Here is a 57671-nt window from a genome sequence, read left to right as displayed (position 1 = left end):
ATCACTGGCTGCCAACGTTTTCTTGAGCATTCGTGCTTTGAAGGAATGACAGTCAATCCCGACATAAAGAACTGAGGGGGGCACGCGCTCCTCCCGGTGTGCCCCTCTCGTAGCGAAACCCGTAACGAAAGGAGCTTGTCATGTTCAAGCGATTGTTCTCAATAGCCCTGACATTCGGCATGGCCGCGACAGCGCCGCCGGTGTTGGCCCAAAGCTGCGCAGTGCGCGAACACGTGATTTCCAATCTGCAGGACAAATATGCCGAGGAACTCGCCTTTGGCGGTTTGCAGAAATCGCGCGGTGCGCAATCGGTCATGGAGGTCTGGACCTCAAAGGAAACAGGCAGCTATACCGTTCTGGTGACACAGGCCAATGGCATTACCTGTATTGTCGCCGTTGGCACAGATTTCTTCGAGGCGATCCCGATTATCAAGCCTGAGGGTACGCCAAGCTGATTTTGACGGCATAACTCCCTGTTTCCGGCTATCCAAGTTGCCACCTGCATAAAGGAATGCTAGGGCACTCCGGTTCGTGATTTACCGGAGTGGAGTACCTGATGGCCGGGGACTATATCGTCAAAGACATTTCATTGGCCGGGTTTGGCCGCAAGGAGCTGGATATTGCCGAAACCGAGATGCCGGGCCTGATGGCCTTGCGTGCGGAATATGGCGAAGCCAAGCCGCTGAACGGTGCGCGCATTGTCGGTTCGCTGCACATGACCATTCAGACCGGCGTTTTGATCGAAACGTTGGTTGCGCTGGGCGCCGATGTGCGCTGGGCATCGTGCAACATCTTCTCGACCCAGGATCACGCAGCCGCCGCGATTGCCGAGGCGGGTATACCCGTCTTCGCCATCAAGGGGCAGACACTGGAAGAGCACTGGGATTATCTGGACAAATCCTTCCTGTTCGAAGATGGCCCCAACATGATCCTGGACGATGGCGGCGATGCGACGCTGTACATCCTGCTGGGTGCCCGTGCCGAAGCAGGTGAGGACATCATCCCTGTGCCGTCTTCCGAAGAGGAAGAGGTGATCAAGAAGCAGATCGCCAAGCGCATGGCCGCAAGCCCGGGCTGGTTTACCAAGATGCGCGACCAGATCCAGGGCGTGTCCGAAGAAACCACCACCGGCGTGAATCGCCTGTATCAGCTGGTGAAAGACGGCCATCTGCCGTTCCCGGCGATCAACGTGAACGACTCGGTCACCAAGTCGAAGTTCGACAACAAATATGGCTGCAAGGAATCGCTGGTCGACGGCATTCGCCGCGCCACCGACACCATGATGGCCGGCAAGGTCGCCGTGGTCTGCGGATATGGCGACGTAGGCAAAGGTTCGGCGGCTTCGCTGCGCGGTGCAGGCGCCCGAGTGAAAGTCACCGAAGTTGATCCGATCTGCGCGCTGCAGGCCGCCATGGACGGGTTTGAAGTGACCCTGCTGGAAGACGAAGTTGCATCGGCAGATATCTTCATCACCACCACCGGCAACAAGGACGTGATCCGCATCGAGCATATGCGCGAGATGAAGGACATGGCCATCGTCGGCAACATCGGCCACTTCGACAACGAAATTCAGGTGGCCAGCCTGAAAAACCACAAGTGGACCAACATCAAAGAACAGGTGGACATGATCGAGATGCCCTCGGGCAACCGTCTCATCCTGCTGTCCGAAGGTCGCCTGCTGAACCTCGGCAACGCCACCGGCCACCCGTCTTTCGTGATGTCGGCCTCGTTCACCAACCAGGTTCTGGCGCAGATCGAACTGTTCACCAAGGGTGACCAATACAAAAACGAAGTCTACATCCTGCCCAAGCATCTGGACGAGAAAGTTGCGCGCCTGCATCTGGACCGGATCGGTGTGAAGCTGACCCAGATGGACAGCGAGCAGGCGGCGTATATCGGCGTAAAGCCGGAAGGCCCCTACAAGCCCGAGCATTACCGCTACTGATTGCGGCGAAACTCAGGAAAACGGCGGTCGATCCGGCCGCCGTCTTTTGTTTCAGCGTAGTGGCGGCATGAAATCTCCGCGACCCTGCGGTGTGAAATCCAGGATGTTCCAAAGCGGCCATGCCGCATCTATGTGCCGCGGATGCCAGTCGCTGGGCTCAAAGAACAGCTCGGATCCCCAAAAATGATGAATTCCGTCCTGATCCCGTTGAAACACGTTCAGGATCGGCAGTTGATTACCGTCTTCCGTTTCAGCCAGATAGTCACGCTGGTATCCCGTACCAAGCGCTGAAAACAAGGGCAGGTCATTCCAGCCCATCTGCGTCTTTAACGCTGCCAGCTTCTGAGGCGTATTCTCGGCTACGACCAGAATCGATATTTTCCTTCGGATATGGGTGACTTGCCCGTTCAGCCCATCCAGAAATGCCGAACACATCGGGCAAGGGCTGGTGGCATTCGGCCCGTACATCAGAGAATAGATGGCAAGTGTGTCATGTTCCCCAAACAATGAAGACATCTTCGCGGCTTCACCGTCCAGCGACCTGAACGCATAGTCGTCTGGTACTTGCCCGCCTTTTGGCAGGCTGCGACGCATGGCTGCGACGGATTCGATTTGCGCTCTTAGCTCGGTTTCAGCCATCAACAAAGCATTCCTGGCATTGCGATATTCGGGACTTTCGTTTGGCAGGGATACGGTCATTGTTACCTCCGCTTTCATTATTTAACATATATGTTAAATTAAAGCTGCATTTCGATCAACCCCTGCTCATCCAATGGCGTTTACCTTAGGGGGGAAAGCGCGGTTTTTTTCCCTTTGTGCAAATCTCCACGCCCGCTACCGTATGTGCTGTGCTGAACGGACAGGACATGAACATCTAACAGGAGACGAAAATGGGAAAACGCGACGACCTGATCGCCAAGTATGCCGATGACCTGAAATCCAAATGCGGCATGGACCCGGACATGGACCTGCTGACCAAGGTTACGATTGGATGTGGTCCCGCCATTTATGACGCAGACGCCGCGACCGTGGCTGCCAGCCAGGAAAGCGAGCTGGAAACAGTCAAAAACAATTTCCTGATCAAGAAACTTGGCCTGCCCGATGGTCCGGAACTGATGGAAGCGATCAACAAGGCCATGGAAACCTATGGCATGTCCGAGCGCAACAAATACCGTGCTGTCGTCTATTACATGCTGACCAAGCATTTCGGCAAAGAGTCGGTCTACGGCTGATCCCGGATTCCGAATCTGATTGCGCCTGAACGGGAATCGACACCCGCTGATCTTACGGCGGGTGTGCATAGTTTTACTTATATTCTAAACACTTGATTGTTGAACGACCTGCAAGAAACCGGGTAGGTTCAGTTCAGGACCAGGACGGTCAGAGCCAAGAATTCTATACACGTGTGGTGAGTTGGGAGCACGTGGGGTAGGGAAGGTTCTGCATCGTCGGAACCTTCCCGCATATTTCAGTTTGCGCCGCCTAACAGACGGGCGATGAACTGGTCAAATCTGGTTTGTTTTTCGTCGCCGTCGCTTTTGCTGCTGCCGCCGCCACGTCCAGCCAGATACACCTCAATGCGGCCGGGCCTGGTTTTCACGTTGGAATCCGTAAAGTCTCGGGAAATTGCTCCCAGGGCTTTCGCAGTCAGTGCCGCCATTTCCGCATCGTTCGGGTGATAGAACCGAACCTGGGTTTCCTTGACCGAATATCCCACCCGGGCTGACGCCACCACATTGGCTTCACCGTCGGCCAGAACTTTCAGCGCCACGTTTCGCGCATCCTCTGACACTCGGGTCGGCACAATCAGCGCGACCTCGATATCCAGTTCAGGTCTTGAATCAGGCAGTACTTCATCGGGCAATGCAGGCTCGGCAATCGTGCTGACTGGCGGATCAGGGTTCAACGCCACCAAGCTGACCTGCGGTTCATCGGGCAGGTTTTCAACCTCTGCTTTTGCGACTTCCGCATCATCGATAACTGCGTCTGGGGCTGCTGCATCTTCTGCAACTGCATCTTGAACCACTGGGTCTTCAACAACTGCGTCTTGGATAACTGCGGCATCTACAATGGCGTCTTCGACGACCGGGGTTTCGACCACGACTGCTTCGACTTGATCGGTCGGGGGACTCTGGTCTTCCTGAGGCGCAGGCACGCTTTGCGCTTCTTCAGACAGGGCAGACAACTTGGGATCCGGCTGTGCAACACTGTTGGAAAAGGCAGGGCTCCCTCGTTGAAGGGGCATCAGTTCCGCCCCGGGAAGGTTGATGCTGGCCACTTGGCTTCGCGGGTACACCTTTTTTCGGGAGGCCGGCGGTTCAGTTGCAATAGTGTCCGGTGCGGCAATCCTGACCGGAGGCTCATTCTCGCGGGCAGCAACCTCAGCAGGTAGTTCAGGATCGCCCAGCGCCGCGTCCAGAATGGCTTCATCTTCAGCGGCCTGAGACCATTTGGTGGTGACCTTGGCGCCGCCCCATTGCAGGGCCGCGCCGCATGTCATTGCGATAAGCACAACAAGCAGGAGCCTTGTCGTGCCGCGATTGCGTTTCTTATTTGGTCGAATTTCAGGATGAACAGGTTCAGGAACCGCTGGATCGGGCGCAGGTTCCGGGATCGCCTGCACAGTATCCTTTGATCGTGCGACAGCTGGAATTTTGGCTACGCCATTCCCGGGGGCTGACCCATTCGTACGCGCCAGCGCCTTTCGCCGCTGCTTTCGCGCCTCTTCAAGTCGCGCCTCCCAATTTTTTGGGTTTCGCGGCCTGGACTTCCCAGTACTGCCTCTGGCGTCAGACATGGGCTCAGACTTTCGAACAAGATCAAACTATGAACAAACAACACCAGAAATTAAGGTATCGCCAAAACCACAACCGAGATGCCCCCAACAGGCGAATTCCATTGGGTTATAGCATTTTAGAGGTCGCTTGAGAAGGTTTAGGCCCAAGACGCGTTTCAATCAGGGCGGGTTTGCCCCAACGCGCAAATGGCGTCCCATTCCGATTCCGTGACCGGTTGCACGGAAAGTCGGGAGTTTTTGACCAAAACCATTTCGGCCAGACGCTCATCCGACTTGATCCGTTCCAGAGTGACTGCAGTCTCGAAAGGGCGAACGGTTTTGATATCTACGCATTCCCACCGGTCGTCATCCGTCGTGCTATCGGGGTGCGCCTCGGCACAGACTTCGACGATGCCGACAATGGCCTTTTCCTTCTGTGAATGATAGAAAAAGCCGCGATCGCCTAAGGCCATCTGACGCATGAAATTGCGGGCCTGGTAGTTGCGCACGCCGTCCCATTCCTCGCCCGTCTCGCCCTTGGCGACCTGTTGATCCCAGCTCCAGGTGGAAGGTTCGGATTTGAACAGCCAATACGCCATCAGCCAATGACCTTCTTCCAGGGAACCAGTTCGACCGATTTGAACAACCCGGCTTTGGCATAGGGGTCGTTGTCGGCCCAGCTTTGCGCGGCCGCCAGATCTTCAACTTCCAGAATGATCAGCGAACCAATCATCGCGTCGCCGTTCAGAAGCGGACCGGCCTGTGCCACAACGCCGGTTTCTTCGATATAGGCCAGGTGCGCAGTACGATTGTCCAGCCGCGTTTGCAGCGCCCCGTCCTTGTCGCGGGCGATCAGAGCGATCAGCATATTATTCCTCCTTCAAAGGGCGATTGAGCAGCGATTGAATCGCCTTGGTTACACTGTATTCACCATGGCTGAGTTCCGCCACTGTTGTACTGATGGGCATGTCCAGCCCCTCGGCCCGGGCAATGTCGGACATGGCTTTTGCGGTGGCCACACCTTCCACTGTTGTTCCGGGGTCGAAACTTTCGTTTCGACCCAAACTAAGGCCAAAACGATAGTTTCGCGACAACTCGGATGAACATGTCAGGACCAGATCCCCCAATCCCGACAGGCCCATCAAGGTCTCGGGCCGTGCGCCGCGCATGGCCGCGAAGCGCTGCATTTCCGCGAACCCCCGTGTCATCAGCGCCGCGCGAGCACTGTCGCCAAGACCGGCGCCGATACAGGCCCCGCAACCGATGGCCATCACGTTCTTTAGCGCCCCACCCAATTCGGCGCCGATCAGATCAGTTGTCCGATACAGGCGCAGGTTGGTCGTTGTAAGCGCGTGTTGCAGGTGCTGGCCCGATTCATCCTCATCGCAGGCCAGTGTCAGCGCAGTGGGCAAGCCGCGCGCGATGTCGTCGGCGAAGCTGGGACCGGTCAGCAAAGCGGGTCTTGCATCGCGGGCGGTCTGGCGGGTGACCGAAACCGGTCCAAGCCCGGTTGTCAGTTCAATCCCCTTGCAGCAGGCCACAAGCGTCTTGTGCCGCAACAAAGGTGCATGTTCCGTGATGACTGCGCGAAGCTGCTGCATGGGTACGGCCAGCAACAGAACATCGTTGCCGGCAGCGACTTTGATATCCGACGTCACGGCGATATTCGGGCCGAGCTGAATGCCGGGAAGGCGTTTCGCGTTCTCGCGCCCGTCCTGCATGGCCCGCGCCTGATCCTGCGAGTGCGACCACAGCGTCACAGGCCCATTCCCGGCAAGTGACACGGCCAGCGCTGTACCAAACGCGCCGGAGCCTAGGACCGAAACGCTCATGCTTTGGCGCCCTTCTTGCCACTTCCCAGCATGGCCGGGCTGGTTTGGTCCAATGGCCACCGCGGGCGGGCGGTCAGGTCCATTCCGTCAAGTGCGCCACTGCGGAACCGTTCCAGCCCGGCATAGGCGATCATGGCCGCGTTGTCCGTGCACAGGTTCATTGGGGGTGCCGTGAACCGGGCGCCGGTTTCCGCGGAAACAGTTTCTAACGCTGCTCGAATTGCCCTGTTGGCCGCCACACCCCCTGCCACTGCAATTACAGGTTCAGATGGCTTTTCGCCGAGATAGTGGGTAATCGCCCGACGGGTCTTTTCCGCCAGAGTATCGACGACGGCCTGTTGGAAGCCCGCGCACAGGTCGGCGCGATCCTGACGGGTCAGGCCGCCTTTTTCACTTACGATCTGGTCCCGCATGCGCATCAATGCAGTTTTCAGGCCCGAGAATGACAGATCACAGCCCGGACGATCCAGCAAGGGCCGGGGAAAGCGGAACCGGTCCGGGTTGCCCATACGGGCTTCAGCCTCGACCGAGGGGCCGCCGGGTTGCGGCAGTCCCAGCAATCGGGCGGTCTTGTCGAACGCTTCCCCTGGTGCGTCATCGATCGTGCCGCCCAAACGGGTGAATTGGTCAGGGCCATGGGCGATCAAATATTGGCAATGCCCGCCCGACACCAGCAGCATCAGGTAGGGAAATGCAATGCTGTCCGTCAGGCGCGGTGTCAGGGCATGCCCGGCAAGGTGGTTGACCCCAATCAGGGGTATGCCGGTTGCGGCACTCAACCCCTTGGCGCACATGACACCCGAGATTACCCCGCCAATCAGTCCCGGGCCGGCGGTCACCGCAATCGCGTCCATATCGCGAAGGTTCAGGCCGGACTCGTTCAGGGCCTGCGCCACGCAAACATCCAGCTTTTCAGCATGGGCCCGCGCGGCGATCTCCGGCACGACGCCGCCAAAGGCACTGTGAAGCTCTGTCTGGCCATGCACGACAGAGGACAGGATTTCGGCCCGCGCACCCTCCGTCTGGCGCACCACGGCGGCGGCCGTATCGTCGCAGCTGCTTTCCAGCCCCAGAACGGTAAGTGTTTGCACCATTGGCCTGATCCGTTGCATCATGATTGCAAAGCGGGGTATCACCCTGCGCGGACGCAAACAATCCCAAGGCCGAAGGCGCCGATAGTTGTATTTGTTGATGACCCGCCCTCATGCCGCATCCGAAAGGTTTGTTGCGCAGTTGCCAAACCGCGTCAGATCGCGGGTTCAAGTGATTTACTCCCCGATTCTGGATATCAGGCCGCTTGCCGTTCAGGTTGACACAAAGGGAATGCGCGGGTTGATCTTCACCTCCGCAAACGGGGTCAATGCAGCGGCGTCGCTGGGCGTAACGCGGAACCTTCCCGCCTTTTGCGTCGGTCCCGCAACAACGTCCGCGGCCCTGTCCGCAGGATGGACTGCCCGGATGGCGGGGCAGACGGCAGAGGAATTGATGGGAAATCTGCTGCAAATCAGGCCGCAGACCCCATTGCTGCACATTCGGGGCGAACACAGCCGGGGCAATATCGCCGAGCGGCTGACCGAATCCGGCCTGACCGTGCATGAGCAGCTGGTCTATCAGCAAAAGCTGCTGCCGCTGTCGTCCGAGGCCGAGGAAATTGCGCACAACGATGATCCGGTCATTGCGCCGTTGTTTTCCCCCCGCTCGGCGCGACAATTTGCCGATATCTGGTCCGGTTCTGCCCCTTTATGGCTAGCGGCAATCAGCGAAGCGACGGCTGAACCGCTTTATGCATTGGACTATGCCCGGCTGAAGGTTGCGAAACAACCGACGCCCGGGAAAATGCGGAAAGCCGTGAAAAAGCTTGTGAAACACGCGATGCGGGTTGAGGGAAAAGAGAGCACGGATTAACTTGGTCAGGTCTGTTGTTCAGGATTTTTTTGGAATCGATAAGGGGAATGTGACGGTGGCTGGTAAAAAGAAATCCGATCAGGAGCCGGAGAAAGACCCTAAGTCGGAAGATATTGCCGACAGCGTCGAAACTGAAGCCACGGATCAACCGGATAGTAAGCCCCTTGACGCGGCTGACCAGCCGAACGACGTAGTTTCCGAAGCCGAAGCCGAAGCCGAAGCCGAAGCCGAAGCCGAAGCCGAAGCCGAAGCCGAAGCCGAAGCCGAAGCCGAAGCCGAAGCCGAAGCCGCCTCTGCGCCGGTTGCAGAAAAAACTGTCGAACGGGTTGTGGAAAAGAAGAGTGGGTTCGTGCCGGCCCTGATCGGCGGCGTGGTCGCGGCGGCTGTCGGCTATGTCGTGGGCAGCGGGTATCTGACCAATGGCTCGGGTTCAGAAGACGCCCTTTCCGCGCTTGAGGCGAAACTGGCCGAACAGTCAGACCAGATTGCGGAGCTTTCGAAATCTCTTGCAGACGCCCCGGATGTTTCCGGTCTTTCCGATCAGGTAACTGCCCTGGCTGACAAGCTGGCCCCGGTCGAAACGGATCTGGGTGCCCTGAAATCCAGTGTCGACACACTCAGCAGCAAGGTTGCTCCTCTGGACACCCGCCTGAGTGATCTTGAAAGCAACGCTCTGACCCAGGGGGCATCTCAGGAAACATCAGCTGCCTTCGAGGCTGAGTTGAAAAAGCTGCAGGATTCCCTGGCCGCACAGCGCGCCGAGGTCGAGAAGATGGTAAGCGACGCACAGGCGCTTGAGGCGAAAGCTTCGGCCGAAGCACTGGCTGCGACCAACGCAGCGATCGTGTCGCGCCTGCAGGGTCAACTGGATGCGGGTCAGCCTTATGCCGATCTGGTGGCCGAACTGACAGCCAACGGCGTGGATGTGCCTGACGCCTTGTCGGGTCCATCGGACAAGGGTGTGGACAGCCTGTCCAGCCTGCGGGCCTCGTTTGATCCGGCGGCCCGGGCGGCGCTGGCGGACGCTCGTGATGCGGACAAAGGTGCGGGTGTGATTGCATTTTTGCAGCGCCAGACCGGCGCCCGGTCAGTTACACCGCAGGATGGGGACAGCCCGGACGCGATCCTGTCGCGGGCGCAGGCCGCTTTGGCCAGCGGGGACCTGCCGGCGGCGCTGAATGAACTCAAATCCCTGCCTGAAGCCGGACAATCGGCAATGGCAGACTGGGAACAGGCGGCTCAGACACGGGTCGCCGCTGTAGCCGCCGCAAATGCGCTTCAACCAAGCGCAAACTCGAACTGAAGGGCCTGCCATGCTGTGGTCATTGTTTAAGATTCTTGTTTTTGTTGCGATTATCGGTCTGCTGGCCATGGGCGCAGGGTTCCTTATGGAAACCAGCGGCGGTGTTCAGATCACGGCCGGGGGCACGGAATACACGTTAGGGCCGCTTCAATCAGTGATTGGGCTGGGTCTGCTGGTCCTGGGTGTCTGGCTGTTCTTCAAGCTGCTCAGCCTTTTGGTTGCGACGCTGAAATTCCTGAATGGCGACGAAACCGCCCTGTCGCGCTATTTCGACCGCAGTCGCGAACAGCGCGGCTATCAGGCGCTGGCTGACGGCCTGATGGCGCTGGCTTCGGGGGAAGGACGCATAGCGTTGAACAAGGCCACAAAGGCCGAAAAACTGTTGAACAAGCCCGAGCTGACGAACCTGCTGGTGGCGCAGGCGGCCGAATTGAATGGCGACACCAAAAAGGCGTCAGAGACCTACAAGAAACTGGTTACGAACAACTCGACCCGTTTTGTCGGTGTGCGCGGCATCATGAAACAGAAACTTGCCGAAGGTGATGATGAAACCGCGCGCAAGCTGGCCGAAAAGGCGCTGGCGATCAAGCCGAGGCATCAGGAAACGCAGGATATTCTGCTGGGTCTCCAGACCAAGGCGCAGGATTGGGCTGGCGCGCGTTCAACCTTGACGGCCAAACTGAAAGCGGGCCACCTGCCGCGTGATGTGTTCAAACGCCGCGATGCAGTTCTGGCCCTGTCCGAGGCCAAGGATATTCTGGACGAAGATGCGACTCTCGAACAGCAGGAGCACGCGATAGAAGCCAACAGGCTGTCACCCGATCTGGTTCCGGCCGCTGCAATGGCTACGCGGGCCTATATCGCCAAGGGCAAGCCCCGGGCGGCAACCAAGATTCTGAAAAAAGCCTGGGAGGTTCAGCCTCACCCCGATCTGGCGCATGCCTTTGCCGAGATCGTGCCGGATGAAACGCCATCCGAACGGATCAAGCGCTTTACGGCACTGACCCGCATTCATCCTCAGCATCAGGAAACCCGGCTGATACTGGCGGAACTCAATATCGTTGCCGAAGATTTCCCCGAAGCCCGCCGCGCGCTGGGAGATGTGGTGGAAAAACAGGCAGATGCCCGGGCCTATACGCTGATGGCTGCAATTGAGCGGGGCGAGGGTTCGTCGGACGCGGTGGTGCAAGGGTGGCTGGCCAAGGCGCTGAACGCGCCGCGTGGTCCGCAATGGGTCTGTGACAACTGTCACGACATTCAGGCTGAGTGGGCCCCGGTCTGCCAGAACTGTCACAGCTTTGATACGCTCAGCTGGCAAACGCCGCAAACACCGGAAATCGCCAGTGCCACAGGGGTGCATATGCTGCCTCTGATCGTCGGCGCGCTCGAGGATAAATCCGAGCCGGAACAAGACGTTGTGGATGTTTCGAGTGACGACGCGGACGTGATCGAAATGGATGCTGAGCCAGTCGAGGACAAAACCGAAAAGTCGGCCTAGTGTTCAGACAGAATGCGGTGCCCAGCCGTTTGGGGCGTCAGGCTGCGGTTGCATGACCGTGGCCGCTCACCCCCGAACTACTTCTTTTCGAAGAACAGGATAACCTCACCCAAGCGGACGCCAAATCGTGACAGGTATGCACGATTGAGAAGCCTGTCGTCGTCCAGCAGCCACATCCAGTCATCGAAATCGGCCCGCATCGTGCCGTCTTTGACCGGCAGATCGATGCTGTACTTCCAGTTGAATGTGTCGCCCCGCTCGATGCCAGATGCGGTGCCCAGCACACCCGGGGCTGTTCCGGTCCAGGTATCCTCACCTGTTTTTGTCAGGGTCCAGACGCGCTGCTCGGTCGCGCCGTCGTCATAAGTGAAGTCTTCGACCAATGTCAGTGTTTCGCCGGTCCACCTGCCTTCAATATCGACCGTGAAGCGGCGCGAGACATTGCCCAAAACATCCTGAAACTGCCCATAGGCCGCCGTCTGACCGTCAAAGAATTCCTCAAGGTTCAGTTGGCGATCAGAAAGAAAGGTCTTGGGAACCTTTGGCTTGGCGGAACAGGTGGCAAGGATCATAAGCGCGGCAATGGCTATACAGCCTGCCAGAAAGCGGCGAAAGGTCATTGCATTGGCCTCGCCTCGGTTGTCGTGTCGCGACCATGTGCACCGTTCAGGTGGTTGGTCTTGACCGCTGGGGCGGGGCGCATGGTCGCTATCAACTCGACGACCTTCACCCCAAATTTCCGCATCTCGGACCGGTTCATGATCGCGCCGTTTTCGGTGAGATACATCCAGTCGGTGACGTCCAGAATATGCCCGCCGGCGTCTTCAGGCAGCACGATCCGGTAGGAAAGCCTGACGGTCGAGCCTGCGATAACGCCATTTCCTTCTCCGACAATATCGTCTGCGGTTGCCGTAAAAGTGTTGCCGGTGCCCAGGGTCAGGTACCATTTGCGGGTAATTTGTTTGCCGTTGGAATAGGTGAAATGCTCGGTCAGCGTCCCGGAATTTCCGGTCCATTCCCCCACCATGCGCGCGACAAAGCTGTTGGACATCTTTCCGTTTGGCCCAAAGATCAGCCCTTCGGACAGGATTTCCCCGTTCAGTTGCTCTTTCAGCGAAAACTTCGGGCCTGTGTCGGAATAATCTGCGGGTGATTGAGACCGAAAGCTGAAATAGCGCCTTTGTGCAAACAACAGGGCAAGCAGGGCAAACAGGAGAATTGAAAGGAGTTTCATTGGACGGGCTCCTTTGAGGGCAACGTCAGGACCAATCCAAACGCGCCAAGTTTCAGAATGCAGGGCAGCACGGCGTAAGCCAGGTTGAGTGTTTTCAATGCCTGGGCCGAGTTAGCCTGTCCGGGGGTGAATCCGCTGCGTTCAAGCAGGGGCAATGTGAAGAAGGCGGCCAAGGCCAGGCCCAGTTTCCCAGCGAATGACCAGATGCCGAACGCAGCCGAAGCATTCAGCCCGGCACGTGTCAGAACCACCGAGAACATGGCGGGCAAGACCACCATGTCTGCCCCCAGCGCCGCGCCCGAGGTCATGCAGATCAACGCAAACCCCGTGAGGTTCCCGGTCGCCAGAAGGGCCGCCCCGACAAAGCTGGCAATTGACAGAGGCATCGCAATAATCAGAGTCTGTTTAGGGCCAATTCGGTTGCTGAGACGCGCCCAGAACGGAACACTTGCGCCCGCGCTAAGGAAAAACAGGATCAAAAGAGGCCCCGCTTTACCAGGCAGTTGCAGCCGGTCTTCGACAAAGAAAAGAAAGAGTGTGGATGTTATTGCCACAGGCAGGCTGTTTACCAGAGCAAGCACCAGCAGCCTGAGCGCACCAGCCTGGCCCAGGCCGGAATATGTCAGCCCCTCTCCGGTTATCGGCGGTCGCCGCCACATGGGGAATGTCAAAACTATTGACAGGATAGCCATTATCCCAAGGAACAGTCCAAATGCGGGATATCCTTGCGATTGCGCCCCAAGGGCCGCCAGCAATGCCGGCGCACCTGCGGCAAGGATCACTCCGGCCAATTGCCCGCTTTCCCGATAGGCGGCCAGCGTCATCAGCTCTTTCGGGTCAGGCCGTTTGGCAAGTGTCGCGCTGCGGCCATAAAGCAGGATAGTGCCAAGGCTATAGGCTGAAAACAACAGGATCAGAATGGCGACCAAAGCCGCCACACTTGCGCCCTGAGGTAATGAGAACAGCAGGGGAAATCCGACCGCCAGACCCGCCATGGCCATGGCCGCAAACAGAACCTGCGCACCTGGCCAACGGTCTATGGCCCAGCCGATCAGTGGATCCTGCACCAGATCGATCAGGCGGATCGCCAGAAGTACCGTGCCGATCGTGGCCAGTCCAATGCCCAGATTGACGGCAGCAAACCGGGGCAAATGGATATAAAGCGGGATACCGGCCGCAGCAAGCATCAGCGCATACAGGCTGACCCGCGGATAAAGCATCATTTCCCCAACAGCGACTGGGTGAAAGCGGCGGAGCGCGTGTTTTCGCCCACGAAGATGGACATGAAGCTGCGTGTGATCCCCGGGTAAGTCATCGTGCATGTCTTGCGACCGTTCAGCCAGAAGCTCACTTTGTCCGGGCCCTGTGACACGGCCAGAAAGGTGTCGCCTTTGCTGACGGCGTCGAAACAACCATCCAGCTGTTGCCGAACCGGCGCGGCGCGCCCGATGCGTTTCATTTCATCCAGTGTCGAGTTCACGAGCGCTTTTTTTGTCAGGTTCCGCCGATAACGCAGTTCCAGGCCAAAATCTCTGCTCCAGCTGAGCGGCGCCCCTCCTTGCGTGAACAGTTGCGCGTCATACAGAGGAAAGCCCAGGTACCGGAAGGTCGCCGCGCCGCGCGTCTGAGCATTGTCCAGAACACCAAAGACCGGAGACGCCGCCAGCCCGCCGGGGGCAAGCATCGCGACGGACAACAGCGCGGAACGCCAGCTGTTATGCGTCGGTTGAAACAGGGATGGCAGCTTCTTGAGGAACGCCATGTTCAGCTCCGGGTGTTTGCGAGTTTCCTTTGATCAACCCGACAACATGCATTGCGCTGGCAATCCCGTCTTCATGGAACCCATGCCGGTTGTAGGCTCCGGCAAACCATGTCCGGTTTTGCCCCTGCATGTTTCGAATCTGCGTCTGCGCCTTTATGGCGGCCTTGTCGAAGACCGGATGCGCAAATTCCACCTGATCATAGATCTTGTCGTCGCCGATTTCGGTCGGCGCATTCAGCGTAACGAACAGAGGATCGCTATCAGGAATGTTCTGAAGCCGGTTCATCCAGTATGTCACGCCTACCTGTCCGGCTTGCGACCGGTAGGTCCAGCTGGACCAGCAGGCGCGCCGACGCGGCATCTGGGCGGGGTCGCAGTGAAGCGTTGCGACATTCGGCTGATACCGGATTGCGCCCAATGCAGCCTTCTCTGATGCAGTGGCGCCCTGGCCCAGAATGGCAAGCGACTGATCCGAATGCGTGGCCAGTATCACCTCGTCAAACAGGTCCGAGACACCATGGCTGTGAATTGTAACCCCCAGATCGCTGCGCTGAATGTGATCAACCGGTGCGGCCAGACGGATCTCACAGCCACGCGCACGCAATGCCGCATCAATCCGGCGGACATATTCGATACTTCCGCCCGTGACCGTGTACCATTGATGCTGATTGGCGCGGCCAGAGGCCAACAGAGCATGGTTACGGAAAAACTGAACCAGTGAACGGGCCGGGAACTGGTCGACGAACTCGACCGGTGTAGACCAGATCGCGCCACACATTGGCATCAGATAGTTGTGGCGGAACCAGTGACCCAGGCGCAACTGGTCAACCAGTTCGCCAATTGTGGTGTCGTCATCCTTGGCCGCATCGGGTGCTTCTTTTCCAAAGCGCAAAATGTCCGCAATCATCTTGTAATAGGCAGGGCGTGTCAGGTTACGTTTCTGCGCCGTCAAGGTTCGCAGGTTGTTCAGCCCGTACTCGATCCGGCCGTTGTCGATGGTTGCCCCGAAACTCATCTCGCTTTTGCTGACGGGAACGTTCAGTTCATCGAACAGGCGCGTCAGATGCGGGTAGGTAACGTAGTTGAATACAATGAACCCGGTGTCGACGGGCTGGTCGCCGTTCCTTCCAGCCATAACCGTTCGGGCGTGACCACCCAGCCGGGGCTCGGCCTCGAACACGGTTACGTCGTTGTCTTCGGAAAGGTAATAAGCTGCAGAGAGGCCTGAAATGCCTGCGCCGATGACTGCGATTTTCTTGCGTACACGCGGGGTTTCGTCGAACATTCCATCCTCGTTATGCGTTATTTACTGAGATACGCGGGGCCAAAGACAGTGGATCAATAAAAAGCAATACTTTGCTGTATCTTAGCATCCCAAGGCTGTTTGAGGTGGCATCCCCAGGTCCGGACGGTGGGTGATCCTTTCGGGTCACCGGTGCGTAAAACGACTGTTACAACCGGAATGAAAAGGCATGATCGATTTTGATGGAAAGACCTACTGGATCATTGGCGCAAGTGAAGGGCTGGGCCGCTCGCTGGCCGAGGCGCTGAGCAACAAAGGGGCGCATCTGGTCCTGTCCGCCCGCAACGCCGAACGTCTGAAAGAAATCTGCGGGTCGCTGCCCAATGCGCGCGCCGTTCCATTTGATGTCGCGGACCTTGAGGCGGTTCGCCGTGCGCGGCAACAGGTCGGAGAGGTCGACGGACTGGTTTACAATGCCGGCATCTACGAGCCGATGCCCGCAAAACACTGGGATACCGAGGCCGTTCTTGCGATGAATGACGTGAATTTCACGGGTGCCCTGCGGGTTCTTGGCGAAACAGTGCCGGGCTTTGTTCAGGCTGGTCGCGGGGATATCACGCTGATCGGGTCGTTGTCGGGTTATCGTGGGTTACCGGCGGCGATTGGTTACGCCGCCAGCAAGGCAGCGCTGATTTCATTGGCGGAATCCATGCGGCTTGATCTTGCCGGCACCGGTGTGACTGTGCGCATCGTCAACCCCGGTTTCATCAAGACCCGGCTGACAGAGAAGAACAAATTCAAGATGCCGATGCTGATGACGCCGGAAGATGCGGCAAACCGTGTGGTCAAGGCGATGTCGCGACGCCGGTTTCGCACCGATTTTCCGGCTCCGTTTTCGTGGCTGGTCCGGTTTTTTGATTATCTGCCGGACTTTCTGGTGTTTCGCGGCAGGTAGTATCAGCCGAACTGCCCCTGACAGAACCAGCCCGCCGACAGGGTGCCGCCATGGCCGTAAAACAGCCAAAGCCGTTCACCCTGTTCCGTCACCACCACCCAGTAATCGCGCACCCCGCTGCGCCAGTTTGGATCGTCCAGCCACCACTCGGGCGCGATGCGTTCCGGACCGGTGGCTTGTGCCAACTGCCAGTCCCGCCCGCGCCAGCGAAAGGCACCGGGCACTTCTGGGGTTTCCGGGGCCATTACCGGTTCGGGTTGCCACATCTGCAAAGGCCGGGGGCGTGGCGGAACGGGCCAGTTGCGGGCGGGTTCCGACCACGCGGCGGCCAGGGTCTGAGCCGTTTTCTCGGGGATGTGAGAAGCCGCCGGGTGGCGCCGTGTGATCGCCTCCAGACCCACCCGCGCGCCCAGTTTTCCGATCAGGTCTTCGACGGCTCTGTTACCCTCCAGCCGTTCCCGGGCGGCGCGGCTGGCTTCGGCATGGCCGGTTCGGGTCCGGGCGTGGATGGGCTCGGACTGAACCGCCTCAAGTCGCAGCATGTCGATGCCATAACCTGCGTCGATCTTGTCGATCTTCATCTCTAACAAAGGGCGAATACGGTGTTTGTCATAGGTTGGGCGGGCCAGACCGACCTCGATGATCTCGGCCGCCTGATCCGCACGATGCGCTTCGAGCCGTAGGGTACGGACGCCGCGGCCCTTCTCTTCCAATCTGGCGCAGAGCGTGGGCAGAATACGATCGATGGCGGCCATCACGTCCTCGACCAATCCGATCGGGTTGGGCAGGGTCATCCGCACCGCAAAGTGATGCGGCGGACGGGCGGGTGAGACCGGCTCGGGGGCGCTGCCCATCGCCTGATCCAGCCGCAGCACCAGCCCTCGCCCGAACCGCCGCGCCAGAGAGGCGCGGGGCTGGCCCAGCAGATCGCCGATCCGGCGCAGGCCCAGCCGGTTCAGTTGCGCCACCACCTGATCCTCGAGCCGCAACGCTGCGATGGGCAGGGGGCTGAGCGCGCCATAGGATTGCCCCGGTGCTGCGATCCGTGCGCCGCCACCCAGTGCCATCACCTGCGGCGCGGCCCCGCCTTTGGTCCAGTGCCGTCGCTTTCCTGCACGGGCGCGGGTGGCGCGGGCCTCTTGGCTGATGGCGTCACCGTTACGGTCGGACGTGGCCTCTTGCCCGGCATAGCGCGCCAAAGCCCAGGCGGCCCCCAACGTGTCGGCGATGCCCATCTGCACGCTCAGCCCCATATCGGCGCAGTCGGTCTCGATCACGCTCAGCAACGCTTCTTCGCCACCGAACAGATGCGCGCAGCCCGACAGGTCGACAATCAGCCCGTCCGGTGATTCCTCGGCCACCCAAGGGCTGAACTTGCCCACCCAGCGGCGCAGCGCGGTCAGAAACGCGGCCTCGGCCGGGGCATTACGGGGGCGTGTCACAAGTGCTGCACACATGGCATGGGCGTCGCGCACCGGCTGACCCACGCGCAGACCGGCGGCCTGGGCTTCGGCGTTCAGCGAGGTGACGACCTGCATATTGGACTGCTCGGCCACCACGGCCAAAGGCCCATCCTGCAGGCCCCGCGCGGCGCGGACCAGCCGTTCAGCCCCCAGACGGGGGAACCACAGCGAAAGTATTCGGCGTTTGGGCATCGGCAGACATCAAAGTGTTCTCATTTTGTTCTTATCTGAGAATCGATGCCAGAGTCGAGTCCGACCCCTACCCGCAGGCCAGCCGCTGAACGATCCCGGCCCCGTTCACGTAAACGTTCAGCCGGTCGATGCGGTAATCCTGTGTGGCGATGTCATCCGGGCCCAGTACACGGGCTCGCTCGGGCAGATCCGCCCGGATGCTCGAGACCGGCTGGCCAACGGAATCGGCAAAGGGTTCCCCCTTGCAAAAGGCCAGTTCCACCGAAGCGGCTTGGGGGGTGGCGGCGACATCTTCGGGAATGCTGGTGTCGGTACAGGCTGCCAGAAGGATCACAAGCGGGATTAATCGAAGCATTGGCGTTCCTCTTTCTGACAATGTCGTTTCTGCAATATCAAACAATTAGCCAATTTGCCATCAAAGCGCAGTTGAAAACGCTCTGCAATTGACGCAGGGTCGGGGCAATTTAAGACAGGGAGACAAACACCATGCGTACCCGTGCCGCCGTTGCCGTTCAGGCGGGCAAACCTTTGGAAGTGATGGACGTGAACCTTGAAGGCCCCAAGGCGGGCGAGGTTCTGGTTGAAATCAAAGCCACCGGCATCTGCCATACTGACGAATTCACCCTTTCAGGTGCTGACCCCGAAGGCCTGTTCCCGGCCATTCTGGGCCACGAAGGCGCGGGTGTTGTGGTTGAGGTTGGTCCGGGTGTGACCAGCCTGAAGCCGGGCGACCATGTGATCCCGCTTTACACTCCGGAATGTCGTGAGTGTGAATACTGTCTGCATCCCAAAACCAACCTGTGCCAGGCGATCCGCAGCACGCAAGGTCAGGGCCTGATGCCCGACGGCACCTCGCGCTTTTCGACGCTGGATGGCGATCCGATCCTGCACTACATGGGCTGTTCGACCTTCTCGAACCACACGGTTCTGCCGGAAATCGCGCTGGCCAAGGTGCGCGAGGACGCACCCTTCGACAAGATCTGTTATATCGGCTGCGGTGTAACCACCGGCATCGGCGCGGTGATCAACACTGCCAAGGTGGAAATTGGCAGCCGTGCCATCGTGTTTGGCCTGGGTGGCATCGGCCTGAACGTGATTCAGGGCCTGCGTCTGGCCGGAGCGGATCAGATCGTCGGCGTCGACCTGAATCCGTCCAAGGTCGAGATGGCCACCAAGTTCGGGATGACCGATTTCGTGAACCCGAACGAAGTCGAAGGCGATCTGGTGCCTTACCTGGTCGATCTGACCAAAGGCGGCGCGGATTATACCTTTGACGCCACCGGCAATGTCGGCGTGATGCGCGCAGCACTGGAATCGGCGCATAAGGGCTGGGGTGAATCGATTATCATCGGTGTGGCCCCTGCGGGGGCCGAAATCTCGACCCGTCCGTTCCAACTGGTCACCGGTCGTTCGTGGCGCGGCACCGCCTTTGGTGGCGCCCGTGGCCGGACCGACGTGCCCAAGATCGTCGACTGGTACATGGAAGGTAAGATCGAGATCGATCCGATGATCACGCACACCATGGGTCTGGACGACATCAACCACGGCTTCGACCTGATGCATAAGGGTGAGAGTATTCGATCGGTCGTCGTTTACTGATCAGATTAAAAAATCACGGGGCGGGCATTTTCCCGCCTCTTTTCGTGCATACATTCCTCATTACAAATTAAATTCTGATTTGAGGAATTGAAGTGACGACAATGAGTACGGACCGGCTGGCGGTTCTAATTGATGCGGACAACGTTCCCGCAAAACACGCTGCTGAAATTTTTGAAGAAATCGCCATATTGGGCGAAGCAGGTTTAAGGCGGATTTACGGGGATTTCTCCAATAGCTCGCCCCAGGGTTGGAATGCCAATACTCTGGTAGAGTTCGCCATCGTTCCCCATCAGCAATTCGCCAACACGAAAGGCAAAAACGCCAGCGATATTGCGCTGGTGATTGACGCTATGGATATCCTGCATACTGGCCGCTTTGACGGATTTGTGCTGGTCTCCTCCGACAGTGATTTCACGCGTCTGGCAAGCCGTATTCGAGAGCAGGGGCTGGACGTTTTTGGAATAGGGGAACGGAAAGCCCCGAAAGCGTTTGTGGCTGCCTGCAAAAGGTTCATCTACATCGAGAATATCGAAAAAGAGTCCTGCGAAGCAAAGAGCACGGGGAAAAACAGCAAAAAATACAAAAAACAGAGTCTAAACCACGCTTTTCAACTCATCCGAAACGCCGTCAAAAATACAAATGATCCGGATGGTTGGGCGACATTGCCCTTTGTTGAACGGCAATTGGGCAAAATTTATCCGGACTTTGACCCACGCAGTTATGGTTATGCAAAACTATGTGATCTGGTTCGAGGTATGGGGCGTTTTGATGAGGCCGACGCTAACGGCAATTTCCGGATCAGGTGCAAGGAAACCTGAAGGCGGCCTACTCCCCTGGTCTCGACGCCCCCGTATCCGACCTTGGCGATCGGACCCGTAGAACCGGGGTGTTAGCCGAAGTGGTATTGGACCGGCTTTCGCGCCAGACCACGAATACGCCCGAAGCAATGATGATGCTGGCGCCGACAGCGACCCAGCCGTCGGGCTGTTCGCCAAAGAATGCCATTCCGAATATCGTGGCCCAGATGATCTGGCTGTACTGGCTGGGTGCAACAACGCCGGCGGGGGCGGCGCGATAGGCTATGATGATCAGGTGCTGTGCGATCACCGAGAAAACGCCGACAAGGGCCATCATCGCCAGGTGCAGCAGTGATGGAGGCAGATACACCGCCGGTTGGGCGAGGCTCATCACCACGATGGCCAGCAGCATGGGGTAGAGGATCAGAACGGCCGAGCGTTCTTCGTTTCCGATCTTGCGTACCAGGACCGAGGCAAAGGCGCTGCAGAAGGCGGCCGTCAGGGCGGCCAGATGGCCCAGCGTAATATCCGTTGTGCCCGGGCGCAGAACGATCAGCACGCCGATCAGGCCCACGCCGACCGCGGCCCAGCGTTGCGCGCGAACCACCTCGCCCAGAATCGGAATCGACAGGACCGTGACGATCAGCGGGAAGGAAAACAGCAGCGAATAGACCTCGGCCAGCGGGAGGACCGAGAAGGCATAGAACGCGCAGGACATGGCCGTGACCATCAGTCCGGACCGCAGCAGGACCAGCCATGGATGATGGGGTAGAAAGTTTCCTGTCGTCCGGTCGGTCAGGATCGTGACCGCCATGGGGACAAAGGAAAACAGCGTGGCGAAAAAGATGATCTGCATCACCGAATAGGTGCCGCCCAGGACCTTGATCAGCGCGTCATGGCTGGCAAAGACCGCAAAGCCCAGAAACGCGTAGCCAAGTCCCCGAAGGGTGGAGTTTTGAGTGCTCATCAGTTGGCCTCGGGTCGTGGGTCGGTGTGGTTGCGATCGACGCGGCAGCCCGGATGAATTCTCGGGCTGGCTTTTCCTTTGACTAAACACATTTTCCGGGGGCGGATAGCCCCTATTTTACCGCTAACATGGCAAAGCCGCCATGATCGGAGGTCATTGCAAGATCGGCGGCGCGTCCTTGGGCTGGCGTGCCGATTGCACCCCGGCCTTCATCCCCACGCCGATGCGACGAGCCAATGCGACCCACGGCGTGGCGGTTTCAGGCGGTAGCGTTTGGGTGGCGACTTCTTCGAACAGGTCGAGCCAGCGGGCGAAAAGTTCGGGTTTCACATCGGGTCGTTCGATATGGACTCGCTGCGGGTTACCGTCATAGCTGCGCTCGAACAGGATGGCATTGCGCCAGAAGGCGGCGATCTTTTCCTCATGCGCGGGCCAGTCTTCGACATGGTTGGCAAAGATCGGGCCAAGTACGACGTCCTCGCGCACACGTGCATAGAAAGCGCGGACTTGCGCGTTGATCTGGTCCGGTGTCGCCGGAAAGCGTGGGGGTAGGGTGGGGCGGGTCATGACGATCCTGGGATTCGACTCTGTTCTTGGGCAATATCCGGTTATCTGGTCAGGCTACAGGGGTGGTTTTGTCGCGCTGGCCCGGCGTCAGCAGGTGCCGCAGCAAGGCCACCGGATGCGCCTTGAGGCTGAGACGGGTGGCGACGTAGTCCTCGACCACCTGCTCGCCCAATGTCATCTGTGGCAGGTAGGCTTCGGGCTCATCCAGCGCCTCACCTTCCAGATCCTGCGAGAACAGCGGCAAGGGTTTGGCGGTCGCAATCGCCTTGGCTTGCCACAGCGCGTCGCGCCGGGTCAGGTCGCAGGCGGCAAAGGCGTCGGCCTCGGCCAGGCGTTCGATCACCGAGGGGCCAAGGCCCGCACGACGCCAGACATCGTCGACCTGATGATAGCCATTGCCGCGCGCGGCGGTGAGCCAACTGGCGTCTTCCTCGCTGAGACCCTTGATCTGGCGGAACCCCAGCCGCAGGGCCAACCCACCATGGCCATCGGGTTCCATCACATTGTCCCAGAAACTGGCATTGATGCAGACCGGGCGGACCTGAACCCCGTGCTCGCGCGCATCACGCACGATCTGGGCCGGGGCATAGAACCCCATCGGCTGCGAGTTCAGCAGCGCGCAGGCGAAGATGCCGGGATGGTGGCATTTGATCCAGGCCGAAGCATAGACCAGCAGCGCAAAGCTGGCCGCGTGGCTTTCGGGGAAGCCGTATGAGCCGAAGCCTTCGATCTGCGAGAAGCAACGCTCGGCAAAATCATCCTCATAGCCGTTGCGCTTCATGCCGCGCAGAAACAGGGCGCGGAATTCACTGACATTGCCATGTTTCTTGAATGTTGCCAGTGAACGGCGCAATCGGTCAGCCTGTTCCGGGGTGAAACCCGCGCCCACGATGGCGATCTGCATCGCCTGTTCCTGAAACAGCGGCACGCCCATGGTCTTGCCCAGCACCTCACCCAACGCATCAGACGGGAAAACAACCGGCTCTTCGCCATTCCGCCGCCGGATATAGGGATGGACCATGTCGCCCTGAATGGGGCCGGGGCGGATGATGGCGACCTCGATCACCAGATCATAGAATTTGCGCGGCTTCATCCGCGGCAGAAAGTTCATCTGTGCACGTGATTCCACCTGAAACACGCCCACACTGTCGGCCACACACAGCATGTCATAAACCGCCGGATCCTCGGGCGGCAGGGTGGCCAATGTGTAATCGGTCTGATGATGCTGCCCGATCAGATCAAACGCCTTGCGGATACAGGTCAGCATCCCGAGGCTGAGAACATCGACCTTGAGGATGCCCAGGCTGTCGATATCATCCTTATCCCAGCAGATAACCGTACGGCCTTCCATGGTGGCGTTTTCGATGGGGACAAGTTCGTCCAGCCGCCCCTCGGTAATGATGAACCCGCCCACGTGCTGCGACAGGTGGCGGGGGAAGCCATCGATCTCATATACCAACATTAGAGTCTGTTTTAGCCGTCGGTCTTCGGGATCGAGGCCGATTTCGCGCATCCGGTGCGCCTCGAGCCCGGCAGCCGAGAAGAATCCCCAGAGCTGTGACGAGAGCGCAGATATGGTGTCTTCGGTCAGGCCCATGGCGCGGCCGACCTCGCGTATGGCGCGCTTGCCGCGATAATGCACGACCGTCGCGCAGAGGCCTGCGCGTTCGCGACCGTAGCGGTCATAGATATGTTGAATCACCTCTTCGCGGCGTTCATGTTCGAAATCCACGTCGATATCGGGTGGCTCATCGCGGGCTTCCGAGACAAAACGTTCGAAGACCATTGTGCCCATCTCGGGGCTGACTTCGGTGATGCCGAGGCAGAAGCAAACGACAGAGTTGGCCGCCGAGCCACGCCCCTGGCAGAGGATATCGCGGGACCGGGCGAATTTGACGATGTCGCGGACCGTCAGGAAATAGGGTTCGTATTTGAGCTTGCCGATCAGGGTGAGCTCATGCGCCAGCATCTTCTTGGCTTTCTCGGACGCGCCTGCAGGGTAACGCCATTTCAGCCCTTCATGCGCCAGTCGATGCAGGCGTTGAGTCGGGGTTTCCTGCTCGCTACCCTCGCTGGGATATTCATAGCGTAACTCGTCGAGCGAAAAGGTGAGTTCTTCGCTGAGCGCATGGGCGCGGGCAACAGCACCCTCATGGCCTTTGAAAATGCGCAGCATCTCGGCCTCGGATCGCAGGCGCTGTTCCCCGTTGGTCAGCGCATCGCGGCCCAGTTCGTCGACCTTGCGGCGCAGGCGGATGGCGGTCACCACATCGGCCAGCTTGCGGCGTGCACCGTGATGCATCATCGGTGTGGCGCTGGCAAGTGTGGGGAGGTCAAGTTGCTTGGATTCAGCCTCTAACAAAGAGAAATATGCGCTATCCGCGCCATCATATCGGGGGTGCATCAACAGGTGTATGCGCCCGGCAAAGCGGCGCGTCAGCTGTTGCGCCTGTGTCCGCCATGCGTCCGCGCCGCCCCGGGACCGGATCGCCTGTGGCCAGAGCAGCAGGTGGAGACCGTCGGAGAATTCCAAAAGGTCTGACAGATGCAGGATGCAGTCGCCCTTTTCGGCGCGCAGACGACCTGCCGACAGGATACGGCACAGGTTGGCCCACCCCTGCCGGTTCAGGGGCAGGGCGGTGACGGTGGGCGCGTCGGTGAAGATCAGCCGCGCCGCCGGGATCAGGCGTGGCACTGCATGGACCGGATAAGAGGGCGGTTTGGGGATGTGATCGGGGCAGGGCGGGCCGATCGAGGTGTTCTGCGCCTCCCACTCCAGCCGTTCACGCACCTTGCGGGCGATCTCGCGTCCCTGCGTGTGGGCGCGGACGATGCCGGCGACCGAGTTGTCATCGGCAATCGCGATGGCGGGCAGGCCCAGGGTGACGGCACGTTCCATGTACTCCTCGGGGTGCGAAGCCCCGGTGAGGAAGGTGAAATTCGATGTGATCGACAGTTCGGCATACATGGCGATTCCATATTATATTCACGTTTTGTTCTTTTTCGAGTCCTTTGCGCAGGAAACGGGTCGCCTAGGCTTGAGGTCACGGGCATGGTTGCCAAAAGGAGACCCGAAATGTTCAAAATCACCGCATTACCGACCGAAAATGTACGCGCCCTTCAGAAAGGAGGACCGGATGCCTACGGCGCCACCCCGGAACGTGTTGTTTCCACCGGGGCTGGGAATCCCTGCCGACACTGTCTGAAGAACATTCCTGAGGGCGAGGAAATGCTGATATTGGCACATCGGCCATTTTTAGAGACACATCCATACGCCGAAACCGGCCCGATCTTCTTATGTGCCGCCCCGTGCGAGCAGTACGGGGGTGAAGCGCTGCCCGAGATTCTGACCACATCGCCCGACTATCTGATCAAGGGCTACGGGCAGGACGACCGGATCGTCTATGGCACCGGCGCGATCACCGCAACGGATCAGATCAGTAAAAAGGTCACGGAGATTTTCACCCGCCCGGACGTTGCATATATCCACGTCCGGTCTGCACGAAACAACTGCTATCAGGCGCGGATAGACCGGGCCTAAAGCTTGACCCGGTGCATGCCCCGGCGCGGCTGGTCCTGATCGGCAGCCGGGGGATCATCCGTGCGGCTGGACGTCAGCGCGAGGAACACATCCTCGAGATCGGCCTCTTCGGTACGGACATCGCGGATACGAATATTGGCCGCGCGCACCGATTCCAGAACCTGTTCGGCGCTGGTCTGGGCGCTTCGATACTGAAGGACAAGGTTGCCATCTTCGCGCAGCGTGGCCTCAACCCCCGGCGTCGCGGGCAGGTCGGCGACCGGGTTGTCCGGCACGATCACCATGGTGCGGCTGTCCATGCGGCCCAGCAGGTTCGCGGTGCTGTCCTGCGCGATCTTTTCGCCATGGTTGATGATGGCGATCTCGTCACACATCTCCTGCGCTTCTTCCAGGTAGTGCGTGGTCAGGATAATGGTCATGCCCTGCTCGTTCAGCTTTCGGACATTGGCCCAAAGCATCTGGCGCAGTTCGATATCCACGCCCGCCGTCGGTTCATCCAAAACCAGAATCCTGGGGTGGTGGACCAGTGCCTTGGCCAGCAACAACCGCCGCCGCATACCACCCGACAGGGTGCGGGCATAGGCTTCGGCCTTGTCGCTCAGGCCAACCAGTTCGAGAATCTCATCGCTGCGGCGCTGCGCCCTTGGCACACCATATAGACCTGCCTGAACCTCCAAAGCGCCGCGCGGTGTGAAGAAGGGGTCAAGGTTCAATTCCTGCGGCATCACGCCGATGGCCGCCCGCGACTGGCGGGGATGCTGATCCTGATCAAAGCCCCAGATCGACACGTTGCCCGCGGATTTTATCACCAACCCGGCCAGAATATTGATCAGGGTGGACTTCCCGGCCCCGTTCGGTCCCAGCAGACCAAAAACCGATCCACGCGGAACCGTAAGATCAATACCTTTCAGCGCCTGCTTTTCGGGCTGGCCCTTGCCGCCGCGATAGGTCTTGCGCAACCCTTCGATCCTGATTGCCGCATCGCTCATGTGGCTCTTGCCCCCGGTTTGCTCATCGCTCATAAACGCACCTAATACATGCCCGCGAGGCCGACAACCGAAGAAGGATCGCCAGCCGTGACCATCGAAGCGCCGGAAACCAAGATCGTCGAAACCGCTCGTGTCGCCTGCGATGGCGGCGAGGGGGCATTGGGCCATCCGCGCGTCTGGTTGCAGATCCCCGAGGATACCGGCTGGGTTGAATGCCCCTATTGCGACTGCAAATACGTGCTGTCTGGCAGCGAGGCATCAAGCTGACAGCGTGACACGTGCCGCGCAGAACGGAGGCCGGATGCTTTGTGCAGTACAGCTTTTGCACCTGTCGGATCAGGAGCCCTTGGCAAAAGGCGGCCACAGAAACGTATACGCGTATCCGGGCCAGCCTGACCTGTTGATCAAGGTAACGCGCCCGCGAACACGTCGAAACCGTTCCTTTTCCAAGCGGTTGATCAGGCGGATCATGCCGGACACCGCATATCGCAACGCCCTGAAAGAGATCGAGTGTGAGCTGAAAGCCGCGTTGAAAAGCGGTGAGGACATTGCGCAACTGCCTTTGGCGCGGTCGTTTGGCGTCGTACAGACGGATGTCGGGCCGGGGGTTGTGGTGGAGCGTGTTCAATCCGAAGACTCCAAACTGGCAAAACATCTGTTGTGGATGTGTGAGCAGCACAAGCTGACCGAGGAAGTCTTGGCCGACCTCAATCGATTTGTTCAAAAGCTGTTCGAATATCAGATCGTGGGGCGCGATATCCACGAACAGAACATCGTCTACGGGCTGCGTGGTCAGGTCCGCATGTTTCTTTTGATTGATGGGTACGGGGAACGTAACCTCATTCCCTTGCGCACGCTGAACCGCCGATTGAATGATCGCTCGCTGAACAAGCAGATGCAGATGATCGCAGATCGCACGGGGTTGCGTTGGGACAAGGCACGCAGGGCATTCAGCACAGCGTAGGTCGACATATCTGCGCCAGATAGATCACCTTCTTGACTGGCTACCCGAGCGCCCCTGTGGCAGAACCATCCCTGACCGACAGGGAGAGCGCGCATGAGCAATTTCGGAAAAGGGTGTCACCTGCATCTGATCGATGGATCGGCCTTTATTTTCAGGGCTTACCACGCGCTGCCGCCGCTAACGCGGAGATCCGATGGCTTGCCGATCGGTGCTGTGTCGGGCTTTTGCAACATGCTGCAGAAATATGTGGAAGGGAACGCCGGGGCGGATGCGCCGACTCATGTGGCGGTGATCTTCGATAAGGGCTCGCACACGTTCCGGAATGATCTTTATGATCAGTACAAGGCTAACCGCGAGGCAATGCCCGAAGACCTGCGCCCGCAGATGCCTCTGACCCGTGAAGCGACGCGCGCCTTCAATATCGCTTGCAAGGAACTGGAGGGTTATGAGGCGGATGACATCATCGCCACGCTGGCGGTTCAGGCGCGTGCGGCGGGGGGCCGTGTGACCATCGTCAGCTCTGACAAGGACCTGATGCAACTGGTCGGTGACGGGGTCGAGATGCTGGATGCGATGAAAAACAAGCGTATCGATCGCGACGGCGTAGTCGAAAAATTCGGCGTCGGGCCGGAGCGCGTGGTGGATGTGCAGGCGCTTGCCGGGGACAGTGTGGATAACGTGCCAGGCGCGCCGGGGATCGGGGTCAAGACCGCAGCGCTGCTGATCAACGAATTTGGTGATCTCGAAACCCTGCTGGACCGTGCGGAAGAGATCAAACAACCCAAACGCCGCCAGACCCTGATCGAGAAGCGTGACCAGATCGAGTTGTCGAAGAAACTGGTGCAACTGGACGAAAACACGCCGCTGGATTTCTCGCTGGACGATCTGGAGGTGAAGGACCCGGATGCCGAAACCCTGCTGGGTTTTCTGGCCGAGATGGAATTTCGGACGCTTACCAAGCGTATTGCTGACAAGCTCGGGGCCGAGGCTCCTGTCATTGCAGATGCGCCCGCGCCTGCCGCCGAGGTTGAGGAAGCCGAAGCGGTTCCGTTCGATGCGTCGAAATACGAATGCGTCAGGGACGCAGGCGCGCTGCAGAAATGGATCGATCAGGCCTATGAACGCGGCTGGGTCGCCGTGGACACCGAAACCACCGGCCTCAATGAAATGATCGCCGGTCTTGTTGGCATATCGCTGTGCGTGGAGGCGGGCGAGGCCTGTTACATTCCGCTGACGCACCGCGATGGATCCGCTGATGATCTGTTCGGTTCGGATGCACTGGCCGAGGGGCAGATGCCGCTGGATGAGGCTCTGACTCTGTTTAAACCGATGTTCGAGGACCCTTCGATCCTGAAAATCGGGCAGAACATGAAATACGATGCCAAGATCTTTGCGCGCTATGGTGTCAACGTTTCGCCGATCGATGACACGATGCTGATGTCCTACGCCATGCATGGCGGAGAGCATGGCCATGGCATGGATACGCTGTCCGAACGGTATCTGAGCCACACACCGATCCCGATCAAACCGCTGCTGGGGTCCGGAAAATCGGCGATTACCTTTGACAAGGTTCCGATTGACGAGGCGACGGCTTATGCCGCCGAGGATGCGGACATAACCTTGCGCCTGTGGAAGCTGTTCAAGCCGCAACTGCATCAGGTTCAGGTGACGACGGTTTATGAAACGCTGGAACGCCCGCTGGTCCCGGTACTTGCCGAAATGGAAATGCACGGCATCAAGGTCGATCGAGATGTTCTGAGCCGAATGTCCAACGCATTTGCACAGAAAATGGCCGGATTAGAGGCTGATATTCACGAACTGGCGGGTGAGAATTTCAACGTCGGTTCTCCTGCCCAGTTGGGCGAAATCCTGTTCGACAAGATGGGGCTTGAGGGCGGCAAGAAGGGCAAGACCGGGAAGTATTCGACTGGGGCCGATATTCTGGAGGATCTCGCGACCGAGCACGAACTGCCGCGCCGGGTGTTGGACTGGCGGCAGTTGTCCAAACTGAAATCGACCTACACCGACGCGCTGCAAACCCATATCAACCCGGATACAGGCCGGGTGCATACGTCGTATTCGATCACCGGGGCCAATACGGGCCGTCTGGCCTCGACCGATCCGAACCTGCAGAACATTCCGGTGCGGACCGAGGAAGGGCGGCGCATTCGCGAGGCGTTCATCGCCGAGCCGGGAAATGTGATGGTCAGTCTGGACTACAGTCAGATCGAACTGCGGATTCTGGCGCATATTGCCGATATCCCCGCCTTGAAACAGGCGTTTTCTGATGGGCTGGACATTCACGCCATGACCGCGTCCGAAATGTTCGACGTGCCGTTGGACGAAATGACACCGGATATTCGCCGTCAGGCCAAGGCGATCAACTTTGGTGTGATCTACGGAATCTCGGGCTTTGGTCTGGCCCGCAATCTGCGTATCCCAAGGGCCGAGGCGCAGGGTTTTATCGACCGCTATTTCGAACGGTTCCCCGGGATACGGAAATACATGGATGACACGGTCGCCTTTGCCAAAGAGCATGGCTATGTGCAGACCTTGTTCGGGCGCAAAATCCATACGCCCGAGATCAACGCCAAAGGGCCGCATGCCGGGTTTTCGCGCCGCGCGGCGATCAATGCGCCGATTCAGGGCACGGCGGCGGACGTGATCCGCCGCGCTATGGTGCGGATGCCGGAAGCGATCAGGGGGTTGCCCGCCAAGATGTTGCTGCAGGTGCATGACGAATTGTTGTTCGAAGTGGCCGAAGACGCTGTGGACGAAACGATCCGTATCGCGCGCGATGTGATGGAAGGCGCGTCCGATCCCGCGGTCAGGCTGGATGTCAAACTGGTTGTCGATGCAGGGAAGGGCGCCAACTGGGCCGAGGCGCACTAACCCGGGGAACGCGCCGCGCATCAGGCCCGGCGGGCCATCTTTGCGGCGGGTCAGGCTTCGGGCCTGACCAGTCGTTCTACCAGCTGTTTCACTGCGGGACCCAGCAGCAGGATCACGGTAAATGCGATTGGCCAGCAAAACATCCAGGATGAGATCCAGTCGCTCAGTGTGCCCGGCCCAAACCCCACCGCCTTAACCGTGGCAATGCCGGTCACCATGCAGGACATCAGACCAGACATGATTAGGCCGTACAGGGCATGAGCGTAACGAGCGGGTATCATCCGGTTATCCTGTCAGTTGATTGCCCCCCATGTGTGGCATTTCAGGCCTGAATTCCAGTACCCCATCCCTGCATCCAGCCCAGCGAGGCTGCGGTTCGGTCTGTTGACGGTGTGTATTCGGCGCTGACCCACCCAATATAGCCGCAGCAATCCATTGCATCGAAAAGCGCGGGAAAATCCGTGTCACCGCGCCCCGGTTCAGCGCGGTCGGGGGCCGCCCCGATCTGTGCATGAGTGACAAGGGGGTGAAAACGGTCCCAGATTGCAAGCGCATCACCGTGGATCATTTCTGCGTGAAAGCTGTCATATTGCAGGCCGAGATTTGGGCGATCCACGCGGTCCAGCACATTGGCGGCCAGATCATAGTCATTCAGAAAATATCCGGGTTGCGACGTCGTGTTCAGCGGTTCGATCGTGAATTTCTGCGTGGGCGCGAAATCAGCGGCCCATTGAAGATTTCGCACAAAGGTCTCAAACGCTGCTGAGCCTTCTGCATAGCCGGACATGATGTGGATCTGACCCGCGCGCAGCACCTGCGCATATCTCAGGACCCGGCGGATATCGGTCTGAAACCGGGCTTCGCCGCCCGGAACGGCGGCATAGCCGGGCTGTCCGCCTGTGTAATTGGGCGGTGGGGCATTGATCAGCAATAGCTCAAGCCCGTTCTCCAGCAGGGCGCGGCTGGTTTCACGGGCCGCCAGATCGTATGGAAACAGTATTTCCACGGCCGAAAACCCAGCTCGCGCGGCCGCCTCGAACCTTTCCAGATACGGAAGTTCGGCAAACAGAAGCGAGATATTTGCGGCAAATCTTGGCATGTGCTCGGTGTTCCTTTCGCCGGGACCTTAGACCCGGGGTGATGTCCGGGAAAGGGACTGAAAACGACAGATTGTCGAAAATCGACCAGAATAGCGGTGGCACATCGCCGACCGTCGGGCCTGTGCGGCGAATCAATTTTGCGACGCCCTGCCAACAGAAGGTCTGAAATTCATGGCGATGAGCTCTGAAACCGTTCGCGGTCAATCCGCGTCTGTGCCCCAAGGCCAGAGCTCTGCCTTGTCGGGCAATGGCCTGGCGGTTGCGTCCATGCTGTGCTGGGCTGCCGGGTTTCCGGCAGCTGAGGTTTTGCTTCAAAGCTGGCCCCCGGTCGCCCTGTTGGCGGCGCGCCTGGCTTTGGCGGTGCTTGTTCTGGTGCCGGTCTGGATCCTGATCGACGGTCCGACACGTGTTCTTCGCGCACGGTGGCGGCACGCGCTGTTGGTGGGCGGGCTTGGCATAGGCACCGGCATGTTCCTGATCATCCTCGCACAGAAACTGACGGATCCCGTCACCGTCGCGATCATCGCGTCCTGCGCCCCGCTGACGGCGACCCTGCTCGAGCTTGCCGCAGGTACGCGGCGTCTCAAGTGGAACTTTGCCCTTGGCGTTGCTGTATCGATTATCGGAGGCCTGATCGCCACCAGTTCAATGGCCCCGGCGCAGCTGGGCTTGGGCGCGGTCTGCGCCGTGCTTTCAACGGCTCTGTTCTGTTGGGCTAGTCAGGCAACGGCGAGGGATTTCCCCGAACTGAGCCAGACCGGGCGCACCACGATCGTTTTTGTCGGTGGTCTGGTCATGGCGACCATTCTGATGATCCTGTCGCATCAGTTGGGGATGGATATTCTGCCGTCTGCTCCGATTGACGTTGATCAGGTCGGGATGCTGGCGATCTATGCGCTGATTTCGATGGGGATCAGTCAGATTCTGTTTGTCGGTTCCATCGCAAGGCTGGGCGTCGCGCTGGCCTCGTTTCACATCAACATCGCGCCGTTCTACGTGATGCTGATCATGGTGATGCTTGGAGATGAGTGGAACTGGACCCGCGCGCTGGGCGCGGGCATCGTCGCGCTGGCGGTTGTGCTGGCACAAGACCGAAGATCGGTGCGCCTGGCCTAGTTACGCTCCAGCGCATCAGACTGGATCAGGGGAAAGAAAACGCCCCCGGACCAGACGCCGAACCAGCCGTCATGGTCAGTGCCGATATCTACAAGGCGGTAAAAGCTTTTGCGGTCAACGCGCGCCTCAAGGTTTGCGCGCATCAATATGTAAAGGGACGGCTCATTCGTTTCCGGATCGATGACAATGCGGATCGGATGATCGGGCCCTGCGGCAGCTCTATCGCCCACCTGGGTTGTGAACGTCAGGACTTGCACACCGCTTTCATTGGTGTTGTCAAAGTCCACGGCGACAAAGGGTGCATCCTCGACGGTGATTCCCACCTTTTCGACCGGGGTCACCAGAAAATACTTCCCGTCTTCTTTCTTAAGAATTGAGGAAAAAAGCTTCACAAGCTCGAAACGGTTGATGGGTGAACCTAAATAACTCCACGAACCATCTTTGGCGATACGGATGTCCAGATCGCCGCAAAACGGAGGATTCCAAAGGTGAACGGGCGGTAAACCCCGCCTTTTGACTGATTTGACCGAGGCCGCAAGACCATCGGGAGAAGGTGTCACAGGTTTTTGTCCGCTCATTGCTTTTGCCATTTCCTGTCGGCGCGATACACTTCAATCATATTCGTCCACGGAAGGGAAAACCATGTCCGAACCTGCCGACCTCGTCGCCGAGATCGAAGCGCTGGAAAACAAGCTGCAAGAGGCCAAGACCTCGATCACCCGCCGCTTTATCGGGCAGGAGAGGGTCGTGGACCTGACACTGACGGCGCTTTTATGTGGTGGTCACGCATTGTTGATCGGTCTGCCCGGGCTGGGTAAAACGCGGCTGGTGGAAACGCTGTCGACCGTGATGGGCCTGCATGGCAATCGCATCCAGTTCACGCCTGACCTGATGCCTGCCGATATTCTGGGGTCCGAAGTTCTGGATACCGCCGATGATGGCAGCCGTCATTTCCGGTTCATCCCCGGCCCGATTTTCTGCGAATTGCTGATGGCGGACGAGATCAACCGCGCCAGCCCGCGCACCCAGTCGGCGCTGCTGCAGGCGATGCAAGAGCGCACGGTGACGGTCGCGGGCGAAGATCGCTCGCTGGGTGTCCCGTTCCATGTGCTGGCAACGCAGAACCCGATCGAACAGGAAGGTACATATCCATTGCCCGAAGCGCAGCTGGACCGGTTCCTGGTTCAGATCGATGTTGAATACCCGGATCGCCAAACCGAACGGGACATTCTGTTGGCGACGACGGGCGTGGAAGAAGACGAGGCCAGCCAGATTTTCACCAAAGAGGAATTGCTGGCGGCACAGGTCCTGTTGCGCCGGATGCCGGTGGGTGAATCGGTGGTCGAACTGATCCTTGATCTGGTCCGCGCCTTCCGCCCCGAAGAACCGGGCGTTTCGGACCGTGTTTCTGAAACAGTCGCCTGGGGCCCTGGCCCCCGTGCGGCACAGGCGCTGATGATGACCGTACGCGCCCGCGCGATGTTGCAGGGGCGTCTGGCGCCCAATGCCGAGGATGTGCTGGACATGGCGCGTCCGGTACTCAGCCATCGCATGGCGCTGAACTTTGCAGCGCGTGCGCGTGGCGACAGTCTGGCCAGCCTGATCGACACCACCGCCGCCGGATTGGTGCGTACCGAGGCCGCGGCGTGAATGCCGCGCTGACCCTTCGTGAAAGATCCGAGGCCGAGGCGTCCCGGCTGCCGCCCCTTTTGGCGCGGGCCGAACATCTGGCCGGAACCGTCTTGCTGGGTGACCACGGGCGACGGCGTTCGGGCCTGGGCGACGATTTCTGGCAATACCGCCCGGCGCAGGCCGGTGACAGTCGCCGTCTTATCGACCACCGACGCTCGGCGCGGGGGGATCAGCAGTTCGTGCGCGAGCGGGAATGGCAGATCGCCCAGTCGATCATGCTGTGGGTGGATCAGGGTGCATCGATGCGGTTTGCCTCGGACAGGGCGCTGCCGGCCAAGGCGGACCGGGCGCGGCTGCTGGGTCTGGCGACAGCGATCTTGCTGGTGCGGGGTGGTGAGCGCGTCGGACTGACCGGCACCACGCTGCCGCCGCGGCGGGGCAACGCCCAGATCATCCGGCTGGCGCAAGCCTGGTCCGAGGACACCGAGGTCGACTATGCACCACCGGAACACCGGGCCATGGTTCCGCATGCCCGGGCTGTGTTCATCTCTGATTTCCTGGGTCCGCTGGATGAGGTTGAACTGGCGCTCACCAAGGCTGCGGATCGCGGCGTTCGCGGTGTGTTGCTGCAGGTTCTGGACCCCGGCGAGGAGACCTTTCCCTTCCAGGGACGCACTATTTTCGAAAGCGTCGGTGGCTCGGTCCGGCATGAAACCCTCAAGGCCGGAGATCTGCGCGACCGCTATCTTGGCAGGTTGGCCGCGCGCAAGGATGCGCTGACACAGCTTTGTCGTGCAACTGGCTGGCAACTGGGTCAGCACCACACCGGTGAAAGCGCGCAAGCGGCTCTGTTGTGGCTCTATCGTGCGTTAGACGGGGGTACGCAATGACGGTTCTGGCAGGCATCGGATTTACAGCCCCATGGGTGCTGCTGGGCCTTCTGACCCTGCCGATCCTGTGGCTGATTCTGCGCGCCGTGCCACCGGCACCCATTCGCCGACTGTTCCCGGCGGTTACATTGCTACTTGGGTTGAAAGATGACGAAAGCGTCTCGGACCGGACCCCGTGGTGGCTGCTGCTGTTACGGATGCTGGCGGCGGCGGCGATCATCATCGGGCTGGCCGGGCCGGTTCTGAACCCGTCGCGCGATCAGGCAGGATCGGGGCCGCTTCTGATGGTTCTGGACGCCAGTTGGGCCGGTGGAACGCGTTGGTCAGCTACGCTGGATCAGATCGACGCGCAATTGACCGAGGCCGGCCGTGCCGGTCGCCCCGTATCGATTTTACGCCTGACCGACCCGGAAACACCTGTATTTCAGGCCGCTGAGGCATGGCGCGGGCGCCTGCCGGGCCTGATGCCGATGCCTTGGCAGCCCAACCCGAAACAGTTGGATCAGGTATTGGCGGCGCTAGCCGATGTTGACGGCGGGTTCGAGACACGCTGGTTCAGCGACCGGCTGAACTACCCCGGCCACGACCGGATGTTGTCCGCCCTACAGGGTCGCGGGAGCGTCACGGTCTACCGCCCGTCTGCGCCGATTTTTGCACTATTGCCCGCAGCGTATCAGGACGGCGTTATTCAGGTGACAGCGCTGCGGTCGGAACCCGGACCGGCCATGTCGCTGACGATCCTGGCTCAGGGCCGCGACCCCGCAGGTGCAATGCGCGTTCTGCAATCGGTCGATGTGACGTTCGAGGATGGTGAAAGCCAGGCGCAGGTTGATCTGTCACTGCCTTCCGAGTTGCGCGCCCGGATTACGCGGTTCGAAATTCAAGGCCAGCGCTCAGCCGGGACCACGACGCTGACCGATGACAGCCTGAGGCGGCGCGAGGTTGCCCTGATCGCCGGTACGCTGAACCGCGAGGGGTTGGAGTTATTGTCACCGCTGCATTATCTCACGCAGGTTCTCAGACCGACCGCTGATTTTGTCGATGGCGGTCTGCTGGACGTGTTGCCTGCTAACCCTGATGTGATCGTGCTGGCCGATGTGGCCAAACTCTCTGACACGGAACAGGCTGAACTGGTTCAATGGGTCGAACAGGGTGGGCTGTTGCTGCGCTTTGCCGGCCCGCGCATGGCGGCAAGTGATCTGGGCCGCAAGGATGAGGACGCCTTGCTGCCGGTTCGTCTGCGAAGCGGCGGGCGTTCGGTCGGCGGCGCGATGAGTTGGGGAGAAGCCAAGGGGTTGGCGCCATTTGTCGAAGGCTCGCCATTCTATGGCCTGCAGATCCCCGGTGATGTGACTGTCACTACGCAGGTCATGGCCCAACCAGACCCTAATCTGGCCGATCGGGTGATTGCATCGCTGTCTGACGGAACGCCGCTGGTCACGCGAAAGACATTGGGTCTGGGCCAGGTCGTCCTGTTTCACGTCACGGCTGACGCGGAATGGTCGACTGTTCCACTGTCCGGTTTGTTTGTTGAAATGCTGGACCGTCTGGCCGTGGCCTCGGCCGCAAAATCCCGGCAGGAGGCTCAGTTGCAGGGCACCGTCTGGGAGCCGATTCAAGTTCTGGACGGGTTCGGGTCGCTTTCGGATGCGGGCAATCTGGCCGGGGTGGACGGTGTTGATCTAGTATCTCGGGCGGTCGGTCCGGAATTGCGGCCGGGACTGTATGAAAGCGGTAAACAGAAACTGGCGCTGAACGTGCTGACCGATGACGCGACATTCCAGCCGGTGGTTTGGTCTGGGGATGTGACGATCAGGGGGCAGGAGGTTAACACGGAAACCCCGATCGGGGGCCTGTTGCTGAGCCTTGCGCTGCTGTTGCTGACCGTGGACGTGATCGCCTCGCTGGCCTTGTCCGGGCGGTTGGGCATGGCGCGTACGGTGGTGGTGGCCCTTGGCGCATTGATGCTGACCCCCGAGGTACAGGCCCAATCACCCGAAGACACCGAATTTGCGCTAAGCGCCACGCAGGAACTGGTTCTGGCTCATGTACTGACGGGTGACGAGAATGTGGATGCGATTGCAGGGGCCGGTATGCGCGGGCTTTCGCAAACGCTGTTGTTCCGAACTTCCGTGGAACCAGCCGAGCCAATCGGCGTCGATCTGGAACGCGACGAACTTGCGTTCTTTCCGCTTCTTTACTGGCCCATTACACCGGACCAGCCTCAGCCTTCCTCCGAGGCGTACGCGAAACTCAACGCGTATCTGCGCTCGGGTGGAATGATCCTGTTTGATACCCGCGACTCGGATGTGGCCCGTTTTGGCGCCGCCAGTCCAAACGGGCGCAAGCTTCAACAATTGGCCGGACCTTTGAATATCCCGTCGTTAGAGCCTGTTCCGCGCGATCATGTTCTGACACGTGCCTTTTATCTGCTGCAGGATTTTCCTGGACGATATGGTGGGGCCGAGGTCTGGGTCGAAGCCGCGCCGCCGGATGCGGAACAGATCGAAGGGATGCCGTTCCGAAACCTTAACGACAATGTCACCCCGGTGGTGATCGGCGGCAATGACTGGGCCGGTGCCTGGGCCATCGACCGAAACGGGCAGGCCCTGCTGCCGGTTGGCCGCGGTTATGCCGGCGAACGTCAGCGCGAACTGGCAAATCGTTTCGGTGTGAACCTGGTCATGCACGTTCTGACCGGGAACTATAAATCCGATCAGGTCCATGTGCCCGCTTTGCTAGACAGGTTGGGGCAATGACCGGAACCGTCATCTTTGATCCGCTGATCCCATGGACGGTATTGGCCATTGTCGCCGGGGTTGCGCTGGGCGGCGTCATTCTTGCGCTGTGGCGCGGACTATCCGGCTGGGCCTTGCGCGGGTTGGCGGCTTTGGTCGTTGTCGCGGCGCTGTCCGGTCCGGTCTATCAGGTCGAGGATCGCGCGCCTTTGACGGATATCGTCCTGATGATCGAGGATGAAAGCGCCAGTCAGACCCTGTCGGATCGCGCCGATCAGACGGCACGGGCCGCAGAGGAACTGGCGGCAGAAATCGAATCCCGCGACAATACCGAACTGCGCCGCATCGCCGTCGGCAACGGTGACGGGGATGAAGGCACGCGGGTGATGGCTGCCCTCAACGAGGCGCTGGCGGAAGAACCCCGTGCGCGCATCGCCGGGATACTGGTGGTCTCGGACGGTATCGTGCATGACGTCGATCAGGCCCCGGACCTGCCCGCGCCATTGCATCTGCTGCAAACCGGCCGTGCCGGCGATTGGGACCGTCGACTGATTGTCCGCAACGCGCCTGCCTTTGCCATTATCGGAGAGCCCGTGACGCTGACCTTGCGGGTCGAGGACAGCGGCGCCGCACCTGCCGGAGCAGTCACCGCGCCGCTTGAAATCTCGGTCGACGGGGCCGCGCCGGAAAGCTTTAGCATTCCCATCGGGGTGGATGTCGAGCTTCCCATAACGCTCCCACATGGTGGGCGGAACGTCATCCAGTTCTCGGTGCCGCAGGCCGAGGGCGAGTTGACCGATCGCAACAATACCGCGCTGATTCAGATGAACGGTGTCCGTGATCGGCTGCGGGTTTTGCTTGTTTCCGGAGAACCGCATCCGGGCGGGCGGACATGGCGTAACCTTCTGAAATCGGACAGTTCTGTTGATCTCGTCCACTTCACCATCCTGCGTCCACCGGAAAAACAGGACGGGGTGCCGGTGGACGAGCTGTCTTTGATCGCCTTCCCGACGCGCGAGTTGTTTCTTGAGAAGATCAACGATTTCGACCTGATCATCTTTGACCGCTACAAGCGTCGCGGCATCCTGCCCGCGATCTATCTGGACAATGTCACCAACTACATCAACGAAGGCGGCGCGGTTCTGATTGCAGCCGGGCCGGATTTTGCGACGGCTGACAGCATTTTCCGATCTCCGCTTGCTCCGATCCTGCCCGCGCAGCCGACAGCGCGTGTGATCGAGGAACGCTATGTGCCGAAAGTCACGGATCTTGGTCAGCGCCACCCGGTTACAACCGATCTCGGCGATCCCGAAACCTGGGGCGCGTGGCTGCGTCAGATCGATGTCAAACACCGGTCAGGTGAGGCGTTGATGTCCGGGGTTGATGATCGGCCGTTGCTGGTGCTCGACCGTGTGGGCGAAGGACGCGTGGCGCTTTTGGCGTCGGACCACGCCTGGCTGTGGAGCCGGGGCTTCGAAGGCGGTGGCCCACAACTGGAACTGCTGCGCAGGCTTGCGCATTGGATGATGAAAGAACCCGAACTTGAGGAAGAAGCCCTGTGGGCCGAAGCTAACGGTCAGGTCATGCGCATCATCCGCCAGACGCTCAGCGATGAGGTTGGAACCGTGACCGTGACACGCCCAAATGGCGAAACGCTGGACATCACGCTTGATGAGGTGTCACCGGGACGGTTCGAGGCCCAATATATCGGACCTGAGATCGGGCTCTACCGCCTTGAAGAAGATGAGAATTCAGCGGTGATCGGTCTTGGGCCCGCTGCGCCGAAAGAGTTCGAGCAGACGATAGCAACCGGCGACCTGCTGGAACCGCTTCTGGCAGATTTGCGCGGTGGTGTTGTCCGTCTGGAGGACGGGCTGCCGTCGATCCGCAATGTGCGCGCCGGGCGGCCGGCCTCGGGGCGCGGCTGGATCGGTCTGACCCAAAGAAACGCCTATGAGACGCGCGATGTCACACAGGCCGGGTTGCTGCCGCCCTGGCTGGTCTTGCTGTTGGCTGGCGGGTTCCTGCTGGCTGGTTGGCTGCGTGAGGGGCGGGGATAAGCTACTCGAATATCACGCTGACGGTAGGATTGCCGGGCAGGCCGTCATACCTGACGGACGCGCCGCCTTTGCCTTTGGCAGGTGGAAACAGCGGTCCGAACGACCCAACCGAAATCAGATCGCCGGGCGCAAATTCGATCCCTTTTGACATCAGCCAGAGTGCCGCGTTTGCCGGATGACCCAACACGGCTGTGCCAGGCGCCTGTGCCAGAACCTCACCGTCGGCAGCGCTAAGCGTGACCGTCATGCCCATCAAATCCTGCGACATGGCGGCGGGATCGGTGACGGCGATTTCAGACCCTAAAACGCCGAGTTTCGGCGCAACCCCGATTGCGGTCAGGGTGACGGGGGTAATGGGTTCTCCGTCGGCCAGGGTCAGGTCAGGCAGTTCGATGAAGGGGCGAACAGACGAGACATGTTCCATCACTTCGTTGGGTGTGGTTGCCTGATTGATCGCTGCGTCGCCGACCACCAGGATCAGGTCCGCCTCGAATACCGGGCGGGCCCCCCAGTTTTCTGAAACACTTGCCCCGTCATCCAGCATCATGTCGCGATACAGAATACCCTGAACCGGTTCACTTGCTCCAAACCTGTCCTGCGCGGGTTTGCTGGTCAGGCCCGCCTTGTAGCGAATCAACGGTCCAAGATGCGGCTGCATCGCAGTGACAAGTTTCGCCTGCGTGCAAAGCGCATCCGCCATGCTTCCGTCCGGGGTCAGAGCAACGGTAGGTGTGTTCGTAAGATAGTCCTGAACAAACCGGTCGATCTGGGCGTCAGACGCGCATTCAGCCGCTGTCTGAGTGGCCGTCAAAGCAAGAACAAAAACAAGCCAATTGCGCATTCGTTTTCTCCCGTCATCTGATCTTGAACGAAACCCTGTCGGATTTGCCCAGTGCATCCACCACGACAAGGGCGGTGTGTCCGGGCCCGGGGTTGGGAATTTCAAACTCTCTGTGGTGCTGGCCGGTTACGACGGGCACGCCGTCAGACAGGACGGAAAACGGCCCGGTTCCGCCCCTCAGCTTCAGCGTAAGGGAGGCTCCATTTGTCTCTAACAAGGCATCTTTGGGCGGAAACAGAAGTTGCGGCGCAGAAGGGTCCGCCTCAAAAGCAGCTTGGCGAGGGCGGAACCGCCGCAAAGGCTGGGGCAGTTGCGCGGCACCGACAAGCAGGGTTGATGGCGGCGGCGGCGGCATCGGAGTGAATTTGGGTTTCAGAAGACCGAAGGCTTCAAACAAAACTGGGGCCGCAAGCGCGCCGCCAAACGCGCCGGGCACCGGTGTGCCGTCCGCCCGCCCCAGCCAGACACCGATGACGTGACGGCCGTCATAGCCGATCGCCCAGGCGTCCCGGTGCCCGTAAGAGGTTCCGGTCTTATATGCCAATACACCGGATTGCGCACCTGATGGCGGGGTCAGTCCGGTCAGAATATTGCCAACCTGCCAGGCCGCCGGTTCCGACAGGACACGTCGCGTATCGGCGTCGCCATCCAATGCCCGATAGTGCAAGACGGGGCCTTGGCCACCTGCCGCCACCACCGCAAAAAGCTGCACAAGATCGTGCAGGCTAAGCCCGATACCGCCAAGCGAGATCGCCAGGCCCGGTGCGCCTCCGTTGAGGCGCGGTTCGGTGTTGGCACGCTGCAAGGCGTCCATGACGCGGGCAGGTCCCAGCTCCTGCGTCAGGCGCACCACCGGGATGTTCAGCGATAGTTGCAGCGCATCGCGAATACGCACGTCACCCCTGAACACGCCGTCGAAGTTGCGGGGTGCATATCGCCCGAACATCACCGGGCTGTCGCTGATCAGGGTTTCCGGATGCGCCAGACCCTGGTCGAAGGCCAGTCCATAGATCAGGGGTTTCAAGGTTGATCCGGGTGAACGCAACGCCTGCGTCATGTCCACAAACCCCTGACGCGCGTCCTGATAACCCGCCGACCCGACCGAAGCCAGAATCGCGCCGGTTTCATGGTCAGCCACGATCATTGCGCCGGAAACGCGGGGTCCGGCCCGTTTAGCGGCCTGCGCGATCAGCGGTTCCAACTTTGCCTGCAACGCCCCGTCCAGGGTCAGGTCCTGCGCCAGAGCTTCGGGCAACCCCGCACGGGCCCGGTCCGTCAGGTGGGGTGCCAGCTGGGGAAAGGGCCGCATTCTGGTTGGCACCGGGTCTGCCATGGCGCTTTGCATCTCGGGTCTGGACAAATGACCATTGCGATGTAGCCGTTGCAAAACCCGGTCGCGGGCTTTGCGCCCTGCTTGAAGATTGCGGTCGGGTCGCCGTGCCTCGGGGGATTGTGGCAGGGCGATCAACAAGGCCGCCTGCGCAGGCGTCAAACGGGACGGATCCTTGCCGAACCACGCCCGACTGCCCGCCCGGACCCCTTCAAGATTTCCACCATAAGGGGCATGGGTCAGATACAGCGACAGGATCTGATCCTTGTTCAGGCGCTGTTCCAACGCCAAAGCCACCCGGATCTGGCGGAGCTTACCGCTCCACCGACCTGTCGGGCCATCCTCAATCAGGCGGGCAACCTGCATGGTCAGGGTCGATCCGCCGGAAACAGGTCGGCCGTTCCAAAGCGACTGCGCCCCGGCCCGCGCCATGGCCAGCGGATCGATGCCGGAGTGAGCGCGAAACCGTTTGTCCTCGTACCGGATCAGCATGTTGACAAAACCCGGATCGACCGGGCCATGCTGCATCCGCCAGATACCGTCCGCCACCGGAAATGCGCGCAGCAGATCACCGTTCCGGTCCCGCATCTCGACCGAGGTTTCTGTCAGAACCACAGGCAGCGATGTGGCGTCGACCCAGTCCGCAAAGCGGTCGCGGGCAAAGCCGGTCACATACAAAAACCCCGCAAGTGCCAAGAGCAGAAGGCTGACCCTAGGCATCGGCCTTGCCAAAACTTCGATATGTTTGACCCCCGATCATTCGACCACAACGCGCCCAGTGTTTGTGTGCGCCCGGTTCTGCGGACGGTACATATCCTCGACCGAGGCCGCCGGGTGATGAAAGGCACCGGGTGTTACGGCGCGTGCCACATACGCAAGCGTGACCGGCTTGCGGTCCTGCAAGTCAACCGCCGCCAAAAAACGGTCAGACCGGAATTCGGTATGCCTGGCTTCGGACAAATCCAGCCAGTCCAGCGACCGCACATCACCCGAACGCAACAGGTTGGGATTGTCGATCTCGATACCAGCGGCCAGCGGGTCGTCGATCATCAGGCGCGCACCGCCATCCTCGAAGGGCGTGACGGTCAGAACCGTGACAAATCGCGTGCCCACCGAAAGTGCGGACTGGTCCAGCGGTTCACCTTCCATTGAGAAATACACCCGCTCGATCGCATATCCGGTGCCGCCCGCCGCAAGTGGGACGTCGGGTATTCCCGTCACCGTCATCGTGATGTCCGTGGCCTGTCCGTCCGCGGCAGTTATGTTCAGTACATCGTCGCTGTCCGAATGCAGGACCTGCACAAACGGCCCCTCGACCGGCGCACCGTTCACACGCAGCCCGGCGCTTTCCGGGTTCGAGATCAGCGCATGCGCCGCCAGCAGCGACCATGATGCCTCTTGCGTTGACAAATGCGCCGGGGCGGAACTGACCCGCCGGATCAGATCGTCCCGGTCGATCACCTCGCTGCCTGCGTCCACGGCCAGCGTCAGCAGTCCGGCCGCATCGCGCAGTTCGGTTCCGTAATCGGTGCGCCAGTAGCTTTGATTTTGATCCGGCCGCTCAGCCAGCAGCTGGGCAGCCCGTGCAAACATCCTGTCCGCTCGTGTCTGATCCCCGTAAGAGGCCAACGCCGCCCCAAGCTGAGCGGCTGCCAGAGGCGTGGCGAAGGCATCACCCTTGACGTCGGCGTAATAGCGCAGATCGCCCATGGATGCCGCGCTTTCGCGGGCCAGAACCATCAGCGCATAAGCGATGTCTTGCCCGCCTTCGTCGAAATCAGGGGCATAGCTGATCCTGTTTCGCAGGTTGTCCATCGCCTGTGCAAAGGCACGGTCCGGCACTGTATGACCCTGCGCACGGGCGCGGGACAGGAAGTCGGTGACATAAGCATCCAACCAGAAATCGCCGCCTTGGGCGCGCCACAGCCCAAAGGCACCATTCGAGGTTTGCCGGGTCAGTATGCTGCGGATGGCCGTGCTGATCCGCGCTTCGATCGCCGGTCCGTTCCCCAGCCCCGAGGCCTGGGCGACCGAAGACAAATACAGCAGCGGCAGCGCCTGACTGGTGATCTGTTCGGTGCAGCCATATGGGTACCTGTTTAACCAATCCAGCAGGCCGGGCGTGTCGAATTTCGCCAGCGGACCGGCGGACAGGATCGCCTTGACCGATCCGGGCCGGAATCCGTCGAAGACATCCTGCGAAAACAGAAAGCTGTCACCCGCGCCCAGCGAAAACCGGCGTGTCAGAGCAACGGCAGGATCGTTTGCGCGAACCGGCATCCGCAACGTCTGAGACAGATCGCGGCCGTCCGGTGTTGTGATTGACAGGTTGATCTCAGGGTCACCAACCGCAGTTGCGCGAATTGGAACTTCCAAAACGGTCTTGCCGCCGGGTTGCAACGTGAAACTGGTCGGGGTTGCGGCCAGTTCCAGCCCGGCCGAAGCCGCCAGACCCAGTGCCATTTCACCTGCCGGGCCGTCGGCATGCACGATCTCCAGCAGCATCCGGCTTTGGTCGCCAGGGGCCAGAAAACGTGGCAGGCTGGCCGATACGACAACCGGGTCGCGAACGATCATCTCAGCTTCCGCCTGACCGACCGCGCTGCGCGACCAGGCAACCGCCATCAGACGCACGGTGCCGTTGAAATCGGGCAGAGGTATGTCCAGTTCGACTTCGCCTGCCTCATCGACCTGAACCGGACCGTTGAATACGGCCATCAGATCCTGTGTCGGCGGTGGCGACTGCCGTCGCATACCAGCGTCACTGTCACCACCAGAACGAACGAGACCCATGGTCCCGTTCATCCCGTCGATCAGTCGGCCATAGACGTCCCGCAATTCGACGCCCAGACGGCGTTGTCCGAAGTAATAGGATTGCGGGTCCGGTGTTTCAAAACCCGTGAGGTTCAGGATACCGACATCTACCGCTGCCAGCGTCAGCCAGACGGGGTCATTGGCCGGGGCGTTTTCGACCCTGATGCGGGTCTTTTGCACTTGTCTTGGCGTCGCAAGCTCGGGCACCTCAATCCCGACCTGCAGCCTGCGCCCGACCGGTTCAACACTGGCGTGAGCGATCCCCATGGCCCTGGCCGGGTTCTGGCCGGCGGATACGTCCATCGGCCGGATCAGTGTGGCGGCGACATAGGCGCCCGCGCCCCATTCCGGCGTGACATCGATGGGAACAACGGTTTCACCTTCAGGGACTTCGATCATCTGGCGTTGGATCAGCCGGTTCGACAGAACCTCGATCTGCGCAACACCTGCCATGCGGGCCACTATCCTCAGCTGTGCGGTGTCACCGGGGCGATAGCTGTCACGGTCCAATGACATGTCCAACCTGTCCGGAGTGCTTGTGGCGTCGGCGGCCTGGTACCAGCCCGCGTAGAAATCGAAGGCCGCTTCGGCGTATGCGCCATCGATCCGCTGCACCACAAGCTCGTACCGGCCCCAATCGACCGCGGATGTCAAAGTCAGCGGGTCTGAGAGAAACTCGGCCTCTCCGGTGGCGATCCGTGTGCGCCGGGTGGTGGGTTCCCACTTCCATTCTCCGTACAGCTGGTACCACTGATACCGGGTTTCAATCCGGTTCAGGGTCCAGCGCAGGCGCATCGGGGTTGCCGACAGGTCGGGCGACAGTCCGACGACCTGAAATCCGGCTTCGGTGCCTTCAGGCACAACACCGTCAAACAGTGGTTTGATTCCTATGACCGGCTGCGTTGGCCGGACCGGAGCCGTCAGGCGACGCTCGACCGGTCGTCCAGACCCGTCTGCCAGCCGGGCAATCACCGTGGCTTCAACGGGCTTGCCCTCAGTCTCTAATACAGGGATTTCCACCGCGACAGTTGCCAGACCGGCGGCGTCGGTGCGCGTATTGCCGAAATAGGTGCTTTTGGTGGAAACCGCTGCATCATAGCGGCCAAACCGATACCCGTCATATCCGGAAACCGCTTCCGCCGGGCGCGCGAGGACCTGGCCGTCGATGTTCAGATCCGAACCCGGTGCACCGAACAGATAGCGGGCTTCGATCCGCAGAGGCGGGTTGTCGCCGGGATGCAGCGGGGCGTCCGGCAAGGACAGGTCGAAGTCAATCCGCTCGGGCAGGAAGTCTTCAATCAGTACGGTCTGCTGCGCTAGCGCATCAGCCTTCGGGTCCGACTTGACTTCGATCCGCCATGTTCCGCGCGGTGCATCCATAGCCACGGGCAACGCAAAAACATGACCTCCGGCAACACCGCCGCCCGACACGGCGCGTCGATATTCAACCCCGTCCGGGCGGTGCAGTATGGCGGTCAGCGGCAAACCCTCGATGGCCTGCGCCTGATCGTCACGCGTCAGGGCCGTCAGGTGAATCGTTTCACCGGCGCGGTAGGCGCCCCGGTCGGTGGTCAGAAAGACATCGATTGGTCCGGCTGGTGCCCGACCCTCGACACCACGGTCGGACAAGTCAAAGGCCGGGTCGGTCAGCGACAGGAACCCGATATCGCTGTCACCATCGACAGCCACGACCAGCGCGGGCGAGCTTGCCCCCGTTCCCCGAACAAGACCGGCATCAAACAGGGCATGGCCGTCGGCATCCGTCTTGGCCCGGGCAATAACCGCATTTGCATTCGAGATCACCGAAACCTCGATCCCTTCGCGGGGTGCGGCGTCGGTCAGGCCACGGACCGTGACATGCAGGCCGCCCGTGCCTTGAGCTGTTGAGAGACCCAGATCAGACAGAACGAACCACTGCGTTGCTGACGGGTCGTCGTAGGGGTCACTGCCGGGTACCCGCGCGGACAGCGTGTAGATACCGGCCGATTGATCAGCAATCGCCTCAGCCAGCGGCAGGCGCGCTGTCATGGTCTGGTTCAGCTGGTTTTCGACTTCCGCTGTGCCTGTCCAGATATCCTCGGCAATCTCGTTGCTGAACTCGCGTTCTTCCCATTCGCTGAGGGGGCGGCCGAAAAAGCCCTGCTGAACCGCACGCAACAGGTTCCGGTCACTGATACGGCGCAAGGTCAGATCCAGTTCGGCGACGTTGACCGTTTCAACGGGCAAGGCCGCATCCGCTGACTTAGGCAGCACATATCCGCGCCCGGGAAACCGGGCCGTTGGCGAACGGTCGCGCACGTAGTGGGTCAGGCTGACGTTGCGGTTCAGCACTTCTCCCGAGGCGGCTGGCAACCCCTCGCGCAAGGTGAACTGATACCGCGCACCATGCGCGACACCATCGACGCAAAGCTGCTTCTCGTCTGCCTGCACCACCAGACCATCGACGCTGCGCTGAACAAAGGGGTCATAGTCGACACCGGCCTTGATCAGCGGTTCCGAGAATTCAACACAGATGCGCGGCGCGGCAGCATCGCTTTCAACGCTGCTGTCCACAACCCGGAACCCGTATTTGCCGATCGCCTGATCCAGAGCGGCCAGAACATCCTCGCGCGGCTGAAGCTGCTGGGCCAGTCGCAGCGCAGGGATCATGTCACGCCCGCGTTCGACAGCTTCAAGCGCGTTCGACAGGATTATCAGTGCTGATACCTGAGCGCCCTCTGATTCCGCGCGCAAGTATCCGTTTATGGCGGCGCCAAGCGCCCGATCGTGAAGGACATTTTTTTCGTTCCAACCCGACGCTTCGATGGCAAGCAGCAGGCGGGCGTAATCTGTCCACAGGTCAGAGGCATCATTGATCGACAGGGCCACACCGGTCCACTGCATGGCCAGAGCCGGCGTATTGGCGGCGCGGGCCGCGTTCATCGCGTCTTCGGCATTGAACCCGCCGACCGAGTGCAGAAATCCAAGGTTCCTGGCCTGATCACGTGCCCTTTCAAAATCGGTCGGTCGCAGGAAATCCAGCGTGCCTTTGCGGGTTTCAGCCAGTGTTAGGGTCGATTCTGGCGTTGAAACCTTCTGTGCGGACAAAGCGCCGTTGTAGGGTTCCTGTCGGGTTATGTCCTTCTTTGGAAAGCAAGCATCCGAACGAGTGTTAAAGGTAAATGCGGTACAGCTTTGGATGGCCGAACACGCCTGAATGCAGGATTTCAGATCCGTGTCGAACAGCGCATTCAAATCTGTTCCGATAAAATCAGCGTCGCGGGTCGTGATGTATCGGAACTCTGGCGCGGCAGATTGTGCCTGACCCGGGGCTGGCTGGAAAAAATGTGAAAGAAAATAAACTATTGCAATCAAAACCAAGCGGTGCATCGCAACCTCCTATTTGCAGCAACCCTCGCATGTGGCCCGCTTGTTTGGCAACGGCTTAAACACTTCTTCACGGTCTGGCGGGATGGTGCGGGAATGTGTTCCGGGATCATCTGAAATGAGTCTTGCAAACAAACTGGCGCAGGAACGGCGTGCGCGGCTGGCAGCCGAACGGTTGTTGGAGTTTAAACAGGCAGAACTGTCGGCAGCGAACCGCAAACTGGGCCAGCACGCCATCGCCCTGACCAGACGCATCGGCGAAACCCAGGCCGAGGTTGAGACGGTTCGCGGCGAGAACGAACGGGTCAAGTCCGACCTGACCGTCGCCCACGCCAAAATCGAAGTGGCCGAGCGGCGTCTGTGGCATTCGATCCAGACCATTCAGGACGGGTTTGCCTTCTTTGACGCAAACCACAGCCTGATTGGGGCCAATGCCGCGTATCTGAGCGTGTTCGAAGGCTTGGAAGAGATCGCTGCGGGCATATCCTACGCGCGTATCCTCGAGATCCTGACCACCGAGGGGATCGTCGATACCGGACCCGAGTGCGCGGCCGACTGGCAGGCGCGGATGCAGTCGCGGTGGATGCAGGCAAACCCCGAACCTGTGGTCATTCAGCTTTGGAATGGCCAGTATATCAAGCTCATCGATCAACGCGGCAATGGCGGGGACGTGGTCAGCCTGGCGTTGAACATAACCGCCTCGGTCCGGCATGAGGCCGAACTGACGGCGGCGCGGGAACGGGCCGAAGCCGCCAACCGCGCCAAATCCTCGTTTCTGGCCAATATGAGCCACGAGATCAGAACCCCGATGAACGGCATTGTCGGCATGACCGAGTTGCTGGCCGAGACGCAGCTTGGGGAAGAGCAGCGTTTATACGTCAACACCATCCGGAACTCGGGCGAGGCGCTACTGGTCATCATCAATGATGTGCTGGATTATTCAAAGATCGAAGCAGACAGGCTGACCCTGCACCCCGAGCAGTTCGATTTCGAACGGTGCATTCTCGAAGTGGCGATGCTGCTGCAGCCCGGCGTTCGGGAAAAAGGCCTGACCTTACTGGTGGATTATGATCTGTTTCTTCCAACGTTGTTCATGGGCGATCCGGGACGTATTCGGCAGGTTCTGACCAATCTGGTGGGCAACGCGGTGAAATTCACCGCACAGGGCCACGTCCTGATCCGCGTAACCGGAGTCCCCAATGCCAAGGCGCAGACGTGCGACATCCATGTCGCGATCGAAGATACCGGGATCGGAATTGCCGAAGACAAGATCGGCCACATATTCGGTGAATTCAACCAGGTGGAAGATGAAAGAAACCGGCTGTTCGAGGGGACCGGGCTGGGGCTTGCCATTACCAAGCGACTGATCACCCTGATGGATGGGACCATCTGGGTCGAGAGCGATCTTGGTAAGGGGTCGTGTTTCGGGTTCCGCATCTCTTTGCCGACCATGCCGGGACCACAGCCGGAGCCACCTGATCTGGGGGGACGTTTGCGTCATGTGGTGGTGGTTGAGGATCTGGCTGTAAATCGAGCCATCCTGAGCAAGCAGCTGGGGCGCCTGGGATTCAGGGTCACAGTTTGCGAGACCGGATCAGAGGCATTGAAAATCGTGGATGAGACGGTCGACCTGCTACTATGCGACCATGACCTGCCCGATATGGACGGGCTTGAATTGGCGGCAATCCTGAAGGAACGCGGACTGGGTGAAACACCCGTCGTCGTCATGTCCGCCAACCCGGCTTTGATCCACGCCAGCGCTTCCCGGCACCTGGTTGAAGGTGTCTTGCAGAAACCGATTCCCCGGGCCGAACTGTATTCCCAGCTGATGGCGCTTGGCAAAGCCAGCAAAACAGTGGAAGCGGTTTCTGTCACCGAAGCGCCCAGTCGGCTCAAGTTGCCTTCCCGGCAGCGTCTGATGCGAGTTTTGGCGGCCGAGGCCAATCGCACCAATCAACTGATCCTGAAAAAGATGGTCAAGGATGCGAATATCTATCTGCGATTTGCAGATAACGGGATTGATGCGGTGCAGGCCCATCTGGATTTTGACCCGGACCTGATCTTCATGGACATCTCGATGCCGAAAATGGACGGCAAACAGGCTACGGCTGAAATTCGGCGGCGCGAGGTTGGGACAGGGCGCCATGTACCCATCGTCGCCCTGACCGCCCATGCGATGGACGGGGACGACACCGGAATTTTGTCAGCCGGGCTGGATCACTATCTGACGAAACCGCTACACAAGCAGCGCATACTTCAGATGATCCTGGACCACTGTCCCGATGGCGCCTGCCCGGTCATTGCCGAACCCGGACATGTCGAATAGCCTGATCGCATGACCCGCAAGCAAACCTCAGATCACCGCGGATTTCGCCCTCGTGCGTTGGGCGAGATTGCGATCCGCTGCGCCGACATGCCCGCGATGGTTGCGTTCTATGAAAGTGTGATCGGGCTTGAGCGTCTGTCGGGCGATCACAACAGCGCCATTACCTTTTTTCGCATCGCCGAAGCGTTTGGCGGACATATACAGGTGCTGGCGTTGTTTCATCACACGGCGGCTCCGCGGCCCGGGTTGCACCCGAACAGCGCAAACAAGCCCGTGACCGGAGGCAGGTCATCCTTACATCACATTGCCCTTTCTCTGCCGTTTTCCGAGCAGGAGGCCGTCATGCGCTGGTACACCGAATTAGGACAACCCTACCGCGTCGAAAAATTCGGCTGGATCGGCTGGCGTGGAGTCTTCACAGAGGACCCCGAAGGCAACACCGTTGAACTGGTGGCTTTTGATCCTTCAATGCTGGATCAGGCCTGATAGGGGCGCACAAAGACCGGTTTGTCCTGTTCCGATAGGTGTGGACGGTACTGATAGCCCGCGGTATCGAAATCCAACAGCCCCATGGGATCGGTCAGCCGGTGCTGGATAACATACCGCGCCATGGCACCGCGCGCCTTTTTGGCGAAGAAACTGACGATCTTCGGCGTACCGGCTTTGTCTTCCATGAACACCGGTGTGATGACCCGCAGTTTAAGCGCCTTCGGGTCGACAGCGCCGAAATATTCCTGACTGGCGCAGTTGATCAGAATGTCAGACCCAATAGCGCTACCTTGCGCGTTAAGGGCCTTGCTCAACTGGTCGCGCCAGTATTCATAAAGGTTTTTGCCGCGCCGGGTCTTAAGCTTGCTGCCCATTTCCAGCCGATAGGCCTGAATGGCATCCAACGGTCGCAGCACACCGTAAAGGCCGGACAGAATGCGCAGATGATCCTGCGCCCAGACCAATTCCTCGGCGTCCAGTGAGGTTGCTTCGAGCCCTTGATAGGTATCACCGGCAAATGCCAAAGCAGCAGGGCGGGTCACTTCTGCGTCCGGCGAATCGGAAAAAACGCGGTACCGGTCGCGGTTCAACCGGGCCAGATCGTCGCTCAGGTCCATCAGTTTCTTCAGATCGCCCAGAGTCAGGTTTCTGGCGGTTTTCGACAGGCGGATCGCGTCATCCTGAAAGTCCGGTTGCGTGACATCGACATCCCGCTCTGCCCAGTCCAGCCGCTTGGCCGGGGAAATGACTACCAGCATATCCGCCCTCGTTTCTTGCCTAATGCAGGGTATCTAGCCCGCCTGACGCAGCACGTCCAGAAAGGCAGCGCCAAACCTTTCGTGACGGCGGTCGCCCAGAACCTGCTCGATCGCCCGTGGATCGTCCGAGCGGAGTTGCGCCACCTTTGCCAGTTGAGAAGCCGAGCAAGTCAGCGGTTTGTCGATCCCGTCCGGACCGCGTGATAAGCGAGTCTGAATTTCAAGCAGGCGATCGTAGATGTCGCCCTGATCGCGCCCGGCCAGCTTGCGCCGCGCGGGATGCACAGTTTCGACCGCACCCGCGATTACTTCAAGAAAGGTGTCGCCGTACCGCTCCAGTTTCTTCGCGCCGACGCCACCGATCCGGGCCATGTCATCCAGCGTGGCGGGGCGCTTTTCGGCCATCTCGATCAGGGTGCGGTCAGGGAAGATGACATAGGCCGGAACCCGGGCTGATTCCGCCAGCGCCCGGCGTTTGGCCTTCAGCGCAGACAGCAGAGGCGCATCTTCTTCCGACACCATCATCTTGACCGCTGGCCGACGGGTCGCCTTGCGTATTGTATCCTTACGCAAGTTGATCTGCGCCGCGCCCTTGAGGATCGGTTTCGCGGCCTCGGTCATGCGCAGCGCGCCGTGGCGTTCGGGATCGGGACGGACCAGGTCGTGGCCCATCATCTGCCGGAAAATCGCCTGCCATTGTGGGCGCGACCAGTCCTTGCCGATACCCCATGTCGACAGATCATCGTGGCGGCGTGCACGGATCTTGTCGGTCTCGTTGCCCAGCAGAATGTCGATCAGATGACCCGATCCAAACCATTCCTCGGTCCGCAGGATCGCGGACAAGGCCATGCGAACAGGCGTGGTGCCGTCGAACACTTCGGGCGGGCTGTCACACAGATCGCATTTACCGCAGGGTTCAGCCTGTTCGCCAAAATAACCCAGAAGGCTCCGGCGGCGGCATTCCAGCGCTTCGGCCAGTCCTAACAGGGCGTTCAGGCGTGCGTGATCGGCCATGCGCCGTTCAGGCGGGGCCAGACCTTCGTCGATTTGCGAACGGCGCAGGCGGATGTCGTCGGGGCCGAACAGGGTCAGGGTTTCCGCAGGGCTGCCGTCGCGCCCGGCGCGGCCGATTTCCTGGTAGTAGGCTTCGATGGATTTGGGCAGGTCCGCATGGGCGACCCAGCGGATATCGGGCTTGTCGATACCCATGCCGAAGGCGACGGTGGCAACCACGATTAAGCCATCCTCGCGCGCGAAACGGGTTTCGACGATGCGGCGATCCTCGGCCTCCATGCCGCCGTGATAATGGCAGGCGGTGTGCCCCTCGGTCCGCAGGGCCTGCGCCAGCACTTCGGTCTTGTTGCGGGTCCCGCAATAGACGATGCCCGATTGCCCTTTGCGGGCGGCGGCAAAGTCGAGGATCTGCTTGCGCGGCCCGTCCTTGGCGGCAAAGGCCAGATGGATATTGGGCCGGTCAAAGCCCCGCAGGAACTTGCGCGGGGCGGTGCCGTCGAACAGTTTTTCGACAATCTCGTCCTGCGTTTCCGCATCTGCCGTGGCGGTGAAGGCCGCCAGTGGCACGTTCAGCGCGCGCCGCAGCTCTCCGATCCGCAGATAGTCGGGGCGGAAATCGTGGCCCCATTGGCTGACGCAATGGGCCTCGTCCACGGCGATCAGGCTGACATTGATCCGCCGCAACATACCCAAGGCCGACCCGGCGGCCAGACGTTCGGGGGCCATGTAAAGCAGCTTGAGCCGCCCGGCCTCCAGCGCCTCCCACACCGCATCGGTTTCTTCGGGGGTGTTGCCCGAGGTCAGCGCCCCGGCCTCGACTCCGGCCTCCTGCAGCCCGCGCACCTGGTCGCGCATCAGGGCGATCAGAGGGGAGATCACCACCGTCACCCCGTCGCGCAGCAGGGCAGGAAGCTGATAACACAGGGATTTACCACCGCCAGTGGGCATGATCGCCAGCACGTTTTCGCCTGCGGTCACGGCATCGACGATCTCTTCCTGCCCGGGACGGAAGTCGTCGAATCCAAAGACATCTCGCAGCAGGGGTGCGGCGTCGAACATGTGCGGGGGTGCCCTGTTTTAAGGTTTATCTGCTCTTAAGACAGGACAATCACACACTAAGATTCGGTGAACAAGAGGTCAGACGAAATAGACCGCATTGTTGATCAGGATGATCCGCAGCGCATAGACCGCGACCAGCACCACCAATGGTGTCAGGTCCAGTCCGCCCATGTTGGGCAGAACGCGCCGGATCGGGCCATAGATCGGTTCCAACAGTCGGTTCAGGCCATACCAGATCTGCGCCACTAGCTGTTGATGCAGGTTGAGCACCTGAAAGTTGATCAGCCAGCTCATGATCACATGGGCCAGGATGATGAACCAGACAATGTCCAGGATCAGCAGAAGGATTTGGATCAGCGACAGCATGGGCACTCCGTTTGCGCGTTTGCTGAGACCTAAGCGCCCCTGCCGCAAAGAGCAAGTCCGGGCCAACTGAAAGCTTGCGAATTATATCAAAGCCCCGTCTTATGAAGCAAAACGCACAAAGAGGCAGTGATGGCAGAGATTTCCAAGCGCAAGCGCATCTGGGGATGGTGGTTTTTCGATTGGGCCAGTCAGCCATATCATACGCTGCTGGTGACATTCGTGTTCGGCCCCTATTTTGCAGGGGTCGCAGCCGGATACTATGCCAATACCGGACTGGAAACAGAAGCCGCCGCCGCGCAGGCGCAGACAGTCTGGGCGAACTGCCTGACCATCACCGGGTTGATCATCGCGTTTGGCGCGCCGTTGTTGGGGGCTATGGCAGATGTTTCCGGCCGTCGCATCCCGTGGATTTTCGCGTTTTCGGTGATGTATGCGGTGGGGTCCGCCGCGCTGTGGTACACGCTGCCAGATGGTTCGAACATGTGGCTGATGCTGTCGGCCTTCGGATTGGGGTTTGTGGGTGCGGAATATGCGCTGATCTTCATCAACTCGCAGCTTCCCGATCTGGGCGATGACAATGAAGTCGGAGAGATTTCAGGCTCGGGTTTTGCGTTTGGATATTTTGGCGGTCTGATCTCGTTGGCGATCATGCTGACGCTTTTTGTTGAACAGCCCAACGGCAAGACGCTGATCGGGATGGAGCCGTTGTTCGGGCTGGACGCCGGCGCGCGCGAGGGCACGCGCTTTGTCGGGCCCTTTACCGCAGGGTGGTTCGTTCTGTTCATGGTGCCCTATTTCCTGTGGGTGCGCGACGATGAACAGACGAACAAGAAGGGCAGTGTCGGCGAGGCATTGCGCCTGCTCGGGAAGTCGATTGCCGCCCTGCGGCACCGGGGCAGTCTTGCGGCCTATCTGGGTTCGTCCATGTTTTACCGCGATGCGCTGAACGGGCTTTACAGTTTTGGCGGCGTTTACGCGCGCCTGGTGCTGGAATGGGATCTGATCAAGATCGGTGTGTTTGGAATCGTCAGCGTTCTGGCCTCGGCCATCTTTGCCTGGATTGGCGGCAAGATGGACCGGAAATACGGCCCTAAACCGGTTATTTTGGTCGCAATCTGGGTTCTGATCTTTGTCTGCGTCACTGTCGTTCTGATGGACCGGACGCAGATTTACGGCATCGCGTTGCCCGAGGGATCAAACCTGCCGGATCTGGTCTTCTTTGGTTGCGGCGTCCTGATCGGTGGCATGGGCGGTATCCTGCAATCGGCCAGCCGATCCATGATGGTGCGCCACACCGATCCCGAGGCGCCGGTCGAGAGTTTCGGGCTTTACGGGCTGTCCGGTCGCGCCACCGCCTTTGCCGCGCCCCTGCTGATCGGGATCGCGACCACCGCGACGGGCAGCGCAAGACTGGGGGTGTCACCCATCGTTCTGTTGTTTATTCTGGGCCTGTTCCTAATGCGCTGGGTTAAACCGGAAGGGGATCAGAGCAGATGATTTTATTACGTTTTTTGGCAATTCTTGCGACTTTGACGCTGGCAGGCGCGGCGGGGGCGCAACCCCTGGCCAAGCAGTTGTTCGGGGCGCAGAGAGTCAGTTCACAACAAAAACCCGCCGCCTTCGGCAGTTATTCGCGCGGATGTGCGGCCGGGTCGGTGCAATTGCCCGAAACCGGGCCGACATGGCAGGCCATGCGTCTGTCGCGAAATCGAAATTGGGGGCATCCCGAAGCGATCGATTACGTGCAGGCCCTCAGCCGTTTTGCGGCGAAGCAACCAGGTTGGAATGGTCTCTATGTCGGGGATATCAGCCAGCCGCGTGGCGGTCCGATGACATCCGGCCACCGCAGCCATCAGCTTGGTCTGGACATCGATATATGGATGCTGCCGGGCAACGACATGAGGCTGTCCCGCAAGGCACGCGAGAATATCTCGTCGATTTCCCTGCGCCGCTCGAACGGGGCATATGTGAACGGCAACTGGACAAAACAGCACCATGCTGTTCTGCGAGAGGCCGCCAAGGACAAGCGCGTGGCCCGGATATTCGTCTTCCCGGGCGCCAAAGTTCAGATGTGCAACGACGAAAAGGGCAACCGCGCCTATCTGCGCAAGATCAGGCCATGGTGGGGGCATCACTATCACTTCCATGTCCGGCTGAAATGCCCCAGAGGATCGCGTGGCTGCGTCAATCAGGATACGCCGCCCAAAGGTGATGGCTGTGCCGAAGCGCAGCAATGGGTGCAGAATATCCTCAACCCACCGCCGCCTGATCCAAACGCACCGGCCCCCAAGAAACGCCGCGAATACCGATTGGCCGATCTGCCCCAGCAATGCACCGCCGTCTTGCAGTCCAACTGATTGCGACACTGGTGCTGGCGGGGCCTCTTCGGGCAGCCGAGGGTCCTGCCGCCACCCATCTGGGCAGTTTTACGTGGACCCACGGATCGGGCTGGTTTGGCGGTTTTTCGGCGATCCATCTGTCCGAAAACGGTCGAAAGCTGATCGCGCTAAGCGACCGGGCTGTCCTTGTGTCCGCGCGGATTGACCGGGACGGGGACGGTATCAGCGAGGTCAAAGTATTGGGGCATTGGCCTGTCCTGTCCAGCACAGGGCGCGCCTTGCCCGGTTACACAGGTGATTCAGAAGGACTCGCCGTCGCGCCTGACGAAAGCTTCTATATCTCTTTCGAAGGTGTTCACCGCGTTGCCCGCTATTCGGGCCCGGGCGGTGCCGCGCGCGTTCTGCCGCGCCCCAAGGCGTTCGACGGTCTGGAGGGCAACGGATCGTTCGAGGGATTGGCGATCGACACTCAGGGGCGGCTGTATACCCTGCCGGAAAGGAACCGCACCGCCGAAGGCAATATCCCGGTCTATCGCTGGAACGGTCAGGCGTGGTCCACGCCGTTTGTCCTGCCGCAGCGGGGCCGGTTCCTGCCGGTGTCCGCAGATTTCGGCCCGGATGGCCGATTGTATGTTCTCGAACGTGCCGTATCGCTGACCGGCTTCCGCTCGCGCCTGCGCCGTTGGCAGATCAATGCAGACACACCCATGTCCGAAGAGACCCTGTTTGAAACCGGTACCGGAACGCATGATAACCTCGAAGGGTTGTCGGTCTGGCGCGACGATCAGGGGCGTCTGCGGGCGACGATGATCTCGGACGACAATTTTCTGGCCCTACAGAGTACCGAGCTGGTGGAATACCTGCTGCCCGAATGACTTGCCAAACACGATTCGACTCGCTAGAAGCGCGGCTTGCCTTGGGATGAACCCTTGGCCAAGTCGCCGCTACCTTGTCAAAACGGGCATCTGAAAATGCAACGCAGCTTTATTCCCGGCATTATTGCCATGGC

At 60.0% G+C, this 57671-nt stretch carries 50 protein-coding genes (1 of these 50 cut by a window edge); 24 read left to right on the top strand and 26 right to left on the bottom strand.

All coding sequences use genetic code 11. From position 1 onward, the window contains the following. The first annotated feature begins 140 nt into the window (after positions 1-140). Together ACR0MI_RS04790 and ahcY are read left to right on the top strand one after the other, a co-directional pair. Positions 141-455: a hypothetical protein gene (locus ACR0MI_RS04790; protein WP_170612824.1), complete on the top strand. Its 315-nt coding sequence runs from the start codon at positions 141-143 to the stop codon at positions 453-455. Positions 456-556: 101 nt separating this feature from the next. After that, positions 557-1945, top strand: a complete 1389-nt coding sequence (gene ahcY / locus ACR0MI_RS04785; protein WP_170612827.1) for an adenosylhomocysteinase — start codon at positions 557-559, stop codon at positions 1943-1945. Between the two features lie 51 nt (positions 1946-1996). Here the strand turns inward: ahcY and ACR0MI_RS04780 are convergent, their stop codons facing one another. Further along, on the bottom strand, positions 1997-2644 hold the full coding sequence (locus tag ACR0MI_RS04780) for a DUF899 family protein (RefSeq protein WP_170612829.1): 648 nt from the start codon (positions 2642-2644) through the stop codon (positions 1997-1999). A gap of 191 nt (positions 2645-2835) precedes the next feature. Between ACR0MI_RS04780 and ACR0MI_RS04775 the strand changes: the two genes are divergently transcribed. Continuing rightward, positions 2836-3177, top strand: a complete 342-nt coding sequence (locus tag ACR0MI_RS04775; protein WP_170612831.1) for a DUF2853 family protein — start codon at positions 2836-2838, stop codon at positions 3175-3177. A gap of 236 nt (positions 3178-3413) precedes the next feature. Here the strand turns inward: ACR0MI_RS04775 and ACR0MI_RS04770 are convergent, their stop codons facing one another. The 5 genes from ACR0MI_RS04770 to tsaD form a co-directional block, all read right to left on the bottom strand. After that, positions 3414-4457: a ribonuclease E domain-containing protein gene (locus ACR0MI_RS04770; RefSeq protein WP_170612833.1), complete on the bottom strand. Its 1044-nt coding sequence runs from the start codon at positions 4455-4457 to the stop codon at positions 3414-3416. Positions 4458-4897: 440 nt separating this feature from the next. Beyond that, positions 4898-5320: an EVE domain-containing protein gene (locus ACR0MI_RS04765; RefSeq protein ID WP_170612835.1), complete on the bottom strand. Its 423-nt coding sequence runs from the start codon at positions 5318-5320 to the stop codon at positions 4898-4900. Further along, positions 5320-5589, bottom strand: coding sequence for a YciI family protein (locus ACR0MI_RS04760; RefSeq protein ID WP_170612837.1), 270 nt, complete (start codon positions 5587-5589; stop codon positions 5320-5322). The genes ACR0MI_RS04765 and ACR0MI_RS04760 overlap by 1 nt, the downstream gene beginning before the upstream one ends. Position 5590: 1 nt before the next feature. After that, on the bottom strand, positions 5591-6553 hold the full coding sequence (locus tag ACR0MI_RS04755) for an NAD(P)H-dependent glycerol-3-phosphate dehydrogenase (protein ID WP_170612839.1): 963 nt from the start codon (positions 6551-6553) through the stop codon (positions 5591-5593). Then, complete coding sequence (tsaD, locus tag ACR0MI_RS04750) at positions 6550-7647, bottom strand: tRNA (adenosine(37)-N6)-threonylcarbamoyltransferase complex transferase subunit TsaD (protein ID WP_170612842.1); 1098 nt, start codon at positions 7645-7647, stop codon at positions 6550-6552. Before tsaD ends, ACR0MI_RS04755 begins: the two co-directional genes overlap by 4 nt. 169 nt (positions 7648-7816) lie before the next feature. Here tsaD and ACR0MI_RS04745 point away from each other — a divergent pair, with 169 nt between their 5' ends. The 3 genes from ACR0MI_RS04745 to ACR0MI_RS04735 are packed head-to-tail and all read left to right on the top strand — an operon-like array spanning position 7817 to position 11259. Continuing rightward, on the top strand, positions 7817-8458 hold the full coding sequence (locus ACR0MI_RS04745) for a uroporphyrinogen-III synthase (protein WP_480440975.1): 642 nt from the start codon (positions 7817-7819) through the stop codon (positions 8456-8458). A gap of 55 nt (positions 8459-8513) precedes the next feature. Next, positions 8514-9761: a COG4223 family protein gene (locus ACR0MI_RS04740; protein ID WP_480440977.1), complete on the top strand. Its 1248-nt coding sequence runs from the start codon at positions 8514-8516 to the stop codon at positions 9759-9761. A 10-nt stretch (positions 9762-9771) separates the two neighbouring features. Further along, the gene (locus ACR0MI_RS04735; protein WP_170612848.1) at positions 9772-11259 is read left to right on the top strand and encodes a heme biosynthesis HemY N-terminal domain-containing protein; all 1488 of its coding nucleotides are present in this window, start codon (positions 9772-9774) and stop codon (positions 11257-11259) included. A 77-nt stretch (positions 11260-11336) separates the two neighbouring features. Here ACR0MI_RS04735 and ACR0MI_RS04730 read toward each other — a convergent pair whose 3' ends face one another. Genes ACR0MI_RS04730 through ACR0MI_RS04710 form a run of 5 tightly spaced genes read right to left on the bottom strand, consistent with a single transcriptional unit; the run spans position 11337 to position 15540 of the window. Continuing rightward, positions 11337-11879 carry a DUF3833 family protein gene (locus tag ACR0MI_RS04730; protein WP_170619068.1) on the bottom strand — a complete coding sequence of 181 codons (543 nt, stop codon included), beginning with the start codon at positions 11877-11879 and terminating at the stop codon, positions 11337-11339. After that, the gene (locus ACR0MI_RS04725; protein WP_170612852.1) at positions 11876-12493 is read right to left on the bottom strand and encodes a DUF3833 family protein; all 618 of its coding nucleotides are present in this window, start codon (positions 12491-12493) and stop codon (positions 11876-11878) included. The genes ACR0MI_RS04730 and ACR0MI_RS04725 overlap by 4 nt, the downstream gene beginning before the upstream one ends. Continuing rightward, the gene (locus ACR0MI_RS04720; protein ID WP_170612854.1) at positions 12490-13713 is read right to left on the bottom strand and encodes an MFS transporter; all 1224 of its coding nucleotides are present in this window, start codon (positions 13711-13713) and stop codon (positions 12490-12492) included. Before ACR0MI_RS04720 ends, ACR0MI_RS04725 begins: the two co-directional genes overlap by 4 nt. Further along, positions 13713-14255, bottom strand: a complete 543-nt coding sequence (locus tag ACR0MI_RS04715) for a hypothetical protein (protein ID WP_170612856.1) — start codon at positions 14253-14255, stop codon at positions 13713-13715. Before ACR0MI_RS04715 ends, ACR0MI_RS04720 begins: the two co-directional genes overlap by 1 nt. Beyond that, positions 14209-15540: an FAD-dependent oxidoreductase gene (locus ACR0MI_RS04710; protein ID WP_170612858.1), complete on the bottom strand. Its 1332-nt coding sequence runs from the start codon at positions 15538-15540 to the stop codon at positions 14209-14211. The genes ACR0MI_RS04715 and ACR0MI_RS04710 overlap by 47 nt, the downstream gene beginning before the upstream one ends. A gap of 187 nt (positions 15541-15727) precedes the next feature. Here ACR0MI_RS04710 and ACR0MI_RS04705 point away from each other — a divergent pair, with 187 nt between their 5' ends. Then, positions 15728-16453, top strand: coding sequence for an SDR family NAD(P)-dependent oxidoreductase (locus tag ACR0MI_RS04705; RefSeq protein ID WP_170612860.1), 726 nt, complete (start codon positions 15728-15730; stop codon positions 16451-16453). A 2-nt stretch (positions 16454-16455) separates the two neighbouring features. Here ACR0MI_RS04705 and ACR0MI_RS04700 read toward each other — a convergent pair whose 3' ends face one another. Continuing rightward, a complete protein-coding gene (locus ACR0MI_RS04700; protein ID WP_170612862.1) occupies positions 16456-18108 on the bottom strand; it encodes a Y-family DNA polymerase in 1653 nt (550 codons plus the stop codon). A 67-nt stretch (positions 18109-18175) separates the two neighbouring features. Beyond that, the gene (locus ACR0MI_RS04695) at positions 18176-18463 is read right to left on the bottom strand and encodes an I78 family peptidase inhibitor (protein ID WP_170612864.1); all 288 of its coding nucleotides are present in this window, start codon (positions 18461-18463) and stop codon (positions 18176-18178) included. A gap of 131 nt (positions 18464-18594) precedes the next feature. On the opposite strand from ACR0MI_RS04695, the gene ACR0MI_RS04690 reads away from it, so the two are divergent. Both ACR0MI_RS04690 and ACR0MI_RS04685 read left to right on the top strand, forming a co-directional pair. After that, positions 18595-19707, top strand: a complete 1113-nt coding sequence (locus ACR0MI_RS04690; RefSeq protein ID WP_170612866.1) for an S-(hydroxymethyl)glutathione dehydrogenase/class III alcohol dehydrogenase — start codon at positions 18595-18597, stop codon at positions 19705-19707. Positions 19708-19808: 101 nt separating this feature from the next. Beyond that, positions 19809-20525, top strand: a complete 717-nt coding sequence (locus tag ACR0MI_RS04685; RefSeq protein ID WP_170612868.1) for an NYN domain-containing protein — start codon at positions 19809-19811, stop codon at positions 20523-20525. A gap of 7 nt (positions 20526-20532) precedes the next feature. Here the strand turns inward: ACR0MI_RS04685 and ACR0MI_RS04680 are convergent, their stop codons facing one another. The 3 genes from ACR0MI_RS04680 to ACR0MI_RS04670 form a co-directional block, all read right to left on the bottom strand. Further along, positions 20533-21471: a DMT family transporter gene (locus tag ACR0MI_RS04680; RefSeq protein ID WP_170612869.1), complete on the bottom strand. Its 939-nt coding sequence runs from the start codon at positions 21469-21471 to the stop codon at positions 20533-20535. A gap of 153 nt (positions 21472-21624) precedes the next feature. Beyond that, entirely contained in the window at positions 21625-22038 is a 414-nt protein-coding gene (locus tag ACR0MI_RS04675; protein ID WP_170612872.1) for a group III truncated hemoglobin, read from the bottom strand. Between the two features lie 49 nt (positions 22039-22087). After that, entirely contained in the window at positions 22088-25006 is a 2919-nt protein-coding gene (locus ACR0MI_RS04670) for an error-prone DNA polymerase (protein WP_170612874.1), read from the bottom strand. A 108-nt stretch (positions 25007-25114) separates the two neighbouring features. Here ACR0MI_RS04670 and ACR0MI_RS04665 point away from each other — a divergent pair, with 108 nt between their 5' ends. Then, entirely contained in the window at positions 25115-25579 is a 465-nt protein-coding gene (locus ACR0MI_RS04665; RefSeq protein WP_170612876.1) for a DUF1203 domain-containing protein, read from the top strand. On the opposite strand, the gene ACR0MI_RS04660 is transcribed toward ACR0MI_RS04665, so the two are convergent. Next, positions 25576-26568: an ABC transporter ATP-binding protein gene (locus ACR0MI_RS04660; protein ID WP_170619097.1), complete on the bottom strand. Its 993-nt coding sequence runs from the start codon at positions 26566-26568 to the stop codon at positions 25576-25578. The genes ACR0MI_RS04665 and ACR0MI_RS04660 overlap by 4 nt on opposite strands. Positions 26569-26655: 87 nt before the next feature. Between ACR0MI_RS04660 and ACR0MI_RS04655 the strand changes: the two genes are divergently transcribed. The 3 genes from ACR0MI_RS04655 (at position 26656) to polA (ending at position 30424) form a co-directional block, all read left to right on the top strand. Beyond that, the gene (locus tag ACR0MI_RS04655) at positions 26656-26835 is read left to right on the top strand and encodes a zinc-finger domain-containing protein (protein WP_170612878.1); all 180 of its coding nucleotides are present in this window, start codon (positions 26656-26658) and stop codon (positions 26833-26835) included. Positions 26836-26869: 34 nt separating this feature from the next. Further along, positions 26870-27532 (top strand): YrbL family protein, encoded by a 663-nt coding sequence (locus ACR0MI_RS04650; protein ID WP_170612880.1) that lies wholly within the window; start codon positions 26870-26872, stop codon positions 27530-27532. Between the two features lie 93 nt (positions 27533-27625). Beyond that, a complete protein-coding gene (gene polA / locus ACR0MI_RS04645) occupies positions 27626-30424 on the top strand; it encodes a DNA polymerase I (RefSeq protein ID WP_170619070.1) in 2799 nt (932 codons plus the stop codon). Positions 30425-30474: 50 nt separating this feature from the next. On the opposite strand, the gene ACR0MI_RS04640 is transcribed toward polA, so the two are convergent. Both ACR0MI_RS04640 and ACR0MI_RS04635 read right to left on the bottom strand, forming a co-directional pair. Then, complete coding sequence (locus ACR0MI_RS04640; protein WP_170612884.1) at positions 30475-30705, bottom strand: DUF2798 domain-containing protein; 231 nt, start codon at positions 30703-30705, stop codon at positions 30475-30477. Positions 30706-30746: 41 nt separating this feature from the next. Further along, entirely contained in the window at positions 30747-31523 is a 777-nt protein-coding gene (locus ACR0MI_RS04635; protein WP_170612886.1) for a TIM barrel protein, read from the bottom strand. Positions 31524-31701: 178 nt separating this feature from the next. Between ACR0MI_RS04635 and ACR0MI_RS04630 the strand changes: the two genes are divergently transcribed. Beyond that, positions 31702-32640, top strand: coding sequence for a DMT family transporter (locus ACR0MI_RS04630; protein ID WP_170613156.1), 939 nt, complete (start codon positions 31702-31704; stop codon positions 32638-32640). Here ACR0MI_RS04630 and ACR0MI_RS04625 read toward each other — a convergent pair. Next, positions 32637-33218, bottom strand: coding sequence for a DUF1285 domain-containing protein (locus ACR0MI_RS04625; RefSeq protein WP_170619071.1), 582 nt, complete (start codon positions 33216-33218; stop codon positions 32637-32639). The two genes, ACR0MI_RS04630 and ACR0MI_RS04625, sit on opposite strands and share 4 nt — an antisense overlap. A gap of 64 nt (positions 33219-33282) precedes the next feature. On the opposite strand from ACR0MI_RS04625, the gene ACR0MI_RS04620 reads away from it, so the two are divergent. Genes ACR0MI_RS04620 through ACR0MI_RS04605 form a run of 4 tightly spaced genes read left to right on the top strand, consistent with a single transcriptional unit; the run spans position 33283 to position 39960 of the window. After that, positions 33283-34290, top strand: a complete 1008-nt coding sequence (locus ACR0MI_RS04620) for an AAA family ATPase (protein WP_170612890.1) — start codon at positions 33283-33285, stop codon at positions 34288-34290. Continuing rightward, positions 34287-35162: a DUF58 domain-containing protein gene (locus ACR0MI_RS04615; RefSeq protein ID WP_170612892.1), complete on the top strand. Its 876-nt coding sequence runs from the start codon at positions 34287-34289 to the stop codon at positions 35160-35162. Before ACR0MI_RS04620 ends, ACR0MI_RS04615 begins: the two co-directional genes overlap by 4 nt. Beyond that, positions 35159-37921, top strand: coding sequence for a DUF4159 domain-containing protein (locus ACR0MI_RS04610; protein ID WP_170612894.1), 2763 nt, complete (start codon positions 35159-35161; stop codon positions 37919-37921). Before ACR0MI_RS04615 ends, ACR0MI_RS04610 begins: the two co-directional genes overlap by 4 nt. Next, positions 37918-39960: a DUF7408 domain-containing protein gene (locus ACR0MI_RS04605; protein ID WP_170816839.1), complete on the top strand. Its 2043-nt coding sequence runs from the start codon at positions 37918-37920 to the stop codon at positions 39958-39960. Before ACR0MI_RS04610 ends, ACR0MI_RS04605 begins: the two co-directional genes overlap by 4 nt. A gap of 1 nt (position 39961) precedes the next feature. Here the strand turns inward: ACR0MI_RS04605 and ACR0MI_RS04600 are convergent, their stop codons facing one another. The 3 genes from ACR0MI_RS04600 to ACR0MI_RS04590 are packed head-to-tail and all read right to left on the bottom strand — an operon-like array spanning position 39962 to position 48314. After that, positions 39962-40801 carry a fumarylacetoacetate hydrolase family protein gene (locus ACR0MI_RS04600; RefSeq protein ID WP_170815775.1) on the bottom strand — a complete coding sequence of 280 codons (840 nt, stop codon included), beginning with the start codon at positions 40799-40801 and terminating at the stop codon, positions 39962-39964. A 13-nt stretch (positions 40802-40814) separates the two neighbouring features. After that, the gene (gene pbpC, locus ACR0MI_RS04595; protein WP_170612900.1) at positions 40815-42851 is read right to left on the bottom strand and encodes a penicillin-binding protein 1C; all 2037 of its coding nucleotides are present in this window, start codon (positions 42849-42851) and stop codon (positions 40815-40817) included. Positions 42852-42887: 36 nt separating this feature from the next. After that, a complete protein-coding gene (locus tag ACR0MI_RS04590) occupies positions 42888-48314 on the bottom strand; it encodes an alpha-2-macroglobulin family protein (protein WP_480853766.1) in 5427 nt (1808 codons plus the stop codon). 115 nt (positions 48315-48429) lie between these two features. Between ACR0MI_RS04590 and ACR0MI_RS04585 the strand changes: the two genes are divergently transcribed. Both ACR0MI_RS04585 and ACR0MI_RS04580 read left to right on the top strand, forming a co-directional pair. Next, positions 48430-50637, top strand: a complete 2208-nt coding sequence (locus ACR0MI_RS04585; protein WP_480853764.1) for a response regulator — start codon at positions 48430-48432, stop codon at positions 50635-50637. Positions 50638-50646: 9 nt separating this feature from the next. Further along, the gene (locus ACR0MI_RS04580; protein WP_170612906.1) at positions 50647-51123 is read left to right on the top strand and encodes a VOC family protein; all 477 of its coding nucleotides are present in this window, start codon (positions 50647-50649) and stop codon (positions 51121-51123) included. Here ACR0MI_RS04580 and yaaA read toward each other — a convergent pair. The 3 genes from yaaA to ACR0MI_RS04565 form a co-directional block, all read right to left on the bottom strand. Next, a complete protein-coding gene (gene yaaA / locus ACR0MI_RS04575) occupies positions 51114-51884 on the bottom strand; it encodes a peroxide stress protein YaaA (RefSeq protein WP_480853762.1) in 771 nt (256 codons plus the stop codon). The two genes, ACR0MI_RS04580 and yaaA, sit on opposite strands and share 10 nt — an antisense overlap. Before the next feature lie 33 nt (positions 51885-51917). After that, positions 51918-53957, bottom strand: coding sequence for a DNA helicase RecQ (recQ, locus tag ACR0MI_RS04570; RefSeq protein WP_170619075.1), 2040 nt, complete (start codon positions 53955-53957; stop codon positions 51918-51920). Between the two features lie 78 nt (positions 53958-54035). After that, positions 54036-54323, bottom strand: coding sequence for a YggT family protein (locus ACR0MI_RS04565; RefSeq protein WP_170568510.1), 288 nt, complete (start codon positions 54321-54323; stop codon positions 54036-54038). 129 nt (positions 54324-54452) lie between these two features. On the opposite strand from ACR0MI_RS04565, the gene ACR0MI_RS04560 reads away from it, so the two are divergent. The 4 genes from ACR0MI_RS04560 to ACR0MI_RS04545 form a co-directional block, all read left to right on the top strand. Beyond that, positions 54453-55820 carry an MFS transporter gene (locus ACR0MI_RS04560; protein WP_170612912.1) on the top strand — a complete coding sequence of 456 codons (1368 nt, stop codon included), beginning with the start codon at positions 54453-54455 and terminating at the stop codon, positions 55818-55820. Then, the gene (mepA, locus tag ACR0MI_RS04555) at positions 55817-56680 is read left to right on the top strand and encodes a penicillin-insensitive murein endopeptidase (protein ID WP_170619076.1); all 864 of its coding nucleotides are present in this window, start codon (positions 55817-55819) and stop codon (positions 56678-56680) included. Before ACR0MI_RS04560 ends, mepA begins: the two co-directional genes overlap by 4 nt. Further along, positions 56653-57537 carry an esterase-like activity of phytase family protein gene (locus ACR0MI_RS04550; RefSeq protein ID WP_170612916.1) on the top strand — a complete coding sequence of 295 codons (885 nt, stop codon included), beginning with the start codon at positions 56653-56655 and terminating at the stop codon, positions 57535-57537. The genes mepA and ACR0MI_RS04550 overlap by 28 nt, the downstream gene beginning before the upstream one ends. A 96-nt stretch (positions 57538-57633) precedes the next feature. Then, positions 57634-57671, top strand: partial view of a queuosine precursor transporter gene (locus ACR0MI_RS04545; protein ID WP_170612918.1) — the start only. It continues 607 nt past the right edge of the window; only the first 38 of its 645 coding nucleotides appear in the window; its start codon is at positions 57634-57636; the stop codon falls past the right edge of the window.

The sequence above is a fragment of the Ruegeria sp. D4 genome, assembly GCF_056534475.1.
Note: the sequence above shows the minus strand (reverse complement) of the source record. Positions and strands in the feature narration are given on the sequence as shown.

Excerpts from the sequence above, each read along its gene's own strand:
- ACR0MI_RS04640 (WP_170612884.1), bottom strand. The coding sequence starts at position 30,705 with ATGATACCCGCTCGTTACGCTCATGCCCTGTACGGCCTAATCATGTCT.
- ACR0MI_RS04705 (WP_170612860.1), top strand. The coding sequence starts at position 15,728 with ATGATCGATTTTGATGGAAAGACCTACTGGATCATTGGCGCAAGTGAA.
- ACR0MI_RS04725 (WP_170612852.1), bottom strand. The coding sequence starts at position 12,493 with ATGAAACTCCTTTCAATTCTCCTGTTTGCCCTGCTTGCCCTGTTGTTT.
- ACR0MI_RS04730 (WP_170619068.1), bottom strand. The coding sequence starts at position 11,879 with ATGACCTTTCGCCGCTTTCTGGCAGGCTGTATAGCCATTGCCGCGCTT.
- ACR0MI_RS04735 (WP_170612848.1), top strand. The coding sequence starts at position 9,772 with ATGCTGTGGTCATTGTTTAAGATTCTTGTTTTTGTTGCGATTATCGGT.
- mepA (WP_170619076.1), top strand. The coding sequence starts at position 55,817 with ATGATTTTATTACGTTTTTTGGCAATTCTTGCGACTTTGACGCTGGCA.
- ACR0MI_RS04660 (WP_170619097.1), bottom strand. The coding sequence starts at position 26,568 with ATGAGCGATGCGGCAATCAGGATCGAAGGGTTGCGCAAGACCTATCGC.
- ACR0MI_RS04585 (WP_480853764.1), top strand. The coding sequence starts at position 48,430 with ATGAGTCTTGCAAACAAACTGGCGCAGGAACGGCGTGCGCGGCTGGCA.
- ACR0MI_RS04560 (WP_170612912.1), top strand. The coding sequence starts at position 54,453 with ATGGCAGAGATTTCCAAGCGCAAGCGCATCTGGGGATGGTGGTTTTTC.
- ACR0MI_RS04715 (WP_170612856.1), bottom strand. The coding sequence starts at position 14,255 with ATGGCGTTCCTCAAGAAGCTGCCATCCCTGTTTCAACCGACGCATAAC.
- ACR0MI_RS04625 (WP_170619071.1), bottom strand. The coding sequence starts at position 33,218 with ATGAGCGGACAAAAACCTGTGACACCTTCTCCCGATGGTCTTGCGGCC.
- ACR0MI_RS04675 (WP_170612872.1), bottom strand. The coding sequence starts at position 22,038 with ATGACCCGCCCCACCCTACCCCCACGCTTTCCGGCGACACCGGACCAG.
- ACR0MI_RS04590 (WP_480853766.1), bottom strand. The coding sequence starts at position 48,314 with ATGCACCGCTTGGTTTTGATTGCAATAGTTTATTTTCTTTCACATTTT.
- ACR0MI_RS04565 (WP_170568510.1), bottom strand. The coding sequence starts at position 54,323 with ATGCTGTCGCTGATCCAAATCCTTCTGCTGATCCTGGACATTGTCTGG.
- ACR0MI_RS04680 (WP_170612869.1), bottom strand. The coding sequence starts at position 21,471 with ATGAGCACTCAAAACTCCACCCTTCGGGGACTTGGCTACGCGTTTCTG.
- ACR0MI_RS04580 (WP_170612906.1), top strand. The coding sequence starts at position 50,647 with ATGACCCGCAAGCAAACCTCAGATCACCGCGGATTTCGCCCTCGTGCG.
- ACR0MI_RS04665 (WP_170612876.1), top strand. The coding sequence starts at position 25,115 with ATGTTCAAAATCACCGCATTACCGACCGAAAATGTACGCGCCCTTCAG.
- ACR0MI_RS04720 (WP_170612854.1), bottom strand. The coding sequence starts at position 13,713 with ATGCTTTATCCGCGGGTCAGCCTGTATGCGCTGATGCTTGCTGCGGCC.
- ACR0MI_RS04700 (WP_170612862.1), bottom strand. The coding sequence starts at position 18,108 with ATGCCCAAACGCCGAATACTTTCGCTGTGGTTCCCCCGTCTGGGGGCT.
- tsaD (WP_170612842.1), bottom strand. The coding sequence starts at position 7,647 with ATGGTGCAAACACTTACCGTTCTGGGGCTGGAAAGCAGCTGCGACGAT.
- ACR0MI_RS04605 (WP_170816839.1), top strand. The coding sequence starts at position 37,918 with ATGACCGGAACCGTCATCTTTGATCCGCTGATCCCATGGACGGTATTG.
- ACR0MI_RS04790 (WP_170612824.1), top strand. The coding sequence starts at position 141 with ATGTTCAAGCGATTGTTCTCAATAGCCCTGACATTCGGCATGGCCGCG.
- ACR0MI_RS04550 (WP_170612916.1), top strand. The coding sequence starts at position 56,653 with ATGCACCGCCGTCTTGCAGTCCAACTGATTGCGACACTGGTGCTGGCG.
- ACR0MI_RS04610 (WP_170612894.1), top strand. The coding sequence starts at position 35,159 with ATGACGGTTCTGGCAGGCATCGGATTTACAGCCCCATGGGTGCTGCTG.
- ACR0MI_RS04765 (WP_170612835.1), bottom strand. The coding sequence starts at position 5,320 with ATGGCGTATTGGCTGTTCAAATCCGAACCTTCCACCTGGAGCTGGGAT.
- ACR0MI_RS04650 (WP_170612880.1), top strand. The coding sequence starts at position 26,870 with ATGCTTTGTGCAGTACAGCTTTTGCACCTGTCGGATCAGGAGCCCTTG.
- ACR0MI_RS04670 (WP_170612874.1), bottom strand. The coding sequence starts at position 25,006 with ATGTATGCCGAACTGTCGATCACATCGAATTTCACCTTCCTCACCGGG.
- yaaA (WP_480853762.1), bottom strand. The coding sequence starts at position 51,884 with ATGCTGGTAGTCATTTCCCCGGCCAAGCGGCTGGACTGGGCAGAGCGG.
- ACR0MI_RS04685 (WP_170612868.1), top strand. The coding sequence starts at position 19,809 with ATGAGTACGGACCGGCTGGCGGTTCTAATTGATGCGGACAACGTTCCC.
- ACR0MI_RS04690 (WP_170612866.1), top strand. The coding sequence starts at position 18,595 with ATGCGTACCCGTGCCGCCGTTGCCGTTCAGGCGGGCAAACCTTTGGAA.
- ACR0MI_RS04760 (WP_170612837.1), bottom strand. The coding sequence starts at position 5,589 with ATGCTGATCGCTCTGATCGCCCGCGACAAGGACGGGGCGCTGCAAACG.
- ACR0MI_RS04755 (WP_170612839.1), bottom strand. The coding sequence starts at position 6,553 with ATGAGCGTTTCGGTCCTAGGCTCCGGCGCGTTTGGTACAGCGCTGGCC.
- ACR0MI_RS04695 (WP_170612864.1), bottom strand. The coding sequence starts at position 18,463 with ATGCTTCGATTAATCCCGCTTGTGATCCTTCTGGCAGCCTGTACCGAC.
- ACR0MI_RS04620 (WP_170612890.1), top strand. The coding sequence starts at position 33,283 with ATGTCCGAACCTGCCGACCTCGTCGCCGAGATCGAAGCGCTGGAAAAC.
- ACR0MI_RS04780 (WP_170612829.1), bottom strand. The coding sequence starts at position 2,644 with ATGACCGTATCCCTGCCAAACGAAAGTCCCGAATATCGCAATGCCAGG.
- ACR0MI_RS04635 (WP_170612886.1), bottom strand. The coding sequence starts at position 31,523 with ATGCCAAGATTTGCCGCAAATATCTCGCTTCTGTTTGCCGAACTTCCG.
- pbpC (WP_170612900.1), bottom strand. The coding sequence starts at position 42,851 with ATGCCTAGGGTCAGCCTTCTGCTCTTGGCACTTGCGGGGTTTTTGTAT.
- ACR0MI_RS04600 (WP_170815775.1), bottom strand. The coding sequence starts at position 40,801 with ATGCGCAATTGGCTTGTTTTTGTTCTTGCTTTGACGGCCACTCAGACA.
- ACR0MI_RS04710 (WP_170612858.1), bottom strand. The coding sequence starts at position 15,540 with ATGTTCGACGAAACCCCGCGTGTACGCAAGAAAATCGCAGTCATCGGC.
- recQ (WP_170619075.1), bottom strand. The coding sequence starts at position 53,957 with ATGTTCGACGCCGCACCCCTGCTGCGAGATGTCTTTGGATTCGACGAC.
- polA (WP_170619070.1), top strand. The coding sequence starts at position 27,626 with ATGAGCAATTTCGGAAAAGGGTGTCACCTGCATCTGATCGATGGATCG.
- ACR0MI_RS04630 (WP_170613156.1), top strand. The coding sequence starts at position 31,702 with ATGAGCTCTGAAACCGTTCGCGGTCAATCCGCGTCTGTGCCCCAAGGC.
- ahcY (WP_170612827.1), top strand. The coding sequence starts at position 557 with ATGGCCGGGGACTATATCGTCAAAGACATTTCATTGGCCGGGTTTGGC.
- ACR0MI_RS04775 (WP_170612831.1), top strand. The coding sequence starts at position 2,836 with ATGGGAAAACGCGACGACCTGATCGCCAAGTATGCCGATGACCTGAAA.